This window comes from Mycobacterium sp. NPDC050551 (assembly GCF_040674075.1).
Lineage (GTDB): Bacteria > Actinomycetota > Actinomycetes > Mycobacteriales > Mycobacteriaceae > Mycobacterium.
Genome location: NZ_JBFARC010000002.1, coordinates 900663 through 958048 on the forward strand (window position 1 = coordinate 900663; position 57386 = coordinate 958048).

At 68.5% G+C, this 57386-nt stretch carries 50 protein-coding genes (1 of these 50 only partly in view); 19 read left to right on the plus strand and 31 right to left on the minus strand.

The window, feature by feature from the left end:
- A protein-coding gene (locus AB0K11_RS11130; protein WP_364975868.1) for a molybdopterin-dependent oxidoreductase crosses the window boundary here: on the minus strand, positions 1-944 show its 5' portion. It extends 1324 nt beyond the left edge of the window; the window shows 944 of its 2268 coding nt (coding positions 1-944); it begins with the start codon at positions 942-944; its stop codon lies off the left edge, out of view.
- A gap of 74 nt (positions 945-1018) precedes the next feature.
- Here AB0K11_RS11130 and AB0K11_RS11135 point away from each other — a divergent pair, with 74 nt between their 5' ends.
- A complete protein-coding gene (locus tag AB0K11_RS11135; RefSeq protein WP_364975871.1) occupies positions 1019-1735 on the plus strand; it encodes an AraC family transcriptional regulator in 717 nt (238 codons plus the stop codon).
- On the opposite strand, the gene AB0K11_RS11140 is transcribed toward AB0K11_RS11135, so the two are convergent.
- A complete protein-coding gene (locus tag AB0K11_RS11140; RefSeq protein ID WP_364975874.1) occupies positions 1672-2070 on the minus strand; it encodes a VOC family protein in 399 nt (132 codons plus the stop codon). The two genes, AB0K11_RS11135 and AB0K11_RS11140, sit on opposite strands and share 64 nt — an antisense overlap.
- A 147-nt stretch (positions 2071-2217) precedes the next feature.
- On the opposite strand from AB0K11_RS11140, the gene AB0K11_RS11145 reads away from it, so the two are divergent.
- Positions 2218-2943 carry an LpqN/LpqT family lipoprotein gene (locus AB0K11_RS11145; RefSeq protein ID WP_364975876.1) on the plus strand — a complete coding sequence of 242 codons (726 nt, stop codon included), beginning with the start codon at positions 2218-2220 and terminating at the stop codon, positions 2941-2943.
- Positions 2944-2952: 9 nt separating this feature from the next.
- Here the strand turns inward: AB0K11_RS11145 and AB0K11_RS11150 are convergent, their stop codons facing one another.
- A complete protein-coding gene (locus AB0K11_RS11150) occupies positions 2953-4074 on the minus strand; it encodes a nitronate monooxygenase family protein (protein ID WP_364975879.1) in 1122 nt (373 codons plus the stop codon).
- A gap of 5 nt (positions 4075-4079) precedes the next feature.
- The gene (locus AB0K11_RS11155; protein ID WP_364975881.1) at positions 4080-5732 is read right to left on the minus strand and encodes an acyl-CoA synthetase; all 1653 of its coding nucleotides are present in this window, start codon (positions 5730-5732) and stop codon (positions 4080-4082) included.
- A gap of 69 nt (positions 5733-5801) precedes the next feature.
- Between AB0K11_RS11155 and AB0K11_RS11160 the strand changes: the two genes are divergently transcribed.
- Entirely contained in the window at positions 5802-6602 is an 801-nt protein-coding gene (locus AB0K11_RS11160; RefSeq protein ID WP_364975883.1) for a crotonase/enoyl-CoA hydratase family protein, read from the plus strand.
- A 122-nt stretch (positions 6603-6724) separates the two neighbouring features.
- On the plus strand, positions 6725-7561 hold the full coding sequence (locus tag AB0K11_RS11165; protein ID WP_364975886.1) for a hypothetical protein: 837 nt from the start codon (positions 6725-6727) through the stop codon (positions 7559-7561).
- Between the two features lie 79 nt (positions 7562-7640).
- Here the strand turns inward: AB0K11_RS11165 and AB0K11_RS11170 are convergent, their stop codons facing one another.
- From AB0K11_RS11170 to AB0K11_RS11180, 3 genes are all read right to left on the minus strand, one after another.
- Positions 7641-8852, minus strand: coding sequence for a cytochrome P450 (locus AB0K11_RS11170; RefSeq protein WP_364975889.1), 1212 nt, complete (start codon positions 8850-8852; stop codon positions 7641-7643).
- Positions 8849-9529, minus strand: coding sequence for an acetoacetate decarboxylase family protein (locus AB0K11_RS11175; protein WP_364976757.1), 681 nt, complete (start codon positions 9527-9529; stop codon positions 8849-8851). Before AB0K11_RS11175 ends, AB0K11_RS11170 begins: the two co-directional genes overlap by 4 nt.
- A gap of 113 nt (positions 9530-9642) precedes the next feature.
- A complete protein-coding gene (locus tag AB0K11_RS11180; protein ID WP_364975891.1) occupies positions 9643-10674 on the minus strand; it encodes an LLM class F420-dependent oxidoreductase in 1032 nt (343 codons plus the stop codon).
- 52 nt (positions 10675-10726) lie between these two features.
- Between AB0K11_RS11180 and AB0K11_RS11185 the strand changes: the two genes are divergently transcribed.
- From AB0K11_RS11185 to AB0K11_RS11215, 7 genes are all read left to right on the plus strand, one after another.
- Positions 10727-11719 carry an OB-fold domain-containing protein gene (locus AB0K11_RS11185; RefSeq protein ID WP_364975894.1) on the plus strand — a complete coding sequence of 331 codons (993 nt, stop codon included), beginning with the start codon at positions 10727-10729 and terminating at the stop codon, positions 11717-11719.
- A gap of 14 nt (positions 11720-11733) precedes the next feature.
- The gene (locus tag AB0K11_RS11190; RefSeq protein ID WP_364975897.1) at positions 11734-12798 is read left to right on the plus strand and encodes a thiolase domain-containing protein; all 1065 of its coding nucleotides are present in this window, start codon (positions 11734-11736) and stop codon (positions 12796-12798) included.
- A gap of 4 nt (positions 12799-12802) precedes the next feature.
- Positions 12803-13975 carry a thiolase domain-containing protein gene (locus AB0K11_RS11195; RefSeq protein WP_364975899.1) on the plus strand — a complete coding sequence of 391 codons (1173 nt, stop codon included), beginning with the start codon at positions 12803-12805 and terminating at the stop codon, positions 13973-13975.
- Positions 13976-14038: 63 nt separating this feature from the next.
- Positions 14039-15217, plus strand: coding sequence for a class C beta-lactamase (gene ampC, locus AB0K11_RS11200; RefSeq protein WP_364976759.1), 1179 nt, complete (start codon positions 14039-14041; stop codon positions 15215-15217).
- A 115-nt stretch (positions 15218-15332) separates the two neighbouring features.
- Positions 15333-16508 carry a Rieske 2Fe-2S domain-containing protein gene (locus AB0K11_RS11205; protein ID WP_364975902.1) on the plus strand — a complete coding sequence of 392 codons (1176 nt, stop codon included), beginning with the start codon at positions 15333-15335 and terminating at the stop codon, positions 16506-16508.
- On the plus strand, positions 16505-16966 hold the full coding sequence (locus AB0K11_RS11210; protein ID WP_364975905.1) for a hypothetical protein: 462 nt from the start codon (positions 16505-16507) through the stop codon (positions 16964-16966). The genes AB0K11_RS11205 and AB0K11_RS11210 overlap by 4 nt, the downstream gene beginning before the upstream one ends.
- Positions 16967-16983: 17 nt before the next feature.
- The gene (locus tag AB0K11_RS11215) at positions 16984-17622 is read left to right on the plus strand and encodes a sensor domain-containing protein (RefSeq protein WP_364975907.1); all 639 of its coding nucleotides are present in this window, start codon (positions 16984-16986) and stop codon (positions 17620-17622) included.
- A 4-nt stretch (positions 17623-17626) separates the two neighbouring features.
- On the opposite strand, the gene AB0K11_RS11220 is transcribed toward AB0K11_RS11215, so the two are convergent.
- The 3 genes from AB0K11_RS11220 to AB0K11_RS11230 form a co-directional block, all read right to left on the minus strand.
- Complete coding sequence (locus tag AB0K11_RS11220) at positions 17627-18772, minus strand: sulfotransferase (RefSeq protein WP_364975910.1); 1146 nt, start codon at positions 18770-18772, stop codon at positions 17627-17629.
- Positions 18773-18847: 75 nt separating this feature from the next.
- A complete protein-coding gene (locus AB0K11_RS11225) occupies positions 18848-19630 on the minus strand; it encodes an SDR family oxidoreductase (RefSeq protein WP_364975913.1) in 783 nt (260 codons plus the stop codon).
- 4 nt (positions 19631-19634) lie between these two features.
- Positions 19635-20762 carry a hypothetical protein gene (locus AB0K11_RS11230; RefSeq protein WP_364975916.1) on the minus strand — a complete coding sequence of 376 codons (1128 nt, stop codon included), beginning with the start codon at positions 20760-20762 and terminating at the stop codon, positions 19635-19637.
- Positions 20763-20851: 89 nt separating this feature from the next.
- Between AB0K11_RS11230 and AB0K11_RS11235 the strand changes: the two genes are divergently transcribed.
- The gene (locus AB0K11_RS11235; protein ID WP_364975919.1) at positions 20852-21760 is read left to right on the plus strand and encodes a helix-turn-helix domain-containing protein; all 909 of its coding nucleotides are present in this window, start codon (positions 20852-20854) and stop codon (positions 21758-21760) included.
- Here AB0K11_RS11235 and AB0K11_RS11240 read toward each other — a convergent pair.
- The 5 genes from AB0K11_RS11240 to AB0K11_RS11260 form a co-directional block, all read right to left on the minus strand.
- A complete protein-coding gene (locus AB0K11_RS11240; protein ID WP_364975921.1) occupies positions 21753-23831 on the minus strand; it encodes a RecQ family ATP-dependent DNA helicase in 2079 nt (692 codons plus the stop codon). The genes AB0K11_RS11235 and AB0K11_RS11240 overlap by 8 nt on opposite strands.
- Before the next feature lie 41 nt (positions 23832-23872).
- A complete protein-coding gene (locus AB0K11_RS11245) occupies positions 23873-24550 on the minus strand; it encodes a hemolysin III family protein (RefSeq protein ID WP_364975924.1) in 678 nt (225 codons plus the stop codon).
- Between the two features lie 169 nt (positions 24551-24719).
- Positions 24720-25778 carry a 4-hydroxy-2-oxovalerate aldolase gene (gene dmpG, locus AB0K11_RS11250; protein ID WP_364975927.1) on the minus strand — a complete coding sequence of 353 codons (1059 nt, stop codon included), beginning with the start codon at positions 25776-25778 and terminating at the stop codon, positions 24720-24722.
- Positions 25775-26689, minus strand: coding sequence for an acetaldehyde dehydrogenase (acetylating) (locus tag AB0K11_RS11255; protein ID WP_364975930.1), 915 nt, complete (start codon positions 26687-26689; stop codon positions 25775-25777). The genes dmpG and AB0K11_RS11255 overlap by 4 nt, the downstream gene beginning before the upstream one ends.
- Positions 26690-26704: 15 nt before the next feature.
- Positions 26705-27490, minus strand: coding sequence for a 2-keto-4-pentenoate hydratase (locus tag AB0K11_RS11260; RefSeq protein WP_364975933.1), 786 nt, complete (start codon positions 27488-27490; stop codon positions 26705-26707).
- Positions 27491-27563: 73 nt separating this feature from the next.
- On the opposite strand from AB0K11_RS11260, the gene kstD reads away from it, so the two are divergent.
- The 3 genes from kstD to AB0K11_RS11275 all read left to right on the plus strand — a co-directional run bounded on the left by kstD (position 27564) and on the right by AB0K11_RS11275 (position 30768).
- Positions 27564-29276 carry a 3-oxosteroid 1-dehydrogenase gene (kstD, locus tag AB0K11_RS11265; RefSeq protein ID WP_364975935.1) on the plus strand — a complete coding sequence of 571 codons (1713 nt, stop codon included), beginning with the start codon at positions 27564-27566 and terminating at the stop codon, positions 29274-29276.
- Positions 29276-30136, plus strand: a complete 861-nt coding sequence (locus AB0K11_RS11270; protein WP_364975937.1) for a MaoC/PaaZ C-terminal domain-containing protein — start codon at positions 29276-29278, stop codon at positions 30134-30136. Before kstD ends, AB0K11_RS11270 begins: the two co-directional genes overlap by 1 nt.
- An 80-nt stretch (positions 30137-30216) precedes the next feature.
- Positions 30217-30768, plus strand: a complete 552-nt coding sequence (locus tag AB0K11_RS11275) for a YdcF family protein (RefSeq protein WP_364975940.1) — start codon at positions 30217-30219, stop codon at positions 30766-30768.
- A gap of 13 nt (positions 30769-30781) precedes the next feature.
- Here AB0K11_RS11275 and AB0K11_RS11280 read toward each other — a convergent pair whose 3' ends face one another.
- Genes AB0K11_RS11280 through AB0K11_RS11295 form a run of 4 tightly spaced genes read right to left on the minus strand, consistent with a single transcriptional unit; the run spans position 30782 to position 36685 of the window.
- The gene (locus AB0K11_RS11280; protein ID WP_364975942.1) at positions 30782-32287 is read right to left on the minus strand and encodes an oligosaccharide flippase family protein; all 1506 of its coding nucleotides are present in this window, start codon (positions 32285-32287) and stop codon (positions 30782-30784) included.
- On the minus strand, positions 32284-33327 hold the full coding sequence (locus AB0K11_RS11285) for a glycosyltransferase family 2 protein (RefSeq protein ID WP_364975944.1): 1044 nt from the start codon (positions 33325-33327) through the stop codon (positions 32284-32286). Before AB0K11_RS11285 ends, AB0K11_RS11280 begins: the two co-directional genes overlap by 4 nt.
- Positions 33327-34661: a nucleotide sugar dehydrogenase gene (locus AB0K11_RS11290; protein ID WP_364975946.1), complete on the minus strand. Its 1335-nt coding sequence runs from the start codon at positions 34659-34661 to the stop codon at positions 33327-33329. The genes AB0K11_RS11285 and AB0K11_RS11290 overlap by 1 nt, the downstream gene beginning before the upstream one ends.
- A complete protein-coding gene (locus tag AB0K11_RS11295; RefSeq protein WP_364975948.1) occupies positions 34658-36685 on the minus strand; it encodes an alginate lyase family protein in 2028 nt (675 codons plus the stop codon). Before AB0K11_RS11295 ends, AB0K11_RS11290 begins: the two co-directional genes overlap by 4 nt.
- 230 nt (positions 36686-36915) lie before the next feature.
- Here AB0K11_RS11295 and AB0K11_RS11300 point away from each other — a divergent pair, with 230 nt between their 5' ends.
- Positions 36916-38538 (plus strand): hypothetical protein, encoded by a 1623-nt coding sequence (locus tag AB0K11_RS11300; protein WP_364975950.1) that lies wholly within the window; start codon positions 36916-36918, stop codon positions 38536-38538.
- Here the strand turns inward: AB0K11_RS11300 and AB0K11_RS11305 are convergent.
- From AB0K11_RS11305 to AB0K11_RS11315, 3 genes are read right to left on the minus strand one after another with little or no spacing between them, the layout of a single operon-like run.
- Positions 38535-39566 carry a glycosyltransferase family 4 protein gene (locus AB0K11_RS11305; RefSeq protein WP_364975953.1) on the minus strand — a complete coding sequence of 344 codons (1032 nt, stop codon included), beginning with the start codon at positions 39564-39566 and terminating at the stop codon, positions 38535-38537. The two genes, AB0K11_RS11300 and AB0K11_RS11305, sit on opposite strands and share 4 nt — an antisense overlap.
- Positions 39567-39624: 58 nt before the next feature.
- The gene (locus tag AB0K11_RS11310) at positions 39625-41067 is read right to left on the minus strand and encodes an O-antigen ligase family protein (protein WP_364975955.1); all 1443 of its coding nucleotides are present in this window, start codon (positions 41065-41067) and stop codon (positions 39625-39627) included.
- Positions 41068-41080: 13 nt separating this feature from the next.
- Positions 41081-42550, minus strand: a complete 1470-nt coding sequence (locus AB0K11_RS11315; protein ID WP_364975957.1) for a hypothetical protein — start codon at positions 42548-42550, stop codon at positions 41081-41083.
- Between the two features lie 711 nt (positions 42551-43261).
- On the opposite strand from AB0K11_RS11315, the gene AB0K11_RS11320 reads away from it, so the two are divergent.
- From AB0K11_RS11320 to AB0K11_RS11330, 3 genes are read left to right on the plus strand one after another with little or no spacing between them, the layout of a single operon-like run.
- Positions 43262-45583, plus strand: coding sequence for a glycosyltransferase (locus AB0K11_RS11320; RefSeq protein ID WP_364975959.1), 2322 nt, complete (start codon positions 43262-43264; stop codon positions 45581-45583).
- A gap of 4 nt (positions 45584-45587) precedes the next feature.
- The gene (locus AB0K11_RS11325; RefSeq protein WP_364975962.1) at positions 45588-46805 is read left to right on the plus strand and encodes a glycosyltransferase family 4 protein; all 1218 of its coding nucleotides are present in this window, start codon (positions 45588-45590) and stop codon (positions 46803-46805) included.
- A 3-nt stretch (positions 46806-46808) separates the two neighbouring features.
- Entirely contained in the window at positions 46809-48233 is a 1425-nt protein-coding gene (locus AB0K11_RS11330; RefSeq protein WP_364975964.1) for a hypothetical protein, read from the plus strand.
- Positions 48234-48261: 28 nt separating this feature from the next.
- On the opposite strand, the gene AB0K11_RS11335 is transcribed toward AB0K11_RS11330, so the two are convergent.
- The 9 genes from AB0K11_RS11335 to AB0K11_RS11375 all read right to left on the minus strand — a co-directional run bounded on the left by AB0K11_RS11335 (position 48262) and on the right by AB0K11_RS11375 (position 57291).
- Positions 48262-49167: a polysaccharide lyase gene (locus tag AB0K11_RS11335; protein WP_364975967.1), complete on the minus strand. Its 906-nt coding sequence runs from the start codon at positions 49165-49167 to the stop codon at positions 48262-48264.
- A 127-nt stretch (positions 49168-49294) separates the two neighbouring features.
- Positions 49295-50071 (minus strand): hypothetical protein, encoded by a 777-nt coding sequence (locus AB0K11_RS11340; protein ID WP_364975969.1) that lies wholly within the window; start codon positions 50069-50071, stop codon positions 49295-49297.
- 10 nt (positions 50072-50081) lie between these two features.
- Positions 50082-51206 (minus strand): hypothetical protein, encoded by a 1125-nt coding sequence (locus tag AB0K11_RS11345; protein WP_364975972.1) that lies wholly within the window; start codon positions 51204-51206, stop codon positions 50082-50084.
- 99 nt (positions 51207-51305) lie between these two features.
- Positions 51306-52472 carry a lipid-transfer protein gene (locus AB0K11_RS11350; protein ID WP_364975974.1) on the minus strand — a complete coding sequence of 389 codons (1167 nt, stop codon included), beginning with the start codon at positions 52470-52472 and terminating at the stop codon, positions 51306-51308.
- Positions 52469-52885: a MaoC family dehydratase gene (locus AB0K11_RS11355; protein WP_364975976.1), complete on the minus strand. Its 417-nt coding sequence runs from the start codon at positions 52883-52885 to the stop codon at positions 52469-52471. The genes AB0K11_RS11350 and AB0K11_RS11355 overlap by 4 nt, the downstream gene beginning before the upstream one ends.
- Positions 52882-53850, minus strand: coding sequence for a bifunctional MaoC family dehydratase N-terminal/OB-fold nucleic acid binding domain-containing protein (locus AB0K11_RS11360; RefSeq protein WP_364975979.1), 969 nt, complete (start codon positions 53848-53850; stop codon positions 52882-52884). The genes AB0K11_RS11355 and AB0K11_RS11360 overlap by 4 nt, the downstream gene beginning before the upstream one ends.
- Entirely contained in the window at positions 53847-55010 is a 1164-nt protein-coding gene (gene fadE29, locus AB0K11_RS11365) for an acyl-CoA dehydrogenase FadE29 (RefSeq protein ID WP_364975982.1), read from the minus strand. The genes AB0K11_RS11360 and fadE29 overlap by 4 nt, the downstream gene beginning before the upstream one ends.
- Positions 54995-56020: an acyl-CoA dehydrogenase family protein gene (locus tag AB0K11_RS11370; RefSeq protein WP_364975985.1), complete on the minus strand. Its 1026-nt coding sequence runs from the start codon at positions 56018-56020 to the stop codon at positions 54995-54997. The genes fadE29 and AB0K11_RS11370 overlap by 16 nt, the downstream gene beginning before the upstream one ends.
- A 29-nt stretch (positions 56021-56049) precedes the next feature.
- Positions 56050-57291 carry a cytochrome P450 gene (locus tag AB0K11_RS11375; protein WP_364975987.1) on the minus strand — a complete coding sequence of 414 codons (1242 nt, stop codon included), beginning with the start codon at positions 57289-57291 and terminating at the stop codon, positions 56050-56052.
- Between the last annotated feature and the right edge of the window lie 95 nt (positions 57292-57386).

Genomic DNA, 57386 nt, shown 5'->3' on the forward strand with positions numbered 1-57386 from the left:
GTGCCGAATTCTTGTGTGCAGGTTCCGATCCGGCTGTACAGCACCGGTGAGCGCGCCGCGGCGAGCTCGGCGGCCAGCCGCCGGATGGTGGTTGCCTCGATGCCGGTGGCCGCGCTGACCCGGTCCTCGGTGAAGGGATCGGCGAATGCGATCGCCTCGTCCAGCCCGTCGACCTTGCCCGCGAGGTGCGCGGGACGCCGGATGTTGCCGTCGGCGGCCAGTATTCGCAGGATGGCGAACAGCAGCAGCGCATCGGTGCCGGGACGGATCGGCACCCACTCGGTGGCGCGGTCGGCGGTGGGCGTGCGGCGCGGGTCGACGACGACCACGGCTCCGCCGCGGCGACGGATGTCACCGAGGAGGCCCATCACATCGGGCGCGGACAGCATCGAGCCCTGGGAGGCAGCGGGGTTCGCGCCGAGGACGACGAGGTGGTCGGTGCGCTCGAGGTCGGGGATCGGCGCGTTCCACATGCCGCCGAACAACAGCGTGCCCACCACGTTGAGCGGCCACTGGTCGACGGTCCCCGGGGAGTAGTACGCGGGCATACCTGCGGCTCCGGCCATCCCGACCAGGGCGCCGATGTAGGAGGCGAGGTCGAGGTTGTGGGCCACGGGATTGCCGACGTAGACGGTCAACGCGCGGGCGCCGTCCTCGTCGAGCACCGGTCGCAGCCATCGCTCGACCTCGGCGAACGCCTCGTCCCACCCGACGGTGCGGTGAACGCCGTCGCTGCCCTTGACCATCGGCATGCGCAACCGGTCCGGATCCTCGTGCAGCGCGCCCAGTGTGGTGCCTTTGGGACAGAGGTGGCCGCGCGACCACACGTCGTCGCCGTTGCCGCGGATGCTCAACACCCGGTCGTCGCGAACCCGGACCCGCAACCCGCACATCGCCTCGCAGAGCGGGCACGTCACGCGGTGATCGGACACCTCACTGGACATGTGTCCAGGTTATGGGCTGGGCGCGTGGCCTGCGGTGGATTCCCTGGAACGGGGCTGGCGGTACGGTCGGTCGGGTGGGTTATCGCGAGTTCCCGCCACCGCACCGGCTGCGCGAGCTGGTCGAGTGCGGGTGGATGCGCGTCGGGTCGGCCGAGCCGGGCCGCGTCCTGCCCGACGGCTGCATGGACCTCATCCGGATGGACGACCATGTCGTCGTCGCCGGACCGGACACGGTCGCACACCTCAGCGGCTCCCATCCGGATACCGTGCGAGGACTTCGATTCCGGCCGGGTGTGCTGCCCCGGCTGCTGGGTGTCCCGGCCTCGGAGCTCCGCGGTCACCGGGTGCCGCTGGCAGACCTGCGCTCCGACGTCGCCGACCGTCCGCTGCTCGGGGTGACCGACGCCCTCGCCGCGGGTGAGCCGGCCACCGAGACGGCGCCCTGGCCACTGCCGGTGCTGCGGCACGTCACCGCACGCCTGGCCGACGGTGCGGCGGTCACGGAGGTGGCCGCCGAGGTGGGCTGGTCCGCACGCACCCTGCAGCGCCACTGCGGCGCGGTGTACGGCTACGGCCCGGCGGTGCTGCGGCGCGTGCTGCGGTTCCGTCGTGCGGTGCGCCTGCTCGGCGACGGACTCGCCACAGCCGAGGTCGCTGCACGCGTCGGTTACGCCGACCAGCCGCACCTGCACCGCGAGGTCCGGACGCTGGCAGGCGTCGGCGTCGCTCAACTGGCCAGCGGCGCGAACAGGTCCACCGATGTGCCGTCGGGATCGGTCACCGTGGCGTAGCGCTGCCCCCACGGCGCATCGAAAGGCTCGAGTGCGCCGGGATGGCCTGCTGCGGTGAGCTTTTCGTAGAGCGCGTCGACCTGAGCCGGTGAGCCGACGCGGAAGGCCAGCGCCACTCGGCCCGCCGACACCGGTGGCGTCCACCCCGGGTGCATCCCGGCGATGGTCTCTTCGGTGTCGAACGCGAGCAGGTTTCCGCCGGGCAGTTCGGCCTCGACATGCGGGGCCCCTTCGGGTTCCGGTACGGCCAACCCCAGCAGGCGATAGAAGTCGAGCGTCCGCTGTAAATCCTTGGCGACGATCTCGATCGTGGTCCCGGTGAGCGCGATATCCATGCCGATCACGTTAAGGACACCGGCGCGGAACCGTCGTGAACGAATCGGACAGCCGCGGGCACGCCGGTGAGCTACGCTTCGCTCGCACTCGACAGGTTTGCGGTGTTGTCGCGGTGTTCCGCGTTTCCACTCCATGGAGGTCGAATCATGAAAACCAGCGGCATAACTGGAGCGGTAACTGCCGCCGCCGTCCTCGGGCTCGCCCTGTCCGGCTGCGGCTCGGACACCGAGCCCGCTGCCTCGAGTGCCAGCAGCGCCACCAGCAGTGAGAGCGCCTCGAGCACAACGTCTTCGGCGGCGGCCGCCCCCGGCAAGCTGCGCATCGCACCGCGCGACGAGGATGCCGCAGGCGCCAATCCCACCATCGCCAGCTACATCGCCGACAACGGCATCAAGGAGTCGACGGTGAAGATGGGCGAGCCCGGCGCACCGGTGATCAACCTCCCGATCCCGGAGGGTTGGGTCACCGCCGGCGACCAGACGCCCGAGTGGGCCTACGGCGCCATCGCCTACACCGGGCCCGAATCCGCTGACTACCAGCCGTCGATCGTCGCGCTGGTGTCGCGACTCGAGGGCGACGTCGACCCGCAGGCCATCATCGACCTCGCGCCCGGTGAGCTGAAGAATCTGCCCGGATGGTCGGCGATGAACGAGGGCGAAACGACCACGCTCGGCGAATACCCCGCCTTCCAACTGGGTGGAACGTGGGTGCAGGACGGGGTCACCAAGCTGGTCGCCCAGAAGACCGTCGTGATCCCGGGTCCCGACGCCGTCTATGTGCTGCAGCTCAATGCCGACTCACTCGAGGATCAAGCCATGGTGCTGGCCCCGGCGACCATGGCCATCGACGACGAGACCACCATCACCTTCTGAGGTTCTCGGTCAGCTCTCGCGGATCCCGTCGAGCCGCCTGCTGGCCTCCTCGAAACCCGTCACCAGTTCGGCGATGATGTCGGCGACGGGCCGGATCTCGTTCATCCGACCGACGATCTGGCCCACCGGCATCGACACGGTCGCGGGGTTGTCGGACTCGTTCATCCTCTGATGCGCCTCGCTGACGAGGATGTTCTGCAGCGGCATCGGCAGCGGCTCCGGCGCGTCGGGTGCGTCCCACGCGTCTGTCCACTTCGTCTTGAGCAGCCGGGCCGGCTTGCCGGTGTAGATGCGGCGCCGGACGGTGTCGGCGGACGTCGCGGTGAGCATCGCCTCCTGGATCACCGACACGCCCGACTCGCGGCGAACGCCGAGATCGTATTCGGCGGACGTCAGGAACGCCGAGCCCATCCAGACGCCCTGGGCGCCGAGGGCGAGCGCCGCGGCCACCTGGCGACCGCTACCGATGCCGCCCGCGGCAAGCACGGGTGCCTTTCCGCCGAGCGCGTCGACGATCTCCGGCCAGAGCACCATCGAACCGATCTCACCGGTGTGACCGCCTGCCTCGTGGCCCTGCGCGACGACGATGTCGACACCGTTCTCCGCATGCCGCAGTGCGTGTTTGGCCGAGCCGGCCAGCGCGGCCACCGGCACCCCGGCCTCGTGCGCCTGGTCGATCACGTCCTTGGGCGGCGAGCCGAGTGCGTTGGCGATGAGTTTGATCGGGTGCTTGAGCGCGACCTCGACGTGGCTGCGGGCCACCGAATGCAGCCATCCGAGAACACCTTCGGAGCGCTCCTCGTCCTCGGGCAGCGGCGGCACGCCGAGGTCCGCGAGCGTCTTGTCGACGAAGTCGCGATGGCTCTGCGGGATCAGCTTGTTGATGTCGACGGACGTGCCCTCGGTGGGGATCTTCGCCGGCATGACGATGTCCACGCCGTAGGGCTTGCCCTCGGTGTTCTCGTCCATCCACTGCAGGACGTCCTCGAGCTCGTCGGCCTCGTTGAAGCGCACACATCCGAGCACGCCGAGGCCGCCGGCCCGGGTGACGGCCGCCGCCACCTTCTCCGACGGGGTGAAGACGAAGATCGGGTACTGGATGCCGAAGCGATCACAGAGCTCTGTCCTCATGCGCGTCACGCTCCTGCTGCCACGTGCTTGGCGTGCACCTCGTCGGCGGCACGCTCCTCGGTCAGGTCCTTGGCCCACCGGTAGTCCGGCTTGCCCGCGGGTGACCGCTTGATCTCGTCGACGTACCAGAGGCTGCGCGGCACCTTGTATCCCGCGATCTCCTTGCGGACGAACGCGTCGAGGTCGGCCAGCGCCGGGCGGCTGCCCTTCCGCGGATGCACCACGGCGGCGACGTGCTGACCGAAGCGGGGGTCGGGCACCCCGACCACCAGGGCGTCGAACACGTCGGGGTGTCCCTTGAGCGCGGCCTCGACCTCTTCGGGGTAGATCTTCTCGCCGCCGCTGTTGATGGACACCGACCCGCGGCCGAGCATCGTCACCGTGCCGTCGGCCTCGACCTCGGCATAGTCACCCGGGATCGCGTACCGCACACCGTGGAAGGTCCTGAAGGTCTCGGCGGTCTTCTTCTCGTCCTTGAAGTAGCCGACCGGGATGTGACCGCACTTGGCGATGATGCCCCGCTTGCCCGATCCGGGCACCACCTCGTTGCCGTCCTCGTCGAGCACCTTGGTGTTCTTGTCGATCGTGACGCGCGGGCCTCCGGTGTGCGACTCCCCCTTGGCCACCACACTGGTGCCGCCGAAGCCGGTCTCCGAGGATCCGATCGAGTCGGTGATGATGCGGTTGGGCAGCAGTTCGAGGAACTTCTCCTTGATGCTGGTGGAGAACAGCGCCGCGGTGCTGGCGAGCAGGAACAGGCTCGACAGGTCATAGGTGTTGCCGTTGTCCTGGTGCGCCAGAAGCGCATCGAGAAGCGGGCGTGCCATCGCGTCGCCGGTGAAGAACAACAGGTTGACCTTGTGCTTCTCGATGGTCCGCCACACCTCGTCGGCGTCGAACTCCGGCACCAGCACGACGGTCTGCCCGGAGAACAGGGCCATCCACGTCGCGGACTGGGTGGCGCCGTGGATCATCGGCGGGATCGGGTAGCGGATCATCGGCGCGTTCGCGGCGGCCTGCTTGGCCAGGTCGTACTCGTCGGCGATCGGCTCACCCGTCGCGAAGTCGGTGCCGCCGAACAGGACCCGGTAGATGTCCTCGTGGCGCCACATCACGCCCTTCGGGAAGCCCGTCGTTCCGCCGGTGTACAGCAGATAGATGTCGTCCTCGCTGCGCGGGCCGAAATCGCGTTCGGGCGAGGCCTGTTCGAGGGCGGCGGAGAACTCGACGCCGCCGTAGCGCTGGAAGTCGTCGTCGGACCCGTCCTCGACCACCAGGATCGTCTTGACGTTCGGCGTCTCCGGCAGCACGTTGGCCACCCGGTCGGCGTAGCGGCGCTCGTGCACCAGCGCGACCATGTCGGAGTTGTCGAACAGATACTTCAGCTCGCCCTCGACGTAGCGGAAGTTGACGTTGACCAGGATGGCGCCTGCCTTGACGATGCCCAGCATCGCGATCACGATCTCGATGCGGTTACGGCAGTACAGCCCGACCTTGTCGTCCTTCTTCACCCCCCGGTCGATCAGGTAGTGCGCCAGCCGGTTGGCCTTCTCCTCGAGTTGGCCGTAGGTCAGCGTTTCGTCGCCGCTGATCAGGGCGACACGGTCAGGCACGGCGTCGATGGCGTGCTCGGCAAGATCGGCGATGTTCAGGGCCACGATGCCTAAACTAGAACGTGTTACATTTCGTGACAAGTCTGTGGTTGATCGGCGGGAAGGCGAATACTTGTGAGCGAGTCGGAAAAGGGCCCCGACGCCCTCATTGAGCAGCGCGGACACACTCTGATCCTGACGCTCAACCGACCCGAGGCGCGCAACGCGCTCTCGACCGAGATGCTCTCGATAATGGTCGAGGCCTGGGACCGCGTCGACAACGATCCGGAGATCCGGACGTGCATCCTCACCGGCGCCGGCGGCTACTTCTGCGCGGGCATGGACCTCAAGGCCGCGACCAAGGCGCCTCCCGGCGATTCGTTCAAGAGCGGCGCCTACGACCCGTCGCGCATTGACGGCCTGCTCAAGGGTCGCCGGCTGACCAAGCCGCTGATCGCAGCCGTCGAGGGACCCGCCATCGCCGGCGGCACCGAGATCCTGCAGGGCACCGACATCCGCATCGCCGGCGAGAGCGCCAAGTTCGGCATCTCCGAGGCCAAGTGGAGCCTGTACCCGATGGGTGGGTCGGCGGTGCGCCTGCCGCGCCAGATCCCGTACACCATCGCCTGCGACTTGCTGCTCACCGGCAGGCACATCACCGCCGCCGAGGCCCTGCAGTACGGCCTGATCGGCTACGTCGTCCCCGACGGCACCGCGCTGGAGAAGGCACTCGAGATCGCCGAGGCGATCAACAAGAACGGCCCGCTCGCCGTGCAGGCCATCCTGAGGTCGATCCACGAGACCGAGGGCCTGCACGAGAACGACGCGTTCAAGATCGACACGAAGATCGGCATCGAGGTGTTCATCAGCGACGACGCGAAAGAAGGCCCGCGGGCGTTCAAGGAGAAGCGGGCGCCCAACTTCCAGATGAAGTAGGCGGCCCGGTCGGTGCGCCGCGGCGCGGCGCGCGAGTGTGAATCCTTGGCGGGTCTGGGGCACTTTTTCCGCCCAGGTTTCACATCCGCGACGGTGTCGGTCGGTGTCGGCACACTCCGGACATGGAGAAGCCGTTCATCGGGGGTGAAGCGCTGACCGGCGGTGTGCTCACCCGCCATCAACTCCGCAGTCGTCACACCGCGCTGTATCCCGGCGTCTACCTACCTGCGGATGCGGAGATCACTGCACGGCTGCGTGCTGAGGCCGCGTGGCTGTGGTCACGCCGTCGAGGAATCCTCGCCGGCCGGTCTGCGGCGGCGTTGCACGGTGCCAAGTGGCTCGATCACCGAGCGCCGGCCGAGTTGCTCCATGGGAATCGGCACCCGCCCCGAGGCATCAGCACGTGGGCCGACGCCATCGCGGATGACGAGCTGACCACGATCGACGGCATGGTGGTGACAATCCCGGCACGCACGGCACTCGACCTGGCCCGCCGCAACCCGCTGCAGCGTGCCGTCACCGAGGTCGACGCCTTGACGAATGCCACTCACCTCAAGGTCGCCGACGTCGAACTCCTCGCCGAGCGGTATCGAGGCCGCCGCGGCATTCGGGCGGCGCGTCGGGCCCTCGCGCTCGTCGACCCGGGTGCCGAGTCGCCGCGGGAGACGTGGCTACGACTGCTCGTCATTCGCAACGGCTTTCCGCCGCCGACCACGCAGATCCCCGTCCGCGACCGGCACGGCGTCCTGGTGGCCGTGCTCGACATGGGCTGGGAGGACGTCAAGGTCGCGCTCGACTACGACGGTGCCCACCACCGCGGCGCCATCCGGTTCGGCAGGGACATCCACCGCCACGACGCCGTCACCGAGCTGGGCTGGGCGGACATCCGGGTCACGTCCCAGGACACCGAAGGAGGCATCGTCCGTCGGCTACAGGCCGCCTGGGCTCGCCGAATGTGAAGCGTTGGCGGGAATCCGGCCCGAATCCCGCCACAGTTTCACACTCGGCACACACGCGGCGCGGACGCGGCGCGAGGACTCAGAGCACCCGCGCGGTCGGCGTGAACACCACCGGCATCGCCTCCGGCCCACTGACGAAGTTGGCCGCCCGCAGCGGCACCTCGGCGCCGTCGGCCAGACGCAGGTCGGGCAGCCGCTGCAACACCTTGGTGAGCATCAGCCGCAACTCGAGGCGGGCCAGCTGATTACCGAGGCAGAAGTGGGTGCCGAAGCCGAAGGCCAAGTGGCTGTTCGGATTGCGGTCGATCCGGAAGTTCTCGGGATCGCCGAACACCTCCTCGTCGAAGTTGGCCGCCTCGAACATCAGCATCAGCTTCTCGCCCTGCTTCAACGCAGTGCCGTGGAAGTCCGTGTCGGCGGTCAGCGTGCGGCACATGTTCTTCACCGGCGAGGTCCAGCGCAGGGTCTCCTCGATCGCCCCCGGCAGCTTCTCCTCGTCGGCGCGCAGGCTCTCCCACTGGTCGCGGTGGCGCAGCAGCTGCTCGGTGCCGCCCGACAGCGTGTGCCGGGTGGTCTCGTCGCCGCCGATCAGGATCAGCAGCGTCTCCATGACGATCTCGTCGTCGGCCATCCGGGAGCCCTCGACCTCGGCGTGCACCAGCACCGAGAACAGGTCGTCGGTGGGCTCGGCCCGCCGCTTGGCGATCACGTCCATGGTGAAGGCGGTGTAGGCGGCGAACGTGTCCATCAGCTTCTGCACGGTCAACTCGTCGACGTGCGAGCTCAGGCCGCACACCAGGTCGTCGGACCACTGCAGCAGCATGTCGCGCTCCTGGGGGAGCACGCCGAGCATGTCGCCGATCACCGCCATCGGCAGCGGCGCAGCGATGTCGCGCACGAAGTCGCATTCGCCGCGTTCGCAGACCGCGTCGATCAGGGTGTCGCAGAGCCGCTCGATCGACGGCACCTTGTCCATCACGCGCTTGCGGGTGAAGCCGGAATTCACCAGCTTGCGCCGCAACACGTGGGCCGGATCGTCCATGTCGATCATGTACGGCATGCCCGGCTGGTCGGGGCGGATGCCGCCCGTCGACGAGAACAGCTCCGGGTTGCGCTCGGCGTCGAGCACCGCGGCGTGCGTGGTCGCCGCGGCAAGGCCGTTGCGGTCGCGGAACACCGGCTGGTTGGCCCGCATCCACCGGTAGGCCTCGCGGGCGGCGGGGCCGTCGGCGTAGAAGTTGCCGTCGGCGAGATCGACGTCGGGCTTGGTGGTCGGGAGCGTCTGTGTCATCGGATCTCCTGGGCGTCGCCGAAGGTCATCTCGACGTTGCCAGACGATTGGCTGGCGAACGCCCGTTTGGGCAGACCGAGGGACCGTAGTTCGTCGGCGTAGGGATGGTCACCGAGTCGCAGCCGTGCGCCGCCGGGGCGGACCCGCATCCCGGAGTTCCGCATCTCCCAGGGGATCTCGCGGGTCACGCCGTCGCGGTGGCTGAAGGTGGTGAGCACCTGCGGCTTGGCGGTCAACGCCGACGGGATCGGCACGCCGCCGCCGAATTCGATGCCCGCAATGAGCTTGCCGTGCTCGCTGACGTCGAACTCGAATCCGCCCGTTTCCCGCACGGAGAAGTCGGCCATGATCTTCGGGAAGCCCCAGATCCGTTGTCCCGCTTCGAGGGTGAAGCCCTGGTTGACGGGAAGGTGGTGGATGAACGCGGCCGCCGACTGCAGCGACGCCAGCCCCTTGAGGGTCTTGCCCGGCGGGCTCACCATGACGGCCGTGCCGAACTCGTGGTACTTCCCGAGGTCGCCGTCGTGATACCGGACCAGCATCAGCATCGTCACCGCACGGCCCGGCCGCAGCTCGAACACCCGCAGCCCGCTGTAGTCGATCAACCGCTGCGCGGCGGACGCGTCGACGGAGAACATCGCGACGTGGGTGTCGGCCCTGCGGATCCGCACCGGCATGGTCAGCGTGGTGCCCTGGATGGTGTACGTGGAGCTCGCCCCTGAGACAGGGGTGGTATCGGTCACACGTTGAATCTAGAACGTGTTCTAGACAGCTTGCAAGAAGTGTCTACTCAGACCAGGGCGGCGAGATCGCGGATCTGGTCGGTCGAACGCGCGCCGATGACCATCATCGTGACGCCTGAGGCCTCCCACGCCTTGATCTGCTCCTCGACGAACGCCAGGTCACCGACGATCGCCGAGTCGTCCACCAGCTCGTCGGGGATGGCCTTGGCCGCCTCGTCCTTGCGGTCGGACCGGAACAGCCGCGTGACGTCGTCGACCACCTCGGAGTAACCCATCCGGCGGTAGACGTCGGCGTGGAAGTTGGTGCCCTCGGCGCCCATGCCGCCGACGTACAGCGCCAGATGCGGCTTCATCAGCTCCATCACCGCCGGCCGGTCGTCGGTGACCACCACCTGCGCCGTCGCGCAGATCTCGAAGTCCTCGCGGGAGCGGCGCGCGCCCGGCCGGGCGAAGCCCTCGTCGAGCCACTCGTTGTACATCCCCGCGATGCGCGGCGAGTAGAAGATCGGCAGCCAGCCGTCGCAGATCTCGGCGGCAAGCGCCACGTTCTTCGGCCCCTCGGCGCCCAGCATCACCGGGATGTCGGCACGCAGCGGATGGGTGATCGGCTTGAGGTTCTTGCCCAGTCCGGTGGTGCCCTCGCCGGTCAGCGGCAGCGGGTAGTGCGGGCCGTCGCTGTGCACCGGCGCCTCGCGCGCCCACACCTGACGCAGAATGTCGACGTACTCCCGGGTGCGCGCAAGCGGCTTCGGGAACCGCTGGCCGTACCAGCCCTCCACGACCTGCGGCCCCGAGACGCCCAGACCCAGGATGTGCCGCCCTCCCGACAGGTGGTCGAGGGTCAGGGCCGCCATGGCGCACGCGGTGGGCGTACGCGCCGAGAGCTGGATGACCGACGTGCCCAGCCGCATCCGGGTGGTCTCGCGACCCCACCACGCCAGCGGGGTGTAGGCGTCCGAGCCCCATGCCTCGGCGGTGAACACGGTGTCGAAACCGGCGCCCTCTGCCGCCGCGACGAGTTCCGCGGCGTTCTCCGGCGGCTGTGCGCCCCAGTAGCCGAGCTGCAGTCCCAGTTTCATCAGTGCCACCCTGTTCTTGAAACCATAGTTAGAACCTGTTCTACTCGATGCCGTGACCGCCAGCCAAAGCAGCCCGGCCCTGATCGACCAGCATGAGAAGCCGCTCTCCGCGCCGCTGAGACTGTCTTTCGACTACACCCGTTCAGTCGGACCACTCCTCGGTCAGTTCTTCACCGCACTGCGCTCGCGGCGCATCCTCGGCGTGCGCGGCACCGACGGGCGCGTGCTCGTGCCACCGGCCGAATACGACCCGGTCAGCTACGAACAGCTGACGGAGATCGTACCGGTGGGCGAGGTCGGCACGGTGGTGTCGTGGACGTGGCAGCCGCAGCCGCTGGAGGGCCAGCCGCTGGACCGTCCGTTCGCGTGGGCGCTCATCACGCTGGACGGCGCCGACACCCCGATGTTGCACGCCGTCGACGCCGGGTCGTCCGACGCCATCAGCGCAGGCGCCCGGGTGCGCGTGCACTGGGCCGACGAGCCGGTGGGCGCGATCACCGACATCGCCTACTTCGAGCTCGGCGACGAGGCCGAGCAGCACCCCGACGTCACCGACGAGCGCGAACCGGTGACGGTGCAGGTCTCCCCCAGCAGCATCGAGATCCAGCACACCGCGTCGCTGCCGGAGAGCACGTTCCTGCGGGCGCTGGAGGAGGGCAAGCTGCTCGGCGCCCGCACCGGCAAGGACGGCAAGCTGTATTTCCCGCCGCGCGAGGCGGATCCGGGCACCGGCCGACCCACCACCGAGTTCGTCGAGCTTCCGGACAAGGGCACCGTGACGACGTTCGCGATCATCAACATCCCGTTCGCGGGTCAGCGCATCAAGCCGCCGTACGTGGCGGCCTACGTGCTGCTCGACGGCGCGGACATCCCGTTCCTGCACCTGGTCACCGAGATCGAGGCCGACGAGGTGCGGATGGGGATGCGGGTGCAGGCGGTGTGGAAGCCCCGCGAGGAGTGGGGCCTCGGCATCGACAACATCTCGCACTTCCGGCCGACGGGTGAACCCGACGCCGAGTACGACACCTACAAGCACCACCTCTGAGGGGCGCGCAAACAATGACTGGCTCGAATGATGTTGCAGTGGTGGGCTTCGCGCACGCCCCGCACGTGCGCCGCACCGACGGCACGACCAACGGCGTCGAGATGCTGATGCCGTGTTTCGCCGAGCTCTACGAAGATCTCGGCCTCAAGCAGACCGACATCGGGTTCTGGTGTTCGGGGTCCTCGGATTACCTTGCCGGCCGGGCGTTCTCGTTCATCTCCGCGATCGACTCGATCGGCGCCGTGCCGCCGATCAACGAGTCCCACGTCGAGATGGACGCGGCATGGGCGCTCTACGAGGCCTACATCAAGATCCTCACCGGTGAGGTCGACACCGCGCTGGTGTACGGCTTCGGCAAGTCCAGCGCAGGCGTCCTGCGCCGCGTGCTGGCACTGCAGACCGACCCGTACACCGTCGCGCCACTGTGGCCCGACTCGGTGTCGATGGCCGGCCTGCAGGCCCGCCTCGGGCTCGACGCAGGCAAGTGGACCGCCGAGCAGATGGCCCAGGTGGCGCTCGACTCGTTCGCCGTCGCCGAGCGCACCGACCGCGAGCAGCCCGCCGACAGCATCGACGAACTGCTCGCGCGGCCGTACTTCGCCGACCCGTTGCGCCGCCACGACATCGCGCCGATCTCCGACGGCGCGGCCGCGATCGTGCTGGCCGCCGGCGACCGCGCCCGCGAGCTGCGCGAGAATCCGGCCTGGATCACCGGATTCGAGCACCGCATCGAGACACCGATCCTTGGCGCCCGCGACCTGACGACCTCCCCGTCGACCGCGGCGTCTGCGCAGGCCGCCACGGGTGGCGACGCGGGATCGATCGACGTCGCCGAGCTCTACGCGCCGTTCACCCATCAGCACCTGATCCTCAAAGAGGCGATCGGGCTGAACGGCTCGACGAAGATCAACCCGTCCGGTGGCGCGCTGGCCGCCAATCCGATGTTCTCGGCGGGCCTCGAGCGCATCGGCTTCGCGGCGCGGCACATCTTCGACGGGTCCGCGCAACGGGTACTCGCTCACGCGACGAGTGGCCCTGCATTGCAACAGAATCTGGTCGCAGTCCTGGAAGGCCGGTAACACGATGGGTAAGCAACTCGCTGCGGTGCTGGGCACCGGCCAGACGAAGTACGTCGCCAAGCGCCAGGACGTGTCGATGAACGGGCTCGTCCGTGAGGCGATCGACAGAGCGCTCGCCGACTCGGGATCGACGTTCGACGACATCGACGCCGTGGTGGTCGGCAAGGCGCCGGACTTCTTCGAGGGCGTGATGATGCCCGAGCTGTTCATGGCCGACGCCGTGGGCGCGACGGGCAAGCCACTGATCCGGGTGCACACCGCCGGATCGGTGGGCGGGTCCACCGGTGTGGTCGCCGCGTCGCTGGTGCAGTCCGGCAAGTACCGGCGCGTGCTGACGATGGCCTGGGAGAAGCAGTCGGAGTCGAACGCCATGTGGGCGTTGAGCATTCCGGTGCCGTTCACCAAGCCCGTCGGCGCAGGGGCGGGCGGATATTTCGCACCGCACGTGCGCTCCTACATCCGCCGCTCGGGTGCGCCGACGCACATCGGCGCGATGGTCGCGGTGAAGGACCGCCTCAACGGCGCCAAGAACCCGCTGGCCCACCTGCACCAGCCGGACATCACGCTCGAGAAGGTGATGGCCTCGCAGATGCTGTGGGACCCGATCCGGTTCGACGAGACCTGCCCGTCCTCCGACGGCGCCTGCGCGATGGTGATCGGCAACGAGGAGATCGCGGATCGTCGGGTACAGGAAGGGAATCCGGTCGCCTGGATCCACGCGACCGCGCTGCGCACCGAACCGCTCGCCTATTCGGGTCGCGACCAGGTCAACCCGCAGGCCGGCCGGGACGCCTCGAAGGCACTGTGGAAGGCCGCAGGCATCACCAGCCCGATCGACGAGATCGACGTCGCCGAGGTGTACGTGCCGTTCTCGTGGTTCGAGCCGATGTGGCTGGAGAACCTCGGCTTCGCCCCCGAGGGTGAGGGCTGGAAGCTCACCGAGGCCGGCGAGACCGCGATCGGCGGCCGCATCCCGCTCAACCCGTCGGGCGGTGTGCTGTCGTCCAACCCGATCGGCGCCTCGGGCATGATCCGTTTCGCCGAGGCCGCGATCCAGGTGATGGGCAAGGCGGGCGAGCACCAGGTGCAGGGCGCCCGCAAGGCCCTCGGCCACGCCTACGGCGGCGGCTCGCAGTACTACTCGATGTGGGTCGTCGCGGCCGACAAGCCCGCCTGACGCACGCGGGGCAGCGGCGCGGCCGGTGACGGCTAGGTTGGGGCGGACGCGTCAGGGCGGACGATCGACCCGACCCCGAGGAGAAGCTCCGTGCGAGTGCTCAGGACCCTGCTGGCCGTGGCGCTCCTCGCCGCGGCGGCGCCTGCCGCGCCTGCGGGCGCCGACCCCGCAGCCGTCGCCGCAGCGGTGGACCGCGCCTTCGCTCCGCTGATGGCCGAACACGGGATCCCCGGCATGGTGGTCGCCGTCACCGTCGACGGCCGCAGGCAGTTCTTCACCTACGGCGTCGCGGCACGGGACACCGGGGCGCCGGTCACGCCCGACACGCTGTTCGAGATCGGTTCGGTGAGCAAGACCTTCACCGCCACCCTGGCCGGATACGCGGCCGAAGGTGGCGCCCTGTCGCTCGACGACCACCCGGGCCGGTACCTGTCCGCGCTGCGCGGCGCCGCCATCGACGCCGCCACACTGTCGGACCTCGGCACCTACACCGCGGGGGGACTTCCGCTGCAGTTCCCCGAGACGGTCACCGACGCCACCACGATGACGGAGTACTTCCGGCAGTGGCGCCCGACCGCCCCGCCGGGCCGGATCAGGCAGTACTCGAACGCCAGCGTCGGGCTGCTCGGGCACCTGAGCGCGACGGCGATGGGCCGCGACTTCAGCGAGGTGATGCAGACCGACATCATGCCCGGGCTCGGGTTGCCGCAGAGCTTCGTGCGGGTGCCGCCGCAGGCGCAGAACGCCTACGCCTGGGGGTACGACAAGTCCGACAGACCCGTGCGGGTCAACCCCGGCGTCTTCGACGCCGAGGCCTACGGCGTGAAGTCCACCGCCACGGACATGATCCGGTTCGTCGAGCGCAACATCTCCCCCGACGGCCTCGAGCCCCGGTTGCGCCGGGCCGTCGAGACGACGCACGTCGGCCGCTACCGCGTCGGCCCGATGGTGCAGGGACTGGGCTGGGAACAGTACCCGTACCCGGTCGCCCTCGACCAGCTGCTGGCGGGGAACTCCACCTCGATGGCGATGGACCCCCATCCCGTGGCCGCCCTCACCCCCGAGCAGCCCACCGCGCCGACCCTCTTCAACAAGACCGGGTCCACCGACGGCTTCGGCGCCTACGCCGCCTTCGTGCCGCAGCGCGGCATCGGCGTCGTCATGCTGGCCAACAAGAACTTCCCCATCGCCGCGCGGGTCACCGCCGCGCACGCCGTATTGGCCGCCCTGGACGGCGGGTGAGCAGTTCAGAAGGCCGCCGACCTGGGTATGCCGCAGGTCACGGAGCGATCATTGTGCGAACGCGGGATAAAACTGTAACGTGTTCTAGTTAGAAGCCCAGATCTGGAGGTGCGACGTGGCTACTGATACCGCCGGCGCAGGCGTCCGCGAGATCGACACCGGAGCGCTGCCCGACCGGTACGCCCGCGGATGGCACTGCCTGGGACCCGTCAAGGACTACCTGGACGGCGAACCGCACGGCGTCGAGATCTTCGGCACCATGCTCGTGGTCTTCGCCGACTCCAAGGGCGATGTGAAGATCCTCGACGGGTACTGCAGGCACATGGGCGGCAACCTGTCGCAGGGCACCATCAAGGGTGACGAGGTCGCCTGCCCGTTCCACGACTGGCGCTGGGGCGGCGACGGCAAGTGCAAGCTCGTCCCGTACGCCAAGCGCACCCCGCGGCTGGCCCGCACCCGGGCCTGGCACACCGACGTCCGCGGCGGCCTGCTCTTCGTGTGGCACGACCACGAGGGCAACCCACCGCAACCCGAGGTGCAGATCCCGGAGATCCCGGAGTCCGCCAGCGACGAGTGGACCGACTGGCGGTGGAATTCGATGCTCATCGAGGGCTCCAACTGCCGCGAGATCATCGACAACGTCACCGACATGGCGCACTTCTTCTACATCCACTACGGGCTGCCGACGTACTTCAAGAACGTCTTCGAAGGCCACATCGCGTCGCAGTACCTGCACAACGTGGGCCGTGCGGACATCAACGACATGGGCACCACCTACGGCGAGGCGCACCTGGACTCCGAGGCGTCATACTTCGGCCCGTCCTTCATGATCAACTGGCTGCACAACAACTACGGCGGATTCAAGGCCGAGTCGATCCTGATCAACTGCCACTACCCCGTCAGCCAGGACTCCTTCGTGCTGCAGTGGGGCGTCATCGTCGAGAAGCCCAAGGGCCTGGACGACAAGACCACCGACAAGCTGGCGCGGGTGTTCACCGAAGGCGTCAGCAAGGGCTTCCTGCAGGACGTCGAGATCTGGAAGCACAAGACCCGCATCGACAACCCGCTGCTGGTCGAGGAGGACGGCGCCGTCTACCAGATGCGCCGCTGGTACCAGCAGTTCTACGTCGACGTCGCCGATGTCACACCGGACATGACCGACCGTTTCGAGATCGAGGTCGACACCACGGCCGCGAACGAGAAGTGGCAGGTCGAGGTGGAGGAGAACCTCAAGCGTCAGGAAGCCGATAAGCAGCGCGACGAGGCAAAGGCCGAACAGGCCACGTCATGACCGGCGAGCGCCAGGAGGCACCGGACGTCGACCGGTTGGCCCGGTCGATGCTGCTCCTGCACGGCGCCCATGACGACGAGGACGACCTGCCTGCCGCGCCGAGCCGCGGGTCCTGGTCCAAGGCACCGGACTTCGCCGCCGATCCGCAACGGGCCGAGGCGGTGCGCGAGGCCAGCCTTCGTGATCGCGAGCGCTACCTGACCGCGGGTCTGGTGTCCATCGACTGCCGGTTCTGCCACGTGGCGGTGGACGTGAAGAAGCTCGGACCGGAGCACACCGCGGTGCAGTGGAACTCGGCGGCGTCCCAGCGCTGTGCGTACTTCACCGAGATCCGGGAGTCCGGCGGTCACTCGGCCCGCTCGCGCAGCTGTCCGCGACTGGCCGACAGCATCAAACACGCCGTCGCCGAGGGCTGCCTCGAGGAGGTGTCGTCCGCCCCGTCGCCCGGCGACGGCTGAGCTGCGACACTGATCCCATGCTCAGGACCGCGGCGGCAGGTTTGCTGTGTGTCGCGCTCGGCGGCTGCACCCAGGTGGTGGACGACGCGCGCCCCCGCGCCGTGGTGCCCGTCGCTCCCATCACCGCCGGACAGGTCGGCGGACTGCTGAGCGACAAGACCGCACCGGAGCACGAGTCGAATCTGTTCGTGACGGCCGAACCCGAGAAGTGTGCGGGTCTCGCCCAGGAGGTCGATCCGCCCTTCATCTTCGCCAGGACCCCGGCCGCGCACGACGGCGGCCAGTTCTACGGCGACGCCGCACGCACCGTCTCCGTCCAGCAGATGGCCGCGGTCTACCGTGCCGACTTCGACACCGCCGCAGCCGTCGACACGGTGCGACGCGCCATCGACTCCTGCCGCGACGACACCCTGGCGGTGACGACCATGGAGGGCAAGACGATCGACTTCCGCCTGCTGCCGCCGCGGGATTCGGGTTCGCCTCAGATCGTGCTGTGGTCCATCACCGGCGGGTGGTCGTGTGACAACGCGTTCGTCGCCGCGCACAACGCGGCGATCGAGCTCACCGCGTGCGCCCAGAAGAACGGCTTCGACGTGCTGTCCGTCGCGCGGGAAGCGTTGCAGCGCATCAACACCCTGGCCGACATGACGGTGTGACCGTCTAGAGGCCTGCGAAGCGCTCCTTGACGATGTCGTCGGTCAGCCCGTAGTCGGCAAGGGAGTAGGTGTGCTTGGGCGCGCGCGGCCCCTTCTTGCTCTCGGCGTGACTCTGCTCCATCGCGCCGCGCGCGGCGTCGGTGTACGGCAGGCCGAAGTGCCGGTAGATGCGCTCCACCTCCGCGACCGGGTCGGCGATGAAGTCGAAGTAGTCCATGTCGTAGAACTGCGACGAGTCATGTTGCGCACGAACGGTGTTGAATCTCTCGAGGCCGCGTGACCAGGTCTCCAGCGAATCGGCGCCGATCTGCTCGCCGACGAAACGGTGCGACCAGCCCTCGGTGGTGTGCTGGGCCAGCGAGCACATCGAGGCCATCAGCGTCTCCGGCGGCCGGTGGCACTGGATGACGAGCGCATCGGGATAGGTGGCGAACAACGCGTCGAGCGCGAACAGGTGGCTCGGGTTCTTGAGCACCCAGCGCTTCTCGGCGTCGTTGAGGCCGATCAGCTGCAGATTGCGCCGGTGCCGCTGGTACGGCTTCGTCCAGTCCTGACGCGCCAGCCACTGCGAGTACGTCGGGACGTGCGCGAGGGTCTCGTAGGACACCGAGTGCAGCGACTGGCGCAGCAGCTGCCAGCACTCCTCGACCTCGTCGGCGGTCATGTAGTGCAGCCCGGTGTAGTCGGGGTTCTCCTCGTGGGCCTTGGTGAACTGGGCGTCGAGTTGCTGGAAGACGGGATTGTCCGCCCACGATTCGCGCGGCGGACGCGGCTGCGGGAACTCGGCCAGCCACAGCTCGAGGCCCTGGTGCCCCGGGTCGGCGGACAGCAGCCGGTGCAGGGCGGTGGTGCCGGTGCGGGGCAGTCCGGTCACGAAGATCGGCCGTTCGATGGCGACGTCGGCGTGCTCGGGATACTGCTTCCACGCCGCCTCCGAGACCAACCGCGCCACCAGCGCGTTGCGCACGAAGAAGCGCTGCATCTTGCTGCCGAACTCGGTGAGGTCGGCGTCGCGCTGGAAGGCCTCGAGCAGCACGCCGAGTGCCTCGCGGTAGTTGTCGTCGTCGGAGCCGAAATCGTCGAGGCCGCAGGCCTTGGTGGCCGACGCGTGCAGATCCTCGACGGTGCCGACATCGGTGCGTGTGCTCATGTCTCGACTCTCGCTCGCTCCGGTCCTCGCTCGTACCTCGCTGCGATCCTCACTCGCGTTCGCCTTCGTGGAAGCTCACGCCTTGTACTCCCCGCAGTTGACGTCGAGTGCCTGTCCGGTGATCCCGCTGGACAGGTCGCTGGCCATGAACAGGATCGCCGAGGCGACCTCGTTCTCGGTGGGCAGCCGCTTCAGGTCGGACGCAGCCGCGGTGGCCTTGTAGATCTCGTCGACGGTGGTGCCGTACTTTCCGGCCTGGTGGGTGAAGTAGCTCTCCAGGGTGCCGCCCCAGATATAGCCGGGCAGCACCGAATTCACCCGGATGCCCTGCTCGCCCAGTTCGGTGGACAGCGACTGTGACATCGCCAGCAGCGCGGACTTGGCCATCTTGTAGGCGCCGTACTTGGCCTGGGAGTGCCGCACCACCATCGAATTGACGTTGACCACTGATCCGTTCGCCTCGGCCAGCGCCGGCGTGAAGCCCTGGATCAGCCGCAGCGCACCGAAGACCGTGAGTTCGATCGCGTCGCGCATGTGCTCGAAGGTGGTGTTGGCCAACGGCTTCATCGACGGGACGCGGAACGCGTTGTTGATGAGCACGTCCACCCGGCCGTAGGCCTCGAGCGTCTTCTCGACCAGGTTGGCCACCTGGGCATCGTCGGTGATGTCGGTGCCGACCGACACCGCGCGCCGGCCCAGGCCGGTGATCTGCCCGGCGACGTCGTCCAGCCGTTCCACGGTGCGCGCCGCCAGTACCAGGTCGGCGCCGTTCTCGGCGCAGCGGCGGGCCAGCGTCGTCCCCAGCGCGGGTCCGACACCGCTGATCACGACCACCTTGCCGTCGAGCAGTCCGGTCATCGGCTCAGCCCACCATTCTGTTCTGGATCTGCTTCTGTCGCAGCGCGATACGGTCGCGCCAGTCGTCCTCGGAGATCTTGTTCGAGTCGTGATGGGGCAACGCGTCGGCCACCTTGTCCACGTCCACGATCTCCACCGTCGGGCCGTCGGCCTCGGTCAGTTCGCGCGACAGCCGCTGCCACCGGAACTGCAGGTACCCCTTGCGGTGGCCGAGCGTCTCACACCAGTTCGTCACACCCGGGTTGGCGTCGGCGACGACGATGCGGATCTTGCCGTCCGGATCGGCCTGCGCCTGTGTGCCGTTGAGCGACGTCTGGTGGTTGATGTAGTCCAGCGAGATGTACCACAGGCTGCCGAGTTGGAAGCCGAGGTACGGCGCGTCGGTGACCGGCAGCGTGATGACCATGGCCTGGTGCGGCGCCAGGTCGAAGCGACCCACCGACGAGTACTGCGTGGCCAGGCCGCCGGGTGTGAGCCGGGGCGCGACCATCGTGTTCACCGGCAGGTTGTCGTAGAACCACTGCGGGAACTGCAGCCAGGTCTTGACCCGCTGGACGAGTTGCTTGCCCGCCACGGCGTAGCGCTTCTCGATGAGTTCCTTGGTGAGCGGCCGCGGCGCGGTGCCCGCGGTGTCGGTGCGTGCGACGTTGACGTAGCCGCGCTGCGCCGACCAGTCGTTGTAGACCTCACGGATCAGCAACTGCGACGGGCTGTTCGGCGTCACCCGCCACTCGAAGGTGCCGTCGTCGGCGATCTCGAGTTCGCGGTCGTCGAATGCGGCCTGGCTGGCGGGCACGTTGTCGTCGGTGTAGTCGCCGCCCAGCATCTGGAAACTCAGGTCGGTGGTGGTGCCGCGCTTGCCGGTGACGACGTACTCGTGGCCCGGGTGCACCCGGGTGCCGAAGTACAGGGTGTCCGGGTTGTCCAGCCCCATCTTCGTGAAGGGGCCGGTGCCGGACTGCAGGAACGGATGGTCACGGTCGTAGTCGAAGGCCAGATGCGTGCAGGCGGCGATCCCGCCGGCGAGGTACTGCAGACCTTCGAGCAGATCGGCTTCGGATTCGATGAACGGCGCTTCGGTGACGAGGCGCTCGGCCTCGGCGATCGCCTCGGCGAAGGGTGTGGAGTACACGCCTTGAAACTAGAACGCGTTCTAGTGCCAGTCAATGGCCGTGACCCGATCCGTGGTTCATATTTGGAACGTCAAGGTACATTTCTGACATGTCCACGGCTCGCACGTCGCCACCCACCGAACGCGTGGTCGCCGTGCTCGACTACCTCGCCGGCCACCCGCGGGGCAGGTTCGGCCTGTCCGACCTGGCGAGGCGCCTGCAGCTGAGCAAGCCGACGTGCCTCGGCATCGTCACCACCCTGACGTCGGCGGGCTACCTCGTGCGCGACGCGAAGGACAAGACCTATCGGCTGGGCCCCGCGCTCATCGCGCTCGGGCACACGGCTCAGGAGTCGCTTCGGGTCAACCCCGCCGCGCGCGCCGAACTGCGTCGGCTCTCGGCGGCCTACGCGGCGACGGCCGCGCTGTCGGCGGTCGTGCAGGACCGCATCACGGTCCTGGACCTGGTGTCGCCACCGGAGGTGGCGGCCCCGGTGCACGTGGGCCAGAGCTATCCGTTCGCCCCTCCCGTCGGGTTGATGTTCGTGCTCTGGGACGACGACGCCGTGCGGACCTGGCTGGCCAAGGAGCCGACGGTGCCGCTGCGCACGGACGACGACCGGCTGCAACGGGTGATCGCCGAGTGCCGGGCCGACGGCTACCTGGTGGAGCGCCAGACCGCGGCCGGACAGCGGCTCTACGCTTTGACCGCAGGCATACCCAGCACACTCCCGCACGAGTTGCGGGCGCTGCTCGGCGAGATGGTGTCCGACATCGGCGAGCGCGTCTACCTGCGGAGTGAATCCGCAGGAGACGGGCGGCAACGTCACGACGTCAGCGTGATCTCCGCCCCGGTGTACGACCACCATCAGCGCCAGGCCATGGTCGTCTCCCTGCACGTCGGCCGGTCACTGAGCGCCGCCGAGATCATCAGGCGGGCGCGCAGGCTGATGTCGTCCGCCGACGCCCTGACCGCTCAACTGGGCGGCGAGAAGCCACCCTGGCCGGCGGTCAGCTGACCGCGGCCATCGCGAACGGCAGCACGGCAGCCGCTCCCCCGTCCCGCACCACCCGGGCGGCCATCGTCAGGGTCCAGCCGGTATCGGTGAGGTCGTCGACCAACAGCACCGGCCCGCCCACCGCCGACACATCCGGCGTCTCCCAAGAATCATGCAGCGCCGCAACGCGATAAGCCGAGTTCGCGGCGGCCACCTGGCGACGGCCGGGGCGGTACCGCAGCGTGCCGAGATTCTCCAGACGGCCCAGTTCGGCGAGCCGGCCGGCGAGCGACCCGATCAGCCGCGGCCGGGCCACCGAATCCATGGCCAGCACGGCGACGGGGCGGGTCTGCCACTCCCACGCGGCGAGCACGTCGACCGCCGCGCGCACGACGTCGTCGCTCACCTCGTCGTCCGGCGCGTCGAGCACCGCGCGCAGCCGGGCGCCCCAGCCGAGGTCGGTGAGCCTGCCGATCACCCGTCCCGGTGCGGGTCCGTCGGCGATGCGGCCCGTCAGCGACACGCCGAGTTTGGCCAGCCCCGACGGCCACTGCTTGCGCGGGGTGATCTCCACGCCCGGCCGCAGCAGCCGTTGCCGGGTGGCCTGGGCGGTCGCGTCGTCGACGCCGGCGTCGTGGCGACTGCCCGCGCAGTTGTCGCACCGGCCGCAGCGCTCGCCGTCGGCCAGCTCCGGATCGTCGAGCTGGCGACGCAGGAACGTCATCCGGCACTCGTCGGTCGACTGGTACTCGAGCATCGCCTGCTGCTCACGCCGGCGCGCCGCGTCGAGGTTGCGGTACCGCTCCTCGTCGTAGGTCCACGGTGCGCCCGTGCCGACCCAGCCGCCCTTGACCCGCCGGACGGCCCCGTCGACGTCGAGCACCTTCAGCACCATCTCCAGCCGCGCGCGATTCAGATCGACGAGCGGTTCGAGCGCGGGTGTGGACTGGGGACGGTCGGGCTCGAGTGCGCGCAACACGTCACGCACCATCGCCTCCGACGGGAACGCCACCGACGCGAAGTAGCGCCACACGTCCTGGTCCTCCCGGCCGGGCAGCAGGATCACCTCGGCCTCCGCCGTCGACCGGCCCGCGCGGCCGACCTGCTGGTAATACGCGATCGGCGACGACGGCGCGCCCAGGTGCACGACGAAGCCCAGATCCGGTTTGTCGAAGCCCATGCCCAGCGCCGACGTGGCGATCAAGGCCTTTACCTCGTTGGCGAGCAGGTCTGCCTCGAGCTGTTCGCGCTCGGCGGCCTCGGTGGCACCGGTGTACGCGGCGACCGGGTGACCGTGCTCCCGCAGCAGGGCCGCCACGTCGTGCGCCTGTGCGACGGTCAGCGTGTAGACGATGCCCGACCCGGGCAGCGAGCCGAGGTGCGCGGCGATCCACGCCGCGCGCTGGGCGGGATTGCCCGCATGCACCACCGACAGCCGCAGCGACTCCCGGTCGAGGCCGCCGCGCAGCACCACGGTGTCCCGGCCGCCCACGCCCAACTGGCTCGCCACATCGTCGACGACCCGGTCGTTGGCGGTCGCGGTGGTGGCGAGCACCGGGATGTCGGCGCCGAGGTCGGCGATCAGGGTGCGGATCCGGCGGTAGTCGGGCCGGAAGTCGTGGCCCCAGTCCGACACGCAGTGCGCTTCGTCGACGACCACGAGACCGGCGTCGCGGGCCAGTGCGGGCAGCACCTGGTCGCGGAAGTCGGGATTGTTCAGCCGTTCCGGGCTGACCAGCAGCACGTCGAGGTCACCGCCGGCCACCCGGGCGTGGATGTCGTCCCAGTCGGTGACGTTGCTCGAGTTGATCGTCGCGGCCCGCACCCCGGCGCGCTCGGCGGCGGCCACCTGGTTGCGCATCAGCGCCAGCAGCGGCGACACGATCACCGTGGGGCCGTGCCCGGCAGCGCGCAGCAGCTTCGCGGCGATGAAGTACACCGCGGACTTGCCCCACCCGGTGCGCTGCACCACGAGCGCCTGACGCCGGTGCACGACGAGTGCCTCGATCGCCCGCCACTGGTCGTCACGCAGAATGGCGTGCGGTCCTGCCAGCTGTTCGAGAAGGGCCTGTGCCTCGGTCCGCGTCGCCATGCCGCCATCGTGCCCGGCCGCGGTGACAGGCGGACGGGCAGCTAGTCGATGACGAGCCAGATGGCGGCGAAATGGCAGAGTGCCGCGACCGCGGTGAACGCGTGGAAGACCTCGTGGTGCCCGAACGTGGTCGGCCACGGATTCGGCCAGCGCATGCCGTAGCAGACGGCGCCGATGTTGTAGAGCACCGCGCCGGCGATCAGCAGTGCGACGACCGTCAGGCCGGCACCGAGCAGCAGCGTCTCGGCGAACCAGATCGCCGCCCAGCCGAAGGCCAGGTACAGGCTGACGCCGATCCACCGAGGGCCGGACGGCCAGGCCATCTTGAACAGCACGCCGGCCGCGGCGCCGGTCCACACGACCACCAGCACCTCGGTCCCGATCGACGGCGGCATGGCCAGCAGTGCGAGCGGTGTGTAGGTGCCTGCGATGAACACGAAGATCACCGAATGGTCGACGCGCATCATCCACTTCTGGGTGACCGGCGAGGTCCACCGCATCCGGTGGTACACCGCACTGACGCTGAACATCGTGATGATCGCGGCAACGTAGACCAGCGCGGCCCAGCCGGCCTCTGCCGGCCGGTCACCGGTCCACGCGACCCCGATCAGCGCCGCGCCGCCGAGCACGGCGACGAACGCGGCGACCACGTGGATCCAGCCGCGGGCACGGGGTGCGAGGAACACATCGCTGACCGGACCGCCAACGGGCTCCGGCATCTGAAGCGTTCCAGTCACCACAGATCGATCGTTCAGGGCGTCTCCGATGTCACAGTAAGCCGAGTGTGCTCACGGCAACCATCGCAGGTGCGACAGCGATGCACACCATACCCGCAAACGACTACGCGTCAGAACCGGACAGGCTGTGATGTCACAATCGAGACATCTCTCAGCCCACCTCGGCGGCGGCGTCCTGCTCACGCTTGATCTCCAGCGCGATATCGATGAGCTGGTCCTCCTGCCCGCCGATCAGCTTGCGCTGACCCGCGCGGTGCAGCAACTTGTGCGCGGGCACCCCGTAGCGCTCGGACTGGCGAATGGCGTGCTTGAGGAAACTGGAGTAAACGCCCGAGTAGCCCATGATCAACGCGTTGCGGTCCAGCAGGCATTCGGCGGGCATGGCAGGCGCGACGACCTCCTCGGCCGCGTCGGCGATGTCGAAGAAGTCGATGCCGGTCTTCACACCGATCTTGTCGAACACCCCGATCAGGGCCTCGACCGGAGCGTTGCCCGCACCGGCGCCGAACCGGCGGCAGGAGCCGTCGATCTGCTTGGCGCCCGCCCGTACCGCCTCGATCGAATTGGCGACGCCCAGCCCGAGGTTCTCGTGGCCATGAAAACCGACCTGGGCGTCGTCACCGAGTTCGGCGACCAGCGCGGCCACCCGGTCACGCACACCCTCGAGCACCAGCGCCCCGGCCGAGTCGACCACGTAGACGCACTGACATCCCGCGTCGGCCATGATGCGCGCCTGTGCGGCCAGCTTCTCCGGCGGAATGGTGTGGCTCATCATCAGGAACCCCACGGTCTCCAACCCGAGTTCGCGGGCCAGCCCGAAGTGCTGGATCGAGACGTCGGCCTCGGTGCAGTGGGTGGCGATGCGGCAGATCGACCCGCCGTTGTTCTGCGCGGCCTTGATGTCCTCCTTGGTGCCAACCCCGGGCAGCATCAGGAACGCGATCTTGGAGTTGGTGGCCGTCTCGGCGGCCAGCTTGATCAGCTCCTGCTCGGGGGTCTTGGAGAACCCGTAGTTGAAGCTCGACCCGCCCAGCCCGTCGCCGTGGGTCACCTCGATGACAGGAACGCCGGCACTGTCGAGCGCGGCGACGATCGCGCCGACCTCGTCGGTGGTGAACTGATGGCGCTTGTGGTGGCTGCCGTCCCGCAACGAGGTGTCCGTCATCCGGATGTCCCACATCGGGTCGAAATAGATCTCGTCGGTACTCATGCCTGCGCTCCCGTGGTGGAAAGACTTTCCTTCGCGATCTCCTCGCCGACCTTGGTGGCCGCGGCGGTCATGATGTCGAGATTCCCGGCATAGGGCGGCAGGTAGTCACCCGCACCCTCCACTTCGATGAACGTCGTCACCACCGCCTGCCCGCCGGAGTTCATCGACGGGTCGTCGAACTGCGGCTCGTTGAGCAAGCGGTAGCCCGGCACGTAGGTCTGCACCTCGGCCACCACGTCTCGGATCGACTGCGCTATCGCGTCGCGGTCGGCGTCCTCGGGGATGGCGCAGAAGATGGTGTCGCGCATGATCATCGGCGGATCGGCCGGATTGAGGATGATGATCGCCTTGCCCCGCCTGGCGCCGCCGATGTGCTGCACCCCGGCGCTCGTGGTCTTGGTGAACTCGTCGATGTTGGCGCGTGTCCCCGGCCCGGCCGACGCCGACGACACCGACGCCACGATCTCCCCGTAGGGCACCTCCACCACGCGCGACACCGCATGCACGATCGGGATGGTCGCCTGCCCACCGCAGGTCACCATGTTGACGTTCGGCGCGTCCAGATGCTCGCGCAGATTCGCCGGCGGGATCACCCCCGGCCCGACCGCGGCCGGCGTCAGGTCGATTGCGCGGATACCCGCCTCGGCGTAGCGCGGGGCGGCGTCGCGGTGCACGTAGGCGCTGGTGGCCTCGAACACCATGTCCGGCTTCTCATCCCGCGCCAGCAGCCAGTCCACCCCTTCGTGGGTCGTCTCCAGACCCAACTTGCGCGCCCGCGCCAGACCCTCGGACTCCGGATCGATCCCCACCATCCACCGCGGCTCCAGCACATCCGACCGCAGCAGCTTGTACAGCAGATCGGTACTGATGTTGCCCGACCCGACGATCGCGACTTGCAGCTTCTGCGGCATTGCTTCTCCCCTGGCTTATTCGAAACTCAGCTTGACTGAACCTAACCCGGCGAAGTCGGCGACGAAATGGCTGCCGGGTGGTGCATCTATCGCACGTGTGCACGAGCCCGGCAGCACGATGTCGCCCGCCTTCAACCGGACCCCGAAGCTCTCGACCTTGCGGGCCAGCCACGCCACCGCGGTGACCGGATTGCCGAGCACCGCGTCGCTGCGCCCCTCGGCCACGACCTCGCCGTTGTTGGTCAGCACCGCGTCGATGGCCTTGATGTCGATGTCCTTCGGCGACACCCGGGCCTCGCCGAGCACCCAACCCGCCGACGACGCGTTGTCGGCGATGGTGTCGCACAACTTGATCTTCCAGTCGGTGATCCGGGTGTCGATGAGTTCGATCGCCGGCGCGAACGCCGCCGTCGCGGCGAGCACGTCCTCCTCGGTGCAGTTCGCCCCGGGCAGGTCGTCGGCGAGGATGAAGCCGACCTCCACCTCGACCCGCGGATAGAGATACCGCGCGGCCTGGACAGGGACGTCTTCGTAGACCTGCATCTCGTCGAGCAGGTGGCCGTAGTCGGGTTCGTCGACGCCCATCATCTTCTGCATGGCCTCCGACGACAGGCCGACCTTGTGGCCGATCACGCGGGCTCCCTCGGCGACCCGCTGACGGATGTTGATGAGCTGGATCTCGTAGGCATCGACCACGTCGATGTCGGATTCGCGGGCGGTCAGCGGCGTGATCGGAACGCGGCTTCGTTCGGCCTGCGCCAGGTCGGCGGCGAGCCAGTCACGCACCTCGGCAGAGAGCATCTACCTGAATTCCCCTCGTTTCGTCGACCGGCGCAGTTGTGGGTCGGCCGGGCGATTCTATAACGTGTTCTACATGACCGGACAGGAGTACGACGTCGTCGTGGTGGGGAGCGGCGCAGCCGGCATGGTCGCCGCCCTCACCGCCGCTCACCAGGGCCTTTCCACAGTAGTCGTTGAGAAGGCCGCGCACTACGGTGGTTCCACTGCGCGGTCAGGTGGCGGCGTCTGGATCCCGAACAACGAGATCCTCAAGCGTGACGGCGTCAAGGACAGCCCAGATGCGGCCCGCCAGTACCTGCACGCCATCATCGGCGACGTGGTGCCCGCCGAGCGGATCGACACCTATCTGGACCGGGCGCCGGAGATGTTGTCGTTCGTGCTGAAGCACTCCCCGCTGAAGCTGTGCTGGGTGCCGGGCTACTCGGACTACTACCCGGAGGCACCCGGCGGCAAGCCCACCGGTCGCTCCGTGGAGCCCAAGCCGTTCGACGCCAAGAAGCTCGGCGCCGACCTCGACGGCCTCGAGCCGCCGTACGGCAAGGTGCCGATGAACATGGTCGTCATGCAGCAGGACTACGTCCGGCTCAACCAGCTCAAGCGCCACCCGCGTGGCGTGCTCCGCAGTCTGAAGGTGGGCATGCGGGCGACCTGGGCGAAGGCGACCGGCAAGAACCTCGTCGGCATGGGCCGCGCGTTGATCGCCCCCCTGCGCATCGGGCTGCAGCAGGCCGGAGTACCGGTGCGGCTCAACACCGCCCTGACCGACCTCTACGTCGAGGACGGGGTGGTGCGCGGCGTCTACGTTGTCGATGCGCGCGATTCCGCAAGCGCCGAGCCCGAGCTCATCCGGGTGCGCCGCGGAGTGATCCTCGGCAGCGGCGGGTTCGAACACAACGAGCAGATGCGGGTGAAGTACCAGCGCGCGCCGATCAGTACCGAGTGGACCGTCGGCGCGAAGGCGAACACCGGCGACGGCATCGTCGCGGCCGAGAAGCTGGGCGCCGCCCTCGACGTGATGGAGGACGCCTGGTGGGGGCCGACCGTCCCGCTGGTCGGCGCGCCGTGGTTCGCGCTGTCGGAACGCAACTCCCCCGGTTCGATCATCGTCAACATGTCGGGCAAGCGGTTCATGAACGAATCGATGCCGTATGTCGAGGCGTGCCACCACATGTACGGCGGCGTGTACGGCCAGGGCGCAGGACCGGGCGAGAACATCCCGGCCTGGCTGGTGTTCGACCAGCAGTACCGTGACCGCTACATCTTCGCGGGATTGCAGCCCGGACAGCGGATTCCGAAGAGGTGGCTGGAGTCGCGCGTGATCGTCAAGGCCGACACACTGGCCGAGCTGGCAGCCGAGACCGGGGTGCCCGCCGACGCGCTGGAGGCCACGATCGCGCGGTTCAACGGCTTCGCCCGCGCCGGGGTCGACGAGGACTTCCACCGCGGCGAGAGCGCCTACGACCGCTACTACGGAGACCCGACCAACAAGCCGAACCCGAACCTCGGCGAGATCAGCCACGGCCCGTACTACGCGGCCAAGATGGTGCCCGGCGATCTCGGCACCAAGGGCGGTATCCGCACCGACGTGCACGGCCGCGCGCTGCGCGACGACGGCTCGGTGATCGAAGGGCTCTATGCCGCGGGCAACGTCAGCGCCCCGGTGATGGGCCACACCTACCCCGGGCCCGGCGGGACGATCGGTCCGGCCATGGCCTTCGGCTATCTCGCGGCCCTGCACCTTGCCGGAGTCGAGCAGCCGGCGACGTCCAGCAGGGGCGGGAACTGATGCCGATCAATCTCGACGAGGCACTCGGGGCCGAGCTCGAGCCCGACGAGTTCTCCTGGAGCAGCAGCGATGTGCAGCTGTACCACCTCGGCCTCGGCGCAGGCGGCGACCCGATGGACCCGCGCGAACTGCGCTACCTGATCGACGACACCCCGCAGGTGCTCCCGACGTTCGGCAACGTCGCCCAGAGTTTCCACATGACCAAGCCCCCGACGGTGCAGTTCCCGGGCATCGACATCGAGCTGTCCAAGGTGCTGCACGCCAGCGAGGCGATCTCGGCGCCGGGACCGATCCCGGCGAGCGGCACCGGTGTGGCAGTCACTCGGTTCACCGACATCTGGGACAAGGGCAAGGCCGCGGTGATCTGGTCGGAGACCACCGTCACCGCACCCGACGGCACGCTGCTGTGGACGCAGAAGCGGTCGATCTTCGCGCGGGGCGAGGGCGGCTTCGGCGGAGAGCGCGGTCCGTCGACCAGCATTGCGCCGCCAGAGCGGGCACCCGACTTCGAGTTGTCGATCCCGGTACTGCCTCAGCAGGCGCTGCTGTACCGGCTCTGCGGCGATCGCAACCCGCTGCATTCCGACCCCGGATTCGCTTCGGCCGCAGGGTTTCCGAAGCCGATTCTGCACGGGCTGTGCACCTACGGCATGACGTGCAAGGCGATCACCGACCGGGTGCTCGACGGCGACGCCGCGGCCGTGGACACCTACGGCGCGCGCTTCGCCGGCGTGGTGTTCCCCGGTGAGACGCTGAAGGCGAACGTCTGGAAGGACGACGGACGCTACGTCGCGACGGTCGTCGCGCCCGGCCGCGAGGACGCCGCGGTGCTCACCGGGGTGGAGCTGATCCCGAAGTAGCGCCGCCCACGCCCGCCGTAGCATGGTCGCGGGTCGGGCAGCGCCCCGTCCGGGGCCGATGGTGGAGGTTGCGCGCGTTGATGCGTGGTGACCGCCGCCGAGCCACCCGGTTGCTGATCGCGGGCTGTCTGGCACTCCTCATCGCCGTGGCCGCAGGCATCCCCGTGTACGTCAGGCCGCAGACCGACCCGCTGCGCCACGCCGACGCGATCCTCGTGCTGGGCGGCCAGGGCGGCAGCCGCTACCGGGTCGGTCTCGACCTCGCTTCTCGAGGGTGGGCGGCCGACCTCGTGGTGTCCAATCCCGAGGACGCGGCGATCGCATGGCGAAGGGACTACTGCGCGAGTCCGCCGCCACGGGTGACCATGCACTGCTTCGTGCCGGATCCCGGGACCACGAAGGGCGAGGGCCGCGAACTGCGGCGGCTGGCGGACCGCCACGGCTGGAAGAGCGTCATCGTCGTCACGTTCCGCCCGCACATCTCGCGCGCACGCTTCATCCTCGAACAGTGCTTCGACGGTGAACTGACGATGGTGGCCAGCCCGACCGGCACGTCTGCGGCCGAATGGGCGTGGCAGTACACGTACCAGACCGCCGGCTATCTACGGGCGGTCGCACAACCCGGGTGTTGAGTCGGAGCGCCGCTCACGACGACCGGCGAGATCTCGCCGCAGCCTTCGTGACCACGCCCGCCACCGCGGTGGACACCGACCGGAACCGGCTCGGTGACACCAGGCGCAGCGCAACGAGATACACGCCGGCGAGCAGTGCGCACTCCGCGACGACCCAGGCGAGGCCGGGGGCCACTGCCTGCCGGTCGGACTCGATGACGAACTGCTCGAGCGGCAGCACCGCTGCGGTGGCGATCAGCGCCGCAATCGTCGGCGGCACGAGACAACCGATGATCTCGCGGCGTGTCGTGCCGACGACGCCGTGAGCGAGCGCGAGATTGACCGCGCCGACGACGAGGCACGTCGCCGAGATGGCGATGCTGACACCGAACAAGCCGTACGGCAGGAGCAGCAGGACTGCAGGCACACCGACACCGAGGGCCAGCGCAGGCGACCACACGAGCAGTGAGGACCGGCCCGCACCCTTGATCGCCTCGCCGTTCACCGAGTTCAGCGCCGCTCCGAGGCCGATACCCGCCATGGCGGCGGTCGCGACGCCTGCGCCGCGCCATTCCTCACCGAGCAGGAGCACCACCAGTGCCTCGCCGGTGACCACGAGCACCGCTGCCAGAGGCGCTGCGGCGAACCAGATCCAGCCCAGCGCACGCAGATACGCGTCCTTGAACCGATGACTGTCGTCGGAGATCCGGGAGAAGGCGGGGAAGAGCACGTGCGAGCACACGGTGACGACCGCCAGGGAGGGCAGCGACGCCAGGCGGTACGCATACCGGTACTGCCCGAGCACCTCGGTCCCCATCGCCCGGCCGACGACCAACTGCTCGAACACCTCCCGCAGCCGTTCGGCGATGGAGTCCAGCAGCAGGGGAAAGGAGTACCGCGCCATCTCGCGCCAGACCGGCAACGAGAACCGCTCGGCGAAGGGCCGCCATCGCGCCATCCACCAGCTGAGGACCACCGCGGTGACCGTCGATGCGTACCACCCGATGACCATCGCCCACGCGCCGTAACCCATCGTCGCGAACACGATCGACACCGCCGCGAACGCAATCGAGACCGCCGGCGTGATGATCATCTGCCGGGTGAACTGAAAACGCCTCTGCATCAACGCGTCCGGCACACTCGCACACACGTGGAGCAGCATCACACCGGACGTCGCCGCCGCGATCAGGGCGACCTCGGAGCTGTGGAACAGCATGCCGATGACCGGAGCGGCGGCGAGCACCACCAGGGTGCCGAGCAGGCCGGTGACGAAGGTCGCCACCAGCGCCGTGTTGGCGGCCTGCTCGATGTCCCCGTCGCGGTGCACGAGCGCCTGCACCAGGGAGCCCTGCGAGAACGTGACCAGGAATCCGATCAGCACGGAGCCGGCCATGAAGATGCCGACCTCGGTGGGTCCGAGGAGGCGGCCCAGCACGATGGTCTGCACCACCGTGGCGGACTGGGCGACGATCAGACCGACCGCCGACATGGTCGCACCGCGTTTGAGCACGCCGGCGAGGCCGGTGGCCGACTCGCTCACCCGACCGACCCTGCGTGCCTGCGGCGGGTCCTGCGTCGCATCCCGTCGCCGACGTCGTTCTTGACCGCCCGCAGGCGCAGCGCGACATCGCGCCCGAGGTGGGTCGCCGCGACGGCGACGACCGCCCGCAGCGTGCGTCGCTGCCGGAACGCATCGCGCGCCGCCCGGCGCGCGTCCAGGATCTCGCCGTCGATGAGCGCTGATCTCGCCGTGCGCAGGGCGTGGTGGTACCGAAGTCGCCGCACCACGTCCGAGCGCGCCGCCACGGCGTCGCCCACGCCGTGCTCGCGGGCGACGGTGAGGTACGAGTGTTGGAGCCGCAGCTGGAACGCGTCGACCTTGTCCGGATGGTGCGAGAGCGACTCCGGCCGGAAACGGGTCTTGACGAGGGAGTCGGGCAGGATGCGGAGATCGCGGCCGGTGCTGACCAGCCGCAGCCACAGGATGACATCCGGCTCGATGTCGGCCGGGCACTCGTACCCGCCGAGGTCGTCCCACACCTCCCGCCGGATCAGTCCGACGTACGGCGGAGCGCCCTCGGCGAGCAGCTCGCTGAATGTCACCGCGCGCGAGGGGTCGGGCCTGGTTCGGCGTCCGGTCGAGGTGAAGAAGTCCTCGAGCTCGCCATCGCTGTCGAGATCGCGGAACATCACTGCGTTGCAACCGATCCCGTCGATGCCCGGATCGGCGACGACCAACGAACGCGAACGCTCGCAGAACCGCGGCGCCAGCGCGTCATCACTGTCCAGCACGCAGAGGTAGCGGCCCGACGCTGCCGCCGCGGCCGCGCTCACGCCGCCGGTGTACCCCTCGTTCTCCTGCCGCACCAGGTGGATGCGGGAATCCGCGGTGTACGGCCGTACGACGTCCGCCATCGCATCCGAACAGCCGTTGTCGACGACGACGAGTTCCCAGTCGCCGTCGGTCTGCGCCAGCACGCTCTCGATCATCTCGCCGACGTACTGCTCCGTTTCGAACGCGGTCGTCAAGAAGCTGACGAACGGGCGTCCGCCGTCGTCCTCGCCACGCGCCTCGACCATCACCAACCGATTCCGCAGTAATTCGGCCGGGTCCGCAACTCCGCCGCGTTGGGTAACCGGACCAGGTCGATGATCAGCGTCTCCGCGTCGGCACGGGCCACCGCCTCCACGACCTCGGGTGCGCGGGATCCGGCGATCAGCACGTCACCGTGGTCGAGGACCGCATCGACATCGTCGGTGAGGAGGTCTCCGATGTGCGGGAGTTGCTGACGGATGTAGCTCTTGTTCGCGCCGATCAGCCGCGACAAGGTCACGTTGGCATCGTGGATCTTCACGTCGAAGCCCTTGCCGATGAGCCGTTCGGCGAGTTCCACCATCGGACTCTCCCGCAGGTCGTCGGTGCCCTGCTTGAACGACAGCCCGAACATGCCCACGTTCCTGCGACCGCTCGCGACCACCATGTCGACCGCGCGGCGCAGATGGACTTCGTTCGACGTCAGGAGATTCGCCAGCAGCGGCACGTCGATGTCGTGGCGGCGTGCGGTGTGGGTGAGGGCCCGCACGTCCTTGGGCAGACAGGAGCCGCCGAACGCGAATCCGGGGCGAAGGTAGGCCGCACTGATGTTGAGTTTGGTGTCGGCCAGGAAGACGTCCATCACGTCGTGGGAATCCAGACCCAGCGACGAGCAGATCGCCCCGATCTCGTTGGCGAAGCCGACCTTGAGCGCATGGAAGCTGTTGTCCACGTACTTCGTCATCTCGGCGGTACCGATCGGCACGTTGAACCGCGGTCCCGGCAGGCCTTCGTAGAGCTCCATCACCATCTCGCCGCTGCGTGGCTCGGTCTGCCCGACAACGGTTTTGGGCGGATCGAGGAAGTCCCGCACGCTGGACCCCTCGCGGAGGAACTCCGGGTTGACGCACACACCGAAGTCGGTGCCCGCACGCTTGCCAGACGCCGCTTCGAGTCGCGGTATCAGCACGTCCTCACAGGTGCCGGGCACCATGGTGCTGCGGTACACCACGACGTGCCAGCCGTCCTTGACGGCCAGCGCCGCGCCGATCTCGTCGGTCACCTGCTCGAGGTACCGGGTCGACAGTCCCCCGCCCGACCCCGACGGCGTGCCGACGCAGACCAGCGAGATGTCGGAGCGCAGAACGGCTCGGTGCGAGTCGGTGGTCACCGTCAGGGTCTGCGCGGCGACGACATCGGCGACGATGTCACCGATTCGCTCCTCGACCACCGGTGACCGGCCCTGTTGCAGCAGCTGCAACTTCTCGGGGCTCACGTCGACCCCGATGACCGTGTGCCCCCGCATCGCCAGACAGGCTGCCGACACGCACCCGACATACCCCAGGCCGAACACACTGACCGTTGACTTCTGTTGGTTCACGGCGCGTTGACCGTCCTTCCTGATGATGGAAAAGGGCCTCGCACAATGGCGCCGGAGAAGATCCGGTCGATGATGAGTTCTCGGGCCACCCCGTTCTCCTGCCACGTGGCAGTGGTGCGGCCGGAGTGCACGGTGATCGTCGGATGCGTGATCGCGTCGATGTCGCGGGTCCGGATCAGAGTCAGGACGGTCATCGGCGCAACCGCAGCGCATCTGACGCCGAGCAGCCACGAGGGTGTCCTCGACTCGAGGCGATCGGACCACCATCCGAGATGGTCGTGCGTATCCGCCCTGACCTGCTCCGTCCACAGCGGACGGGTGGCGGCGTAGCGGAGACCCAGCACCGGCCTCCCGGCCCGCGTCACATCGTGGCCGTCGCCGGTGCAGCACACGTCGAGACCGGGCGCCAGCGGCCACGACACCACCGCGTCGTGCTCGGCGGCACCGTCGATGAGATCGATCACCGCGATGGTCGGATCGTCGGGCCTGGCGATCAACCACCGTCGGTGTACCACCGGATCGTCGAGCCTGCGGTAGCCGTCGTGTTCGGCGTCGACGACTCCGCCCGCCATGTCGACCGACCGGACCCGGCATCCGGCGTGCCTGCTCCACAGGAACGCCCCCGCCATCACGGACTGGTCCAGTCCGTCGACGCACACGGTGGGGTGTGCCCGGGTGCTCCGGTGCGCTGTGCGCCACTTCGGATTCCCGTAGTAGCTCGCGGTACCCGGGTCGACGATCAGGTCGGTGCCGTGCGCGCTGAGTGTGACGGCGAGCGCGTCGGCATGCCCGTGCGCGGCGATCGAGAGGTAACCCAGCGGACCCACGTCCATCGTGAGCCGGCGTCCGCCCGACCTCAGCACCACCAGTCCGCCGTCCGGAGCAAAGAAGTTCGCGTGCGCCGGGCGCTGCGCCCGCAGGATCTGCTCGAAGTCGGCTCCGGACGCGGTGGCGTACCACGCCGCGGTGAGCGTCGTCTCGACCGGTGTCGTCGCGGTGCCGGTGAGCGCGGCGGTGACGCCGAGGTGCCGACGCACCGACTGTTTCGGCTCGACGCCCAGTCGCAGCGCCACGCCGTCGTCATCGTCGCCGTAACGCGGGTCGGGATCCCCCTCGCCGACCAGGCCGGCCAGGTAGCGCGAACTGCGCGCGACGGCGTCGGCGAGCTGCGGCGGCACGTCGTCACCGCGCAGACGCAGCAGGGCGATGACGATGGACATCAGCTCGGCCGTGAAGATCTGATATGCGACCGACTGCTCGGCGCCCGCGCCGTCGGGGAGGATCTGGCGGTCCGCCTCCGTCGCGAGGATGGCGATGCACCTCTCGAACAGCTCGGCGGGAGCGGCGAGTTCCGGCACCAGCAGGTGGACGACGGCCAGCCCGGCCATCTCGCCCACGAGGTGGTTGTTCGCCGAACTGAAGCGGGACTGGCCATGCCAGCAGTAGCGGGCGCTGGCGTCCAGCATGCGGACCACCCGCCGGAACCGCGCCTCGGTGAGCGCCGGCGAATCCCGCAGGCCCTGGAGTGCGACGGCGACCGAGATCGCCCGCAGACCCGCTTCGAACGCGCCCCGCCAGGCGATTCCACAGCCGACGGGATTCTGCTCCAGCCAGCCGTCGAGCTGACTCAACGCCGTCTCCGCATAGTGCGGCCGACCGGTGAAGAGCCACGCCTCTGCCAGTGCCGGCAGGTGTTGCAGGCGGTTCAGTTCCCAGATCCACTTCGGATCGCACGGCGCCACCCGATGGTCGATCCGGTCACTGGGCGTCGCAGGCCAGCGGTAGTCCGCGATCGGGTCGTGGTGCCAGTCGACGACCGTCCCCACGTTGACGGTCGGATAGCCGAAGTAGGACCGCTCACCGGCGACGCAGCGATCGGCTTCGGCGACCATCGACTCGACCTCCGACGGATGATCGGCCGCGATCGCCTCCGCATGGACCCGGTCGAGCAGAACCGGGCGGTCGTCGCCGCGCCGGAAACGCCGGAGCGCCTCGGACCAGTCGACCTCAGCGAGATTCAGCACTTCCCTGTCAGTTCGCTCATATCGACTGCCCGGGGACGACAGGCGTCCGCCCATCTGCCTGGCTCGCCATGCGATCTCCCTGGCAGACATGGCGGATAGCCGATCCGCGTACCACGTCAGACTGGACACTTCGCCCCTGGTGTTCGTGAACCACTTGGTTCGCCGATGCAATTTCAGCAAAGCGTACTAGAGTACGTTTGCAGCTTCCAGTGGAGGGATACCGACCGCAGATGGCGTCACGACAGTCCGGTGGCCTGCTCGGCGCGGATCACCGATCCGCGACGGGCTCCGACACCGGTGACACGGCCGATTCCGTCGACCCTGCAGGAGCCGGGGCCGCAACCCGGCGAGGCCTGCGGATGACGGCCGGCGAGCGCGTCGTCTACTCGCTCCTGACGGTGACGGGACTGTCGTTCTGGTTCTTCCTGGGCTTCCCGTACGCGAATCACAACGAGTCCTTCGCCATCGTCGCGCAGCTACGGGAGATGGGATTCGCCGACGCACTGACCCAGATCGCCTATCCGGTGGCGAACTACCGTCCGCTGGGTCAGGCGGTCGCCTGGCTCGGGTACCGGTCGAGCGGCACGATCACCTCAGTCCAGGTCTTCAACTACGTCGTCGCGGTGGCCGCATGGCTGCTCCTGCTCGCCTCGGTGCGTGAGCGCAGAGCGTTCGCGGTCACCGCACTCCTGGTCGGCGGTGTGTTCTTCACCGGGTACATCTATCTGTTCCACCTCCACGGCGTCTTCTACAGTCCGCTGCTGCTGCTGGTGGCCGCGATGTTCTGGGCCGACCGTGACCTCACCCGCGGCCGTCTGCTCGTCGTGGCCGCCGGTGCGCTGGTGGCGGCCTTCTTCCATCCCTATGCGCTCGTGGTGCTGATCGCGGCGCTGACGGGGATGGCGCTGGAACGACGCGGATCCCACGACGGCCCCCGGGCGATGATGACGGGTGTCACCGGCGCCGCGACCGCCCTGTTCGTCGTGCTGATCGTGTCCGAGCGCCGAACGGACCCCAGGACGCTCGGCGAGATGTTCGACGGACTACTGGTCTCCTACCGGATGGTGGAGATCAACCCGCTGATCTCCGTGGTCGCGCTCGGCCTTGCGGTGGTCACCGCCCTCACCGTTCCGCTGGGCAATCGGGTACGTTTCGGCCTGACCGCCGCCGCGGTGCTGGCCGGTGCGGTGTGTCACCTCGCCGGGCTACCCGTAGTCCTGGTGTGGATCGCCGTCTGCCTGGTCAAGGCCGCCGTCATGAAGAAGTGGTGGATCGGACTCGTACTCGCCTGCGCCGCGGCCTTTCCCGCGCCGACAGCCACCGGCTCGCCGACGTACACGGTGTTCGCACTCATGGTGTGCTGCGCCGTCCTGCCTTACGGCTGTGGCCGATTCGAGGAACGCATCGGCACTCGCAAGCCGGTCGCGGCCATGGTCGTGGTCACCGCGGCGTCGGTGCTCGTGGTCGTCCTGCGCTTCGGCGTCGACGTGCCGGTGATCTCCCGGCTAGCTGCGCCTCTGGTCGCCGAGCAGCAGAAGACCTTCCAGATGGAGGAGATCGTGCGTTGGCTCGTCGCGTCGGGTTACGACGACTACGACCTCCGGTTCGTCGGGCAGAGAGACAATCCGACCGACTCCGCCAATGCCGTCGATCGGATGCACCGGCCTCCGACCAACGAAGGAGATCTGGCGCGTTACGTGCAGGCACTGCGCGGGCCGGGTGCGCCGCAGCCCACGCCGGGGAGGCACCTGATGCTCGGCTTCGGCTCAGACGTCATGCCCGCAGGCACACGCGTGCTCGTGCTGCCGTCGGGAACGGCAGGCGATGCCGTGGTGGTGCTCCCGGATCGTTAATCCGCTCGGTCGGACGACGGCGTGCGGATGACCTGCCGGTAGAGCGAGTCGATCTGGCGGGCCACCGCATCCACGTCGAAAGTGTTCGCACACCGGTCTCGAGCCGCTGATCCGAGCTGGACGCGCAGGTCGGTGTCGTCGATCGCCTGCTTCAACGCGGCTGCGATCGAGTCCACCTCGTCCGGCGCGACGATCAGCCCGCAGCCTCCACCCACCATCTCCGGTAGGCCACCCGCGCCGCTGGCGACGACGCACATCCCCCTCGCCATCGCTTCGAGCACCGCCATCGGCTGGCCCTCGTTCCGGGACGGGAGGACGAGGATGTGACTGCGATCCAGCAGATCGGCGACCGCCTGCTCGGAGAGCCATTCGTGGGTTATGACGGTGTCGCCCACACCGAGCTCGCGGATGCGGGTCCGGGCGCGGTCGGTCTCTCCGTCGCCCGCGAGGGTCAGCTTCGCCGCTGCGACCCGCACATCACCGGCGGCGGTGAGTCGCGCCCACGCCTCGAGCACCCGGAAAGCGCCCTTTCGATCGCCGATGCGGCCGAGGAACACGACCTCGACGGGCTCACCGGGCCGCGGTTGAGTGACCTGCCGAGCGGATCTCACGGCGTTGGGGACGACCGTGACGCGGGCCGACGGCGCGATGGAACGCAGGCGCCCGGCCCACACCTCGCCGAGCGCGATCACCACGGCCGCCCGGCTCAGCGTGCGACTGATGAACGTCCGGATGAGCCGCGGCGAATCATCATGGAAGCCCTGGAAGTCCGACCCATGCACGTGCACGACGACCGGCACGCGCGCGGCCGCGCTCAGCCACAACAGGATCGCCTTGCGAAAGAAGCTCGCGTCGGCGCTGGAATGCAGGTGTACCACGTGAGGCCGGAACCGGACGAGTACGGCGCCAAAGCGGAGCACGCCGCCCGCGAACGCGAGCAGCTTCGCCGCCTTCGACCCGTCGACATGGGTGGCGATGTGCCGGACCTGCCAGTCGTCCCACAGCGACGTCTGCTTCAATTCGCGCACGTAGGTAGCGATTCCGCCTCTCGTGCGCATACTCGTGGAGACCCACAGTGCGCGCCGATCAGCCATGGGCCGACACGGTCTGCGCAACCGCCGGTCTCGACGCATCCGCCGCTCTCGCACGGTCAGACCAGCCGACGGCGGTGCCCACGATGAGGAACACGACGGCGGTCGGGAAGTCGAACAGCCGCAGGTCGACAGTCAGGCCCGACGAGAACATCACGGCCAGCGCGATGGACGCGATCACGACGAGCGGTTTTCCGCAGAGCGTCCGATCGGGCATCGTGCGGTAGGCCGTCCACAGCCGGCGCACGATGAGCAGGAGCACAGTCACCCAGAGCCCGAGCCCGATGAGTCCCAACTCGGCGAGCATTCCCATCTCGTTCGTGTGCGAGACGATCCCGTAACCGTTGCCCCACGGCACCTCGGGGGACCACTGCTGATGGTGGTAGGTGTTGATGGCCTGGAATCGCTGGATCCCCCATCCGGTGAACGGTTCTCGCGCGGCCGCCCAAAGGGCCGTCTGGATGATGTTCATCCGGTCGTCGACCTCGCTGGCCGAGCCGATCCCACCGGCATTGCGATCCGCACTGGTGAAGGTCGACCAGTTCGTCGCGACAGCCGCCGCCACGATGGCGATCGAGACGACGAACCCCCGGCGGCTGCCCTTGGCCAGCAGGGCGCCGAGGACGATGGCCAACACGGCACTCAGCCACACCGCTCTGGTGTAGGTGAAGTAGATGCCGAACCCGCAGGCGATCGCCGTCACCGCGGCGACCCATCGCAGGATCACCGGCTCGGTTCGGCGGGAGGCGAGCATCATGGCGATGGCGAAGCCGAGCACCATCGTCATGCCGTTCACCACAGGCTGATTGAAGACGCCGAGCGCGCGATCGGCCCAGGTGTCGACACCGGGCGTCAGGGACCCGTCGACGATGAACCGCGGCCAGACCAACGCCTTCGGACCCGTGAACTGCATGATGCTGACCGCGGCCGAGTAACCGGCCATGAAGACGACGACCCACAGCAGCAGCCGGACGAAGGATTCCCGGTTGAACGCGTACCGCCCGACCACGTACATCAGGAACGGAACCATGACTCCGGTCATGATGAACCGGGGCACCGAGAACACCTGTCCGGTCAGCGGATCGGCGGCGGGGTACTTGTGCGGGTAGTACATCGAGTAGAGGTTCCACAGCAGATACAGCGCGAAGGCGCACTCGACCGCCCCGACGCCTCGCAGTCGCACCTTGGCGCGCTCGAACCACAGGGCCATGGCGAAGACTTCGACGGCGAACAGCACCACGAAGATGCCGTCGGGAAGATACGGTTTGAGCGCCAGGTGCAGGAACGTCGTGAGCAGCAGAACGAGAGCCGCGGCGACCGGCGCCACGGCCGGTCCGCTCGGCGCTGCCTTCCCTGACGAGGCGAAGTCAGGGCAGGCGGACGCCGCCGTCGACTCCGCGCCGACATTGGCGTCACCCCGGCCGTAGAGCGCTGTCATGCAATGATTTCCGTCAGTTGTGGCGATTGAGGCCGAGGTACGCAGGCTCCTCGGGCGCCGGCTGCCGTTCGGAGGCCGACCGGTGATCGTTCGCCTGCGCCGACGCCCGCCGCTCGCGCGATCGGGAGGTCCAGCGCGCACGTGTGGCGGTGTCGACCAACACGGCGCCCACGAGACGAGCCCGGGTGCCCGCCAATGTCGATGCGGCGGTGATGAAGTCGACGACATGGGTTTCGTGCCGCGTTGCGACGAGGATGGCGGCATCCGCGAACGCCGCCAAGACCGACGCGTCGGTGGACGGCGACATCGGCGGCGCGGCGATGAAGATCGCGTCCCCCTTCTTGCGCAACTCCTCGAACAGCTCGATCACCCTGGTCGGCGACGTGAGACGTTCACGGTCGTCGACCACCATCCCGCTGCGGATCACCGAAGGGCCTTCGGCGTCCCGATCCTCGAGGATCTCGTCGATCGAGCGGCTGCCGATGACGGCGTCGTTGAAGCCTGCGTCGCCGATCATCGGGGAAGCGGCGGTGCTCGCCCGGCCGTCGGCATGGACGAGAATGGTTCGCACGCGGCGTTTGGCGGACAATTCCGCGAGCGCTTCGGCGACGCCGCGCGCTTCCGCCCCGCCGTGTGCGTCGGTCACCACGACGACGCCCGGCTTCGGCGAGCATTGCGCGTCGATGGTGTTCGCCAGCTCGCGCACCCGCTCTTCGCGCACCGGGGTTCCCGCCTGCGTGTGTGCGCCTGCCGGGAGCTCGACCAGCGGCCGGACGCCCGTCCGGTTCCGGATGTCGGACAGGGTGCCCAGTCGGCTCGACAACACGGCCAGCCCCAGCGCGGCGAGGATCCCGAGCGCCAGTCCCCCGACCGCGCCCGTCAGCACGTTGAATGTGGTCGCGGGCGAGATCTCGGTGACACCTGCGCGGGCATTGAGGCTGAGGAGTTCGTTGGTGGTGTTCGCCCTCAGCTCGTCGATCTGCGTCAGCAGGGCCGTGTAGTACGGATTCGCCGAGCCGTCAGGCGCGAGCTGCGCCACCCCGCTGAGTTGTTCCTGCAGGTCGGTGAGGAGCTGATCCCGGCCGGCGCGCGGTCCCTTGTTCACATCACCGCTGAACGCGTTGGCCATCGTCTCGGCGGCGTCCTGGGCGGTCTTCGGATCGCGGGCGGTGGCGTCGATCGACAGGATCGGACTGGCGCCCGCCGTCCGGCCCTCGACGTCCACGTCCGCCGGGACGGCGTTGGCGTCTTTGAGTCGCTCGACGGTGCCCGGATCGTTGAAGAGCGTGAGGTAGCCGATGACCATCACGGCATCCTGTTCCGGTGCCCGGCCGGAGAGCATCAGGGTGGACTTCCCCACGTACGTGGTTCCGGTGTTCCACGAGACCAGCAGCCCCGTCAGCACACCCAGGGCGACGCCGGCCACGACGACCCACCATCTCCTGCGGATCTGCTCCAGGCGGTACTTCGACGTGAGCTCCACTCTCATCCCCTTTCGGCGACCGATCCACCGATACGAATCCAGATCCCCTGCAACCCTGAGCGCCTTCATGTCGATCGGACGACCACGACGCAAGTGCCCCGCGATCAGAGTAGCAGCGAACGATGGCAGATACTAGCGAGGCCGACTCACCTGGCAAATTTTGCGAGTTACGTTTGCAAGGCGTTGTGCGGCTTTTTCCGCTGCATGTGGTACACCATGGCACACATTGGCGATACGTGCTACCGGCGTAGTACGCGGACCGGGAACGAGTCGGCGACCTGCGCGCCGATACCCCTGACAGCAGACGGATCGCCCCAGTGGTGAAGATCTCGCAAATGCGTACATGCACTGATGCCATCCTCTTGGCAAATCTATGGACACACGGCAGGACAGCGGGGTCAGGATCGCAGCGGTTCGTCGGCGCCCGCCCCGCGAATCGCTGCAGGTCCAGGAGAATCAGCGGCGGAGCTAACCACATCCTGAGAACGCCGTCATGGAAGTCGTCGGGATGATTATTTGCCATCTTCGCGCCTGCTGGTGCTGTGCTCGCAAATCCTGCAGCTTCTCGCGCCGAGCGCTCGACTCGATAAGCTTTGCCATATCTGCATTGGCCAACTCGCTTACCCGTCCTCTATCATCAGCGGCAAATGTGACCGCGTGCCGGACGACGCGCGCAACCGGGGGACTCGTCAGACGGGGGAAGCGCCGAGCATGCCAGCGAGTGATGTCCGCGATCTGCCGCGCCGCCCTGAGTCGACCACAGCCCGGCACATCCGCGTGATGTACGTCGTGCCCGATCTCCGGGTCGGAGGCGCAGAGCGCCACGCCGTCGCCTTGATGCCGAACCTCGATCCGGCCCACTTCGACACCGCCGTCGTGTGCATCGGCGAAGAAGGCGCCCTCTTCGGCGAACTCGCAGGGTCCGCCATCCATGCAGTGGCACTCAACCGCAACAAGCGCCAGGCTGTGCGGGCGGTGCGCGACCTGACCCGCGAGATGCGGGCCTTCGCACCCGACGTGGTGCTCACCCGCGGGTACAACGCCGAGACACTCGGCCGGATCGCGGCGCGGCTGGCGCGGGTTCCGCACAGTGTCGTCTGGGTCCACAACCACGGCGACACCACACCGCGCGGGCTGATCCGCCGTCTGGCTGATCGCGCACTGGACCGCGTCACGAGTGCCTACTACGGCCTCGTCAGAACCCAGGTCGACTATCTGGTGAACGACCTCCGATACCCGGCGGAGAAGATCCACCTGATCCACAACGGTGTCGATCCGGACGCCTTCGACTCCACCGATGACCGCAGCGCGATCCACGAATCACGGATCGGCGAGGCCGACAGGGTGGTCGGCACATTCGCGATGCTTCGACCGGAGAAGGACCACGAAACCCTGGTGCGGGCAGCACGATTGGTGGTCGACCGGTTACCGGACACGAAGTTCCTGCTCGTCGGCGACGGCGCGACACGACCGGACATCGAACGCCTCGTCGTCGAACTCGGACTGACGAATCATGTCGTGCTGACCGGTGCCCGCACCGACGTGCCTGCGCTGCTGCGCGCCATCGACGTCTTCGTGCTCAGCTCCGCGACGGTGGAGTGTTTCCCGATCTCACTGCTGGAGGCGATGGCTGCGGGGCGGCCCGCCGTGTGCACTGCGGTGGGTGGCGTGCCCGAGATGATCCAGGAGGGCACCACGGGCTACCTGGTACCGCCCCGCGATCCCGGTGCGCTCGCCGAGCGGCTCGTCGCGGTCCTGTCGGACCGGGAGCTCGCACACCGCATGGGTCGTGCGGCGCGCACCCGCGTCGAGGAGTCGTTCAGCCTGCGGGCCAGCGTGGCGGCGACCGAACACGCCCTCCGCGCCCTCGTGGGCGAATCCTGTGCGCGCAAAGCCCCCCTTCGCCTGACCGCGATCCTCGACGTCACCTTCGTCGGCGGCGCCGAGATGCTGCTCCTGGATCTCTTCAAGCACTTCGACCCGGACGTCGTCGCACCGAGGCTGGTGTGTCTTCGTGAACCGGGACCGCTGGCCGCCGACTTCCTGGCGGCGGGGTTCGAGGTCGAGGTGCTGCACAGATCCGGCAGATTCGATGTACGCACCCTGCCTCGCCTCGTCCGCTCACTGCGCCGGGCGCAGACCGACGCGGTCCTCGTGACACACCACCACCGCGCATCCCTCGCGCTGGGCCGCATCGCCGCGCGATTGGCACGGGTTCCGAACCTGGTGGCGGCGCACGACATGGACCTCGTCGCATCGGGTCAGCGGGTGCTTCCGCGTTGGGCGGTCAACACACTCGCGATCTCGGATGCGCTCGTCCTGCTGTCTGCCGGCCAGGGGGACTATCTGCACCGCGAGGAAGGCGTCGGCGATCGCCTGCTCGCGACCACACGCGAAGTCGTCATCCCGAACGGGATCGCACTGCCCGCTGCCGTCACCCCGGACCAGCGGGCGCGCGCACGGCGCCTCCTCGATGCCGAGGACGGAGATGTCGTGGTCGGTGTCGTCGCCCGCCTCAGCGCCCAGAAGGCGCACCAGGTGCTGTTCGAGGCGGTCGCGAAGTGCGCCGCATCTGTGCCGCAGATCCGCCTTGTCGTGATCGGTGGCGGGGAACGCGACGGCGAGCTGCGCGAGCTGGCGCATGCCCTCGACATCCATACGCGCACAAACTTTCTCGGTATCCGCCGAGACGTACCCGACCTGCTTCCCGGATTCGACGTGGCCTGTCTCTCGTCGGTGCACGAAGGTGTGCCGATCACCCTGATCGAGGCGATGGCGGCCGGCCTTCCGATCGTGGCCACCGACTGCGGATCGGTGCGCGACGTGGTCACCGACGGCGAGAACGGATTCGTGGTGCCCGTCGGGGATGTCGCAGGCTTCGCCGATCGACTCCACTTGCTCGCCGGCGATGCGCTGCTGCGAAAACGCCTGAGCCGGAATGGACGGCGCCGGTCAGAGGTGGACTTCCGCATCGAGAACACCGCCCGCCGATACGAGGAGTTGCTGACCGATGTCGTGGCACGAAGAGGATGAACAGATGAACGGGCACATCCTGGTCCTGGTCGAGAACCTTTCGGTGCCGTTCGACCGGCGGGTCTGGCAGGAGAGCCGGGCCCTGGTCGACGCCGGCCACTACGTCACCGTCATCTGCCCCCGGGGTACGAAACAGGACACCGAGGACGAGGTGACCATCGACGGCGTCCGCATCCTGCGGTACTCCCTGCGTCCCGCCGTCGGGGGTCCGGTGGGTTATCTCCGCGAGTACTCCGTCGCACTGTGGCACACCATGCGACTGGCCCTCGCCGTGAACCGTCGCCATCCCGTCGACGTCGTCCACTCCTGCAATCCGCCCGACCTGTTCTTCGTGGTCGCCGTCATGCTCCGGATCCTCGGCGGTGCCCGGTCGGTGTTCGACCAGCACGACCTCGTTCCCGAACTGTTCCTGTCGCGCTTCGGTTCGGGCGGCAGGACGCTGTACTGGTTCACCCGGGCACTCGAGCGTCTGACGTTCCTGTGCGCCGACGCTGTCATCTCCACCAACGAGAGCTACCGGCGAGTCGCGATCGAACGCGGCAAGATGCGTCCGGACCGGGTCACGGTGGTCAGGAGCGCCCCCGACCTCGCCCGCTTCGTCCAGCGAGCCGCCGACCCGGGGTTACGCAACGGAAAGAGCTATCTGGGCGCGTATCTGGGCGTGATGGGACCCCAGGACGGCGTCGACTACGCGCTGCGGGCGATCGCCCACCTCCGCCATGAACTGGGGCGTGACGACGTCCACTTCGTCTTCATGGGGGCAGGCGATGCGTTCGACACGATGGTGGCGCTGTCGGAGGAACTGGGCATCGCCGACGTCGTCGAGTTCACCGGCCGGGTGCCCGACGAGTACGTCCAGCGTTGTCTGTCAAGTGCCGACATCTGCCTGTCACCGGATCCGAAGAACCCCCTCAACGACGTCTCGACGATGAACAAGGTTGTCGAATACATGGCCATGGCAAAGCCTTTGGTGTCCTTCGATCTGGTCGAGGCGCGAGTGTCCGCAGGAGATGCGGCCGTCTACGTACCCGCCAACGACGAGATCGCCTTCGCCGTCGCGATCGGCGAACTGCTCGACCAGCCTGACCGGCGCGCGGCCATGGGGAGATACGGACGGGACCGCGTCGAGCGCGAACTTTCCTGGGAGACATCGCGAGAGAATCTTCTGACGTTCTACCGGGACGTGTTCGCCGCACGCGACGAATGCCCTGCCGAGGCCTGAGACATGCCCATCACCGGACGCCCGAGCGAACTGATCCGACGAACTCGCCTCCAGGACGACGGCTCGATCGCCGTCACCCTCGCCATCGCGGGTGTCGTCATCGCGAGCCGAGTGCCTCTGCTGGGTCACGGTTACGGCGGCGATCCGGATGGCTGGCGGGCGATCTCGGCCGCCCGCCACCTGCTCGACACCGGTTCCTACGTACCGTCCAGGGTTCCGGGTTATCCGCTCCCGGAATACGTCGACGCCGCGCTGATCCAGGTCGGACTCGGTTCGAGTTGGACCATCGGGCTCCTGTCCGCCCTGTTGTCGGGAGTCGCTGCGGCACTGTTCTTCCGGCTGCTGATGCCGTTGGGCAGGACGCGTGCGATCGCGGGTGCCATGGCGCTCGCGTTCACGCCGGCGGTGTACGTCGCCTCACTGGGCGCGATGGACTACGTCTGGGGGCTGACGTTCTTCCTGGCGGCGACGTTGTGCCTGCGGGCCGACCGCATGTGGGCCGCGGGTGTCCTGCTCGGCCTGGCGGCAGCCTCTCGGCCGAGCTACGCCCTGTCGATCATCCCGTTGGCACTGCTGGCCCACAGTCTGCATCGGGAGCGTCACGGCGACCACGGGACCCGCCGGCGCATCGCCGGACTCGCTGCCAGCTCGGGACTGGTCGCGCTGGCCTTCTTCATGCCCGCATTCCTGGCCGTCGGGGTCCAGCTGCCGACGGCTTACACCGGCTGGCGACACATTCTCGCCAACGGGTCGGTGGGGCTGTTCGGCGTCATCGGCACCGTCGCCGTCGCGACCGTGGCGCTGCTCGCAGTGCGCAACAGGCGACGCGGCGTTCTCGTGCCCGAGCCGGCGGGTCACGGGTTCGACCGCTGGGCCTGGATCGTCCTCGTCGTGTACGGACTGCTGTTCCTGCGGATACCAGACGAGTCGGCCTATCTGATTCCAGCGCTGCTGGGTCTGTACTGGCTGCTGTGCCGTTACGCAACCGAGTGGGGCACCGTGCTGCTCGCCACGGCACTGGCAGTCTCCTGCTTCTTCCTCACCGTGGAAAAGGACGGCGACGGCGGCGCGCTCGCGGTGGCGGGGCCCGTGATCAACGAGATCCGCCTGCAAGACGAACGGAGCTGCGTCGGCGACGTCGTCGTGCAGCGACTCGACGGCTCACCGGACCGGTCGACGTACGTCGTCGCAGGGTCGTACCGCCCGCAACTCCAGGTGCAGGCCGACCCGCGGCTCGCCGACCGGATTCTCTACACCGTCGTGCAGGACGCCGACGGCACGCTTCGCGACACCGAGGGCGACGACGTCCGCGGCGGGTCCACGCTGCTACTGCTCGACAGGGCGGCAGCTCAGCAGTCGCAGGCCTGGGCGGGCCTGGAAGATGTTGCGGCCATCCTGGACTCGTACACCGACTGTCCGCAGTCCTGATCCGCTCGCAGCACGCGCGGCCTCCGGGTCACAGAGCGCCTTCGGTCTCCGCGCAGCGGAACCCGGCATGATGGACGACGCCGGTGGGCCCGATGCCGTTCTGCCGGTAGTACCCCTCCTTGTAGTACACCGAAGGCGCCGCGGTGCCGGGGATCAGGGTTCGCACCCGATACGTCTGTGATCCGTCGGTGAACGTCTGAGGCGCACCGTTGTGCCACAGTCTGACGAACCCGATCTCGTCCGACGTCGACCAGCGGACGTGCATCTTCACGTCGTGCCACGACCCGACATCGAGAGGTGTCCGGTACAACGCGACCTTGTCGAGATACTGCCCCGGTGCGGACTGCCGGTCGGCGAGCAGCGTCCACTGCCCGTTCTGCTCGCTCACACTCCAGTTGAGGGGCGGCGACCCCACATCGGCGTCGCCGTGCCACTGATTCGTCAGGCCCCAGCCAAGATCTGCATGATTGCTCGGGAACCCGGGATCGAATCGAGTCGCGAACTGGTACCAGCGCTCCTGACCGTCACCTCCGCCCGAGCTGTCGTCCCCGCTCACCTCGGAACGCTCACCACCACCGAAGGGCGGCACATCACCGGTGCGAACCTCGAATCGAGCGGCGTGTCCGTACTCCGCGTCGGGCACCACCCGAGCCGAGTACGAGCCGGGGAACTCAGCGCCGGGTCCGTTGTATCCGGCGCACTGCACCAGCCACTGCCGGAAATCCCCTGTGCTGTAATCGCCGAGGTAGCAGAGCTCCCGGCTCACCTCCATGATCCGGTGCGGTGGCCCCGACGGCGCGACGGCGGCTGAGGGCTCCGCAGGTGGCCGGGACGCGCACCCGCCGGCGACCGCCGCAGCCGCGGCCAGTGACAGCCGGGCGAAACCGCGGCGGTCGATCCGCGGGTTGTCCGCTGTGAAACGCTCGGCACCCATGGCGTCCAGCATGCCATGGGTCACGATCGTCCGGCGGGTGGGGAAGCGCGCAGCCGGACCGACAAGGGACCGGATATTTCATTCGCCCGCTGCAGCAAGGCAAAGGGGGCGTGTCCGAAAACGGGTCCTACATGCGGCGGGCGAGGTCGTCGCCGCCGCCGGTCTGCCGCGGGTGGTCCGGTGCGACCGGCACCGGCCCGGCACCCGGGCGGGTTTCCGAGGGCCCGGCCGCCGCGGGCGGAGCGGCCTGCTGGCGCTCCTCGCGATCACGGCTCTCGCGCGCCTCGCGTTCGCGGTCGGCCTCCTCGTTGCGCGACTCGTCGGGGCGCGACGCCTCCGGCCGGGACTCGCCGGCGTCGTCGCGGCCCTGTTGCGGTGCGCCCGCGCCACCGGGCGTGCCCTGGCCGCCGGGCGCCTGGCCGGCGCCCGTCGCCTGGGGCGCCCCGGCGCCGGGCGTGCCAGCGCCCTGCGGCTGAGCCTGCTGACCGGCCGCCGGCGACCCGCCGCCCTCGGGCTTCATCCCCTCGAAGGCCTTCATCAGGGGCTGCATCAACTGTCCGAACTGGCCGGTGAGACCGCTGGCCTGCTGGCCGCCCTGACCGGCCATCTGACTCATCTGGCCGAGCTGCCCCAGCATCCCGCTCAGCTGCCCCACCGCCTGGCCGCCCTGGTCGTCGGCGTTGGTGTAGGCGGACTCGGCCGCCACCAGCTTGCCGGAGAACATGTTCTCCTTGGCCTGCAGCGTGGCGACGTTCGCGGTCAGGGAGGCGGCCATCGTGGGCAGCACCCCGGCGATCGTCATGCTCATCGCGTCCTGACCCGGCTGGATCATCGGGACCTCGGGCAGTTCGACCGAGGCGGCGTTCCAGTTGATGCCTTCCGGCTTCTCCAATGGGCTGCCCACAGCTACTCCCTCACCACTCGTCGTCGTCGTCGATGTCGTCGTCGTACTCGAGAGGCGCCGGGATGGCCAGCGACGCCGTCGTCCCGCCGCTGGTGCCACGCTGGCCGGCGCCCATCATGGGGCCCATGCCGCCGCCCATGCCGCTGGCACCGGCGGCCACCGGGGCCAACCCGCCCGCGGCGGTGGCCGCTGCGGCCTCCGCCGGCGCCGTGCTCACCGGATTGGTCTTGACCAGCGACGACATCAGCGGTGTCTGCGGCGACACCCCGCCCGATCCGGGCGTCGACGCGGCCTTGACCATGCCGGAGCCGCCGCCGGGCCCACCGCCGCCGGCCAGCGGATGCTTGGAGAATTGCGAGAACGGCGAGCCCGCCGGACCGATCGCGTCCGCTTTGCCGCCCTTGCCGAACATCGACGTCAGCTGCTGCAGCGGCTGCGACAGCGTCTGCATCATCTGCTGCGGCACCTGGGTGACCATTTGACCGATCTGCTGGGGCAACTGTGCCGCCATCGATCCCATCTGGGTGGCCATCTGCATCATCTGCTGCATGCCCTGGCCGCCGCCCTCGCCGGCGGCCTTGGCCGCATCTTCGGCTTCGTCCTTGCCCTGCGTCCCGGGCGCGGCGCCGACCATCGGGATGCTGGGCGGCACGGCGAGGGTGTTGGCGAGCTCGGTGGTGTTGGCGGTGACGAACGCGATGTTCTGCGAGAGGCCCATCTTGATGCGGCTCTGCACCAACTCCTGGGCGTTGCTGAACGGCATCATCGACAGCGCCTCGCACTCGCGCTGCACCTCGACCGCGGTGGCGTTGGCCAGCAGCTTGGTCTTGACGACGGTGGCCTCCATGGCGCGCAGCTTCGCCGCGATCGCCGCCGCCTGCGCGCCGTTGGCCTCGTGGCCGCCGATGATCGTGGTCGCCTCACCCTGGGCGGCCAGCGAACCACCGCCCATCCACTTCTCCGAGAGGCCCATCAGCTGGGTCTGCTGTTGCGGCACCACCGTGCCGGTGATCTTGGCGGCCAGCGCCTCGAACTTCGCCGCGGCCGCGGCGAGCTGTTCCTCGTCGACGTTGGGCCAGCCCGGCCCCGTCACCGTCTGTGATCCGAACGGACTGCTCTCCGGCTGGATCGCCACTGCAACGGCCCCCTTACGCGTTCATCCGCCGTGTCATCCGACACTACCGTGCGCGTGGGTGTTTGCTGCGCAGCAATTTCCGGCCGCCGGGGCGGGCGGTCAGCCGAGGATGAGCCCCGACGTCGGCACCCCGGTGCCTGCGGTGACCAGGACGTGCTCGACGTCGGGCACCGGATTCACCGACGTGCCGCGGAGTTGACGCACGCCCTCGGCGATGCCGTTCATCCCGTGGATGTAGGCCTCGCCGAGCTGGCCGCCGTGGGTGTTGATCGGCAGCCGGCCGCCGATCTCGATGGCGCCGTCGGCGATGTAGTCCTTGGCCTCGCCCCGGCCGCAGAAGCCGAGCTCCTCGAGCTGAATCAGCGTGAACGGCGTGAAGTGGTCGTAGAGGATCGCGGTCTGGATGTCCGCGGGCGTCAGGCCGGACTGCTCCCAGAGTTGCCTGCCGACCAGTCCCATCTCGGGCAGCCCCAGCTCCGGCCGGTAGTAGCTCGTCATCGAGTACTGATCGGGGCTCGAGCCCTGCGACGCCGCCTCGATGACCGCGGGCCGGTGCTTGAGGTCCTTGGCCCGCTCCGCGGACGTGATCACCAGCGCGACACCGCCATCGGTCTCCTGGCAGCAGTCCAGCAGCCGTAGCGGCTCGGCGATCCACCGCGAGTTCTGGTGGTCGTCGATCGTGATCGGCTTCTCGTAGAAGTACGCCTTCGGGTTCTTCGCCGCATGTCTGCGGTCCGCGACCGACACGGCGCCGAAGTCCCTGCTGGTGGCGCCGGACAGCTGCATGTAGCGCCTGGCGATCATCGCCACCTGCGCCGCCGGTGTCGACAGGCCGTGCGGATAGGAGAACGAGTTGTCCACGCCGGTCGCGTCCGCGTTCTCCACCAGCCGCATCTGCACCTGGCCGAACCGCATCCCGGACCGCTCGTTGAACGCGCGGTAGGCCACCACGCAGTCCGCGACCCCGGTTGCCACCGCGATCGCCGCCTGCTGGACGGTCGCGCACGCCGCGCCGCCGCCGTGGTGGATCTTGGAGAAGAACTTCAACTCCCCGATGCCGGTCGCACGGGCGATCGCGACCTCGGTGTTGGAGTCCATCGTGAACGTCGTCATGCCGTCGACGTCGGCAGGGGTCAGGCCCGCGTCGTCCAGCGCGTCGAGCACCGCCTCCGAGGCGAGCCGGAGCTCACTGCGGCCGGAGTTCTTGGAGAAGTCGGTTGCGCCGATGCCGACGATCGCGGCCTTGCCCGAGAGCGGCCCGCTCATGCGCCGCCCCCGACGGTGAGCGTGGCGTTGGCGATGACGTGGTCGCCGAGACTGTTGCTGCCCACGATCTTCAGGGTGATGAGGCCGTCCTCGACGGCGGTGACCTCACCCCGGAACGTGACGGTGTCGTAGGCGTACCAGGGCACGCCGAGCCGCAGTCCGATCGATTTGATCCTGGCGTCCGGACCCGCCCAGTCGGTGATGTAGCGCTGCACCAGACCGGTGTCGGTGAGGATGTTGACGAAGATGTCCTTGGACCCCTTGGCCTGCGCCTTGTCCCGGTCGTGGTGGACGTCCTGGTAGTCGCGCGTCGCGATCGCGGTCGACACGATGAACGTCGGGTCGCCGTAGAACGCGAGTTCGGGCAGTTTCGTCCCGACCTCGAGACCCGACACCACCTCCGCGGCGCTCATGCGGCCGGCTCCCAGGCATAGAGCGTCCACGCCGGACCGGAGTCACCGGCGGGGAAGTCGATGTACGTTGCGCGAACAGGCATTCCGATCTCCACGGTGGCGGGGTTGACGTTGCGGAGTTCGCCGAGCATTCGGACGCCCTCCTCCAGTTCGACCAGTGCGATGACGAAGGGCAGTGTGCGGCCCGGCACCTTCGGTGCGTGGTGCACCACGAAACTGAACACCGTGCCGGCACCGGACGCGACCTGGTAGTCGGTCTGCTGCTCCTTGTCCAGCCACAGTGCGGGCACGGGCGGGTGCACCAGGGTGCCGTCGCCGCGCTTCTGGATGCGCAGTTCGTGTTCGTTGACGCCGTCCCAGAAGAACTTGGTGTCCTTCGACGACGACGGCCGCATCATCTGATCGGCGTCCAGATCGTCGGGCACCGGCGCCGCGGCGGCCGCTGCGTCCTGGTCCGCTGGCCTGAACTTCATGATGCGCCAGTTCATCTCGGCGACGGGGTTGTCGTGGTCGTCACCGACGGTCCAGGTGATCTTCTGGTTGATGAAGTAGCCCTCGCCGAGCGCCGTGCGCTTCGGCCCGATCACGTCGGTGAGTTCGGCGCTGATGCTGACGTCCTCGCCGGGGCGCAGGTAGCGATGGTAGGTCTGCTCGCAGTTGGTGGCGACCACGCCGACGTACCCCGCCTCGTCGAACAGATTCATCATCTTGCTCAGCGGGTCGTCGTCGGAGCGGCGACCGTTCAGCCCGGCCATCGTCCACACCTGGATCATCGCCGGCGGGGCCACGACCCCCGGGTGCCCGGCGGCCTGCGCCGCCGCCTCGTCGACGTAGATCGGGTTGGTGTCGCCGATCGCGTCCACCCAGTGCCGGATCATCGGCTGGTTCACCGGATCGGGTCCCACGCGCGGCTCGCTGCGGCCCGCCGCCTTGATCTCGTCGATGGCAGCGGAGAAATCGCTCATCGCGGCACCCTCGGCACCTGCAGGCCGGCCGCCGCGATCATCTCGCGCATCACCTCGTTCACCCCGCCGCCGAAGGTGATGACGAGGTTGCGCTTGGTCTGGCTGTCCAGCCAGTCGAGCAGCTCACCGGTCCCGGACTCCGCCGGGTTGCCGTACTTGCCGACGATCTCCTCGGCGATCCGGCCCACCTTCTGGATGCGTTCGGTGCCGAACACCTTGGTGGCCGCGGCATCGGCGACCAAGATGGTCTCGCCGCCGGCCGCGACCTGCCAGTTGAGCAGTTCGTTGATCCGCCAGATGGCCTTGATCTCGCCGAGCAGACGCTTGACGTCGTCGTGGTCGATCGGGGTGACGCCGTCGCCGCCCGGCTTGGACGCCCACGCGTGCACCCGGTCGTAGATGGCGGCGACCTTGCCCGCCGGGCCCAGCATCACGCGCTCGTGGTTGAGCTGGGTGGTGATCAGCTTCCAGCCGGCGTTCTCCTCGCCCACCAGCATGTCGGCGGGCACCCGGACGTCCTCGTAATAACTGGCATTGGTGTGGTGGGCGCCGTCGGACAGGATGATCGGGGTCCACGAGTAGCCCGGATCCTTGGTGTCCACGATCAGGATCGAGATGCCCTTGTGCTTGGCGGCTTCGGGATCCGTGCGCACCGCCAGCCAGATGTAGTCGGCGTCGTGCGCGCCGGTGGTCCAGATCTTCTGGCCGTTGACGATGTACTCGTCGCCGTGCCGCACCGCCGACGTGCGCAGCGACGCCAGGTCGGTGCCCGCCTCGGGCTCGGAGTAGCCGATCGCGAAGTGCACCTCGCCGGCGAGGATGCCCGGGAGGAACTTCTTCTTCTGCGCCTCGGTGCCGTACACCTGCAGCGTCGGGCCGACGGTCTGCAGTGTCACGGCGGGCAGCGGCACGTCGGCGCGGGCGGCCTCGTTGACGAAGATCGACTGTTCGACCGGTCCCAGACCCAGCCCGCCGAACTCCTTGGGCCAGCCCATGCCCAGCTTGCCGTCGGCGCCCATGCGCTTGATGACGGCGCGGTAGGCCTCGTTGTGCCGGTCGGACTCCATCGCCTCGGCCTCTTCGGGCGTGATGAGCGTCGAGAAGTACTGCCGCAGTTCGGCTTGCAGCTGGCGCTGCTCGGGGGTCAGTTCGATGTACATTGCGCTCCCACCAGTTCGAGACGATGCGAGGGACCGCCCAGCAGGCGGGTCAGGTCCTTGATCGTGGAGTAGTAGCGGTCCATCGGGTAGGTGATGTCCATACCCATGCCGCCGTGCAGGTGATGGCACGTCTGCATCACCGGCGGCGCCTGTGACGTCAGCCAGTAGCCCAGCACGTCGAGATCCTCGTCGGCGTCCCTGCCCTCGGCGAGCCGCCACACCACCGACGTCGACGCCAACGCCAACGTGCGAGAGGCGATGTAGACCTCGGCGAGTTGGGCGGCGACTGTCTGGAACGTCGACAGCGGCCGGCCGAACTGGTGCCGGTTGGCCACGTAATCGGCGGTCAGCCGGAGGGCGCCTGCGACGAGTCCCGCGGCGAACGCACCCGTCGCCGCGAGCACCAGCTGGTTGACGCGGTGCACTGAGTCGGATGTCGCCCCGAGCACGTCCGACTCGGGTACGGCGACGGCGTCGAACGTCACCACGTACTCGTCGGAGTGGTTGGCGGCAGGCGTCCTGGTCAGCGTCACCCCGTCGGCTTTCGCCGACACCACCACGGCTCCGCTGTCGGTCGTGACGATCAGCCAATCCGCTTGTTCGGCATACGGAACGCCGATCTTCGTGCCCGTGAGCTTGCCGCCGGACAGGCGGGTCGAGGGCCGTTCGGGCAGCGAACTGCCCGGCTCGTTGACTGCCGCCGTGAGCACGCCACCCTTGGCGACGCCGGCCAGGAAGCGGTCCTGCTGCTCGTCGGACGCCAGATCGAGCAGCGGCAACAGCCCGAGGCCCAGCGTCGCCAGCGCCGGGCTGACGGTGCCGTGCCTGCCGATCTCGGTGAGCGCGGTGGTGATCTCGGGCAGACCGAGCCCGTCACCATCGAGACGCTCGGGCACCCCGAACGCGACGACGCCGCCGTCGACCAGCGCCTGCCAGCTGTTGTCCCTGCCGAGCGCCGATGTCACCACGTCGGCGACAGCCTGCTGCCCCTCGTCTGGGCTGAAATCCACCCGAATCCTCCTTGATTCAGCGCATGAAGCTAGCGAGTGGCCCCGGTGTAGTCGACCTGCCAGTGCTTGATGCCGTTGAGCCACCCCGAACGTAGCCGTTCCGGCTCACTGACGGGCTTGAGATCCGGCATGTGGTCGGCGACCGCGTTGAAGATGAGATTGATGGTCATCCGCGCCAGGTTGGCCCCGATGCAGAAGTGCGCACCGGTGCCGCCGAAGCCCACATGCGGATTCGGGTCGCGCAGGATGTTGAAGCTGTGCGGGTTCTCGAAGACGTCTTCGTCGAAGTTGGCCGAGCGGTAGGACATCACCAGCCGCTGGCCCTTCTTGATCTGGACGCCCGCGAGCTCGGTGTCCTCGAGGGCGGTGCGCTGGAACGCCGAAACCGGCGTGGCCCAGCGGATGATCTCGTCGGCCGTGGTGGACGGACGCTCCTTCTTGTACAGCTCCCACTGGTCGGGATTCTGCGAGAGCGCGATCATCCCGTGGGTGATCGAGTTGCGGGTGGTCTCGTTGCCCGCCACCGCCAGCATGATCACGAAGAAGCCGAACTCGTCGTCGGAGAGCTTCTCGCCGTCGATGTCGGCCTGGATGAGCGTGGTGACGATGTCGTCGGTCGGGTTCTTGCCCCGCTCGTCGGCCATCGCCATGGCGTACATGATGAGCTCCATCGACGACTGCGCGGGATCGACGTCGGCGAACTCGGGGTCCTCGCCGCCGGTCATCTCGTTCGACCAGCGGAACAGCTTGTCGCGGTCGTCCTGCGGCACGCCGAGCAGGCCGGCGATGGCCTGCAGCGGCAACTCGCAGCTGACCTGCTCGACGAAGTCGCCGGAGCCCGCCGACGCGGCGGTCTTGGCGATGTTCTGCGCGCGCTGCGAGAGTTCCTCCTCCAGCCGCCCGATCGCCCGCGGCGTGAAGCCGCGCGAGATGATCTTGCGCAGCCGGGTGTGGTGCGGCGCGTCCATGTTGAGCATCACGCTGCGCTGCAGTTCGATCTGCTCGAACTGCATCTCCTTCGGCCAGACCGGGATCGCCCCGTTCTGCCAGCTGGAGAAGACGTCGCTGCGCCGCGACACCTCCTTGACGTCGGCGTGCTTGGTCACGAGCCAGTAGCCCTTGTCACCGAAGCCGCCCGTGCCGCCGGGTACGTCAACCCAGTGGATCGGCTCGGACTTCCGCAATTCGGCCAGCTGCTCGACGGGCAACGCCTCGAGGTTCACGTCGGGATCGAGGAAGTCGAAGTCGGCGGGGATGTTCGGGGGTGCCATAGGTGTGCGCTCCTAATTGCAACGTGTTCTAGTGCCAGTAAAACACGGCTACACCGCAGATCAAAGGCACCAGTCGATCCCCGCTTGTCAGACTA

What these genes read in the sequence shown, in the direction of transcription:
- AB0K11_RS11335 (WP_364975967.1), bottom strand. Translation starts at nt 49,167, where the DNA reads ATGGGTGCCGAGCGTTTCACAGCGGACAACCCGCGGATCGACCGCCGC.
- AB0K11_RS11320 (WP_364975959.1), top strand. Translation starts at nt 43,262, where the DNA reads ATGCCAGCGAGTGATGTCCGCGATCTGCCGCGCCGCCCTGAGTCGACC.
- AB0K11_RS11270 (WP_364975937.1), top strand. Translation starts at nt 29,276, where the DNA reads ATGCCGATCAATCTCGACGAGGCACTCGGGGCCGAGCTCGAGCCCGAC.
- AB0K11_RS11325 (WP_364975962.1), top strand. Translation starts at nt 45,588, where the DNA reads ATGAACGGGCACATCCTGGTCCTGGTCGAGAACCTTTCGGTGCCGTTC.
- AB0K11_RS11275 (WP_364975940.1), top strand. Translation starts at nt 30,217, where the DNA reads ATGCGTGGTGACCGCCGCCGAGCCACCCGGTTGCTGATCGCGGGCTGT.
- AB0K11_RS11190 (WP_364975897.1), top strand. Translation starts at nt 11,734, where the DNA reads ATGACTGGCTCGAATGATGTTGCAGTGGTGGGCTTCGCGCACGCCCCG.
- kstD (WP_364975935.1), top strand. Translation starts at nt 27,564, where the DNA reads ATGACCGGACAGGAGTACGACGTCGTCGTGGTGGGGAGCGGCGCAGCC.
- AB0K11_RS11255 (WP_364975930.1), bottom strand. Translation starts at nt 26,689, where the DNA reads ATGCCGCAGAAGCTGCAAGTCGCGATCGTCGGGTCGGGCAACATCAGT.
- AB0K11_RS11285 (WP_364975944.1), bottom strand. Translation starts at nt 33,327, where the DNA reads ATGGTCGAGGCGCGTGGCGAGGACGACGGCGGACGCCCGTTCGTCAGC.
- AB0K11_RS11260 (WP_364975933.1), bottom strand. Translation starts at nt 27,490, where the DNA reads ATGCTCTCTGCCGAGGTGCGTGACTGGCTCGCCGCCGACCTGGCGCAG.
- AB0K11_RS11360 (WP_364975979.1), bottom strand. Translation starts at nt 53,850, where the DNA reads ATGAGCGATTTCTCCGCTGCCATCGACGAGATCAAGGCGGCGGGCCGC.
- AB0K11_RS11235 (WP_364975919.1), top strand. Translation starts at nt 20,852, where the DNA reads ATGTCCACGGCTCGCACGTCGCCACCCACCGAACGCGTGGTCGCCGTG.
- AB0K11_RS11150 (WP_364975879.1), bottom strand. Translation starts at nt 4,074, where the DNA reads ATGAGGACAGAGCTCTGTGATCGCTTCGGCATCCAGTACCCGATCTTC.
- AB0K11_RS11195 (WP_364975899.1), top strand. Translation starts at nt 12,803, where the DNA reads ATGGGTAAGCAACTCGCTGCGGTGCTGGGCACCGGCCAGACGAAGTAC.
- AB0K11_RS11210 (WP_364975905.1), top strand. Translation starts at nt 16,505, where the DNA reads ATGACCGGCGAGCGCCAGGAGGCACCGGACGTCGACCGGTTGGCCCGG.
- AB0K11_RS11240 (WP_364975921.1), bottom strand. Translation starts at nt 23,831, where the DNA reads ATGGCGACGCGGACCGAGGCACAGGCCCTTCTCGAACAGCTGGCAGGA.
- dmpG (WP_364975927.1), bottom strand. Translation starts at nt 25,778, where the DNA reads ATGAGTACCGACGAGATCTATTTCGACCCGATGTGGGACATCCGGATG.
- AB0K11_RS11330 (WP_364975964.1), top strand. Translation starts at nt 46,809, where the DNA reads ATGCCCATCACCGGACGCCCGAGCGAACTGATCCGACGAACTCGCCTC.
- AB0K11_RS11220 (WP_364975910.1), bottom strand. Translation starts at nt 18,772, where the DNA reads ATGAGCACACGCACCGATGTCGGCACCGTCGAGGATCTGCACGCGTCG.
- fadE29 (WP_364975982.1), bottom strand. Translation starts at nt 55,010, where the DNA reads ATGTACATCGAACTGACCCCCGAGCAGCGCCAGCTGCAAGCCGAACTG.
- AB0K11_RS11145 (WP_364975876.1), top strand. Translation starts at nt 2,218, where the DNA reads ATGAAAACCAGCGGCATAACTGGAGCGGTAACTGCCGCCGCCGTCCTC.
- AB0K11_RS11350 (WP_364975974.1), bottom strand. Translation starts at nt 52,472, where the DNA reads ATGAGCGGGCCGCTCTCGGGCAAGGCCGCGATCGTCGGCATCGGCGCA.
- AB0K11_RS11375 (WP_364975987.1), bottom strand. Translation starts at nt 57,291, where the DNA reads ATGGCACCCCCGAACATCCCCGCCGACTTCGACTTCCTCGATCCCGAC.
- AB0K11_RS11180 (WP_364975891.1), bottom strand. Translation starts at nt 10,674, where the DNA reads ATGAAACTGGGACTGCAGCTCGGCTACTGGGGCGCACAGCCGCCGGAG.
- AB0K11_RS11140 (WP_364975874.1), bottom strand. Translation starts at nt 2,070, where the DNA reads ATGGATATCGCGCTCACCGGGACCACGATCGAGATCGTCGCCAAGGAT.
- AB0K11_RS11355 (WP_364975976.1), bottom strand. Translation starts at nt 52,885, where the DNA reads ATGAGCGCCGCGGAGGTGGTGTCGGGTCTCGAGGTCGGGACGAAACTG.
- AB0K11_RS11310 (WP_364975955.1), bottom strand. Translation starts at nt 41,067, where the DNA reads ATGACAGCGCTCTACGGCCGGGGTGACGCCAATGTCGGCGCGGAGTCG.
- AB0K11_RS11170 (WP_364975889.1), bottom strand. Translation starts at nt 8,852, where the DNA reads ATGACACAGACGCTCCCGACCACCAAGCCCGACGTCGATCTCGCCGAC.
- AB0K11_RS11175 (WP_364976757.1), bottom strand. Translation starts at nt 9,529, where the DNA reads ATGCCGGTGCGGATCCGCAGGGCCGACACCCACGTCGCGATGTTCTCC.
- AB0K11_RS11165 (WP_364975886.1), top strand. Translation starts at nt 6,725, where the DNA reads ATGGAGAAGCCGTTCATCGGGGGTGAAGCGCTGACCGGCGGTGTGCTC.
- AB0K11_RS11300 (WP_364975950.1), top strand. Translation starts at nt 36,916, where the DNA reads ATGGCGTCACGACAGTCCGGTGGCCTGCTCGGCGCGGATCACCGATCC.
- AB0K11_RS11245 (WP_364975924.1), bottom strand. Translation starts at nt 24,550, where the DNA reads ATGCCGGAGCCCGTTGGCGGTCCGGTCAGCGATGTGTTCCTCGCACCC.
- AB0K11_RS11215 (WP_364975907.1), top strand. Translation starts at nt 16,984, where the DNA reads ATGCTCAGGACCGCGGCGGCAGGTTTGCTGTGTGTCGCGCTCGGCGGC.
- AB0K11_RS11225 (WP_364975913.1), bottom strand. Translation starts at nt 19,630, where the DNA reads ATGACCGGACTGCTCGACGGCAAGGTGGTCGTGATCAGCGGTGTCGGA.